We start from the raw sequence: 47282 nt of genomic DNA, 5'->3' as shown, positions 1-47282 counted from the left end.
AACACCGTGCAGCCAAGGCTACCTGTCGCGGGGTGGAGCAGCCCGGTAGCTCGTCAGGCTCATAACCTGAAGGTCGCTGGTTCAAATCCAGCCCCCGCAACCATACACAACACACACACAATAGCCCCTGACCAACCAGGTCCGGTGGCCTTTATGCGTCCAGTGCACACGTCGCCCAACGCTGGCAATCGCACAGTCTTGATGGCCGCCGCAGTCATTCGCCGCCCGACGATAACCCTTTGCGCAAACCCCATAACCGCCTAAAGCGCGCCATCCCCGGGGGACCGCTGGTGCGCGGTTGAGAGGTGGGCAGCAGCCCATGACCCGCTGAACCTGATCCGGCTTACACCGGCGTAGGGAGGGTCGCGGCTCTGTCGTCCCTCCGCGTGGAGTGGACTTGGTACGATGACCGCTGTGTTTCCCCCTGCGCTGACGACGATCAGATTCGGTGCTGCGGCGTTCTGCATGGTGGCTGTCTCAGTGCCAACGGCCGCGTCGGCGCAGCAGGCCACCGCCCGGCAGCCTGACATTCGCGTCGTCGGCCACCGCGACCCCGAAGGGCTGCTGCCGGATCAGACCGAGCCGAAGGCGGTCAGCGCGATCTCTTCCGATTTCATCGTCAAGCAGGCGCCGACCCTCAACGCGTTCCAACTTGTGAATCTGTTGCCCGGCGCGAACGTTGCGTCGAGCGATCCGTACGGTCTGTCATCGAGTTCGAGCCTGACGCTGCGGGGCCTCGGGCAGGACGAAATCGGCGTGCTGCTCGAAGGCGCCCCCCAGAACGACATCGGCTATTATTACGCCTATCCCTCGCAATTTGCCGACCCCGGCAACGTGCGGCAGATCGCGCTGGCGCAAGGGTCGGTGGATATCGACTCGCCGACAGTCGGCGGCGCGGGTGGATTGCTGTCGTTGACGCTCGACGACCCGAAGACGACGCCGCAGGCGCTAGTCGATCTGTCGCTTGGCTCCTATGCATTGCGTCGCGTGTTCGCGCGCGTCGACACGGGCGAGATCGGCCGCACGGGGCTGAAGGCATTCCTATCCTACTTGAACACTCGCGCGGACAACTGGCGCGGCGCGGGCTACGATACGCGTCAGCACGTCGATGCCAAGCTGCTGCGCGAATGGGGAGGCGGGAACCGCGCCAGCCTAGCACTGTCGTACAATGACGCGAATAACGCGAGTTATCCCAGCCCGACGCTCGCCGACTGGGAGGCCAAAGGGCGCAATTTCAACTATGACGCGCGCTACAGCGCGGAGAACACCAATTACTGGAGGCTCTACCGGGCGCCGTTCCGCAATCTCTATGCCTCCGCGCCGGTCCATTTGGCGTTGAGCGACCGACTGACGCTGGACACGACGACCTATCTCCAGTTCGGCTACGGCAATTCGCCGTATGGTACTGAGCTAGCCACGACCGGCAATTTCCTCGGCAACGAGGAATTGACGCAGCCGATCGCCTTGCCCGGCGCGATCGACGGCGTCGCGACGGTGCTGGGCAATTACACCGGCGACCAGATGCGCACGGGCAACGTCAGCAAATTGACCCTGCGAGCGGGCGTTCACCAGATCACCACCGGGCTATGGTTCGATTATGGGACCGACCGTGTTGCGCAAACCTATACCGCGGTCGATGCTTATGGACGTCCGGCGGACCGGTGGGGATACCGCAGCAAAGCGATCCGTACTGCCGACGGTCGGCTGCTGGCCAATGAGAATCAGCGCACCGTGACCGTGACGAGGGCGTTTTTCCTCGCCGACAGTATTGCCTTGGGACCGCGCCTGACGATCGATGTCGGCATCAAGGGCGTCGGACTGCTGCGCAACGGTCGCAATTATCTGCCGGGGCCGCAGCGCCGCGTGCGTCGCGACAGCTTCACCTTGCTGCCACGCGCAGCGGTTCATTACATGCTGGATGATCGCCAGCAGGTGTTCGCCAACGTCACGACCAATTTCCGCACGCCCAACGAATTCACGCTCTATGACAGCTACGATGGCGGCGTCGTGACGACCCGCGGCACCGATGCGCTGAAGAACGAATATTCGGTGTCGCAGGAATTGGGCTACCGCTACATCGGCCCCAACCTGTCGGGATCGATCACCGGCTTTCACTACAAGTTTCGCAACCGCCAGCTGGCGACCGTGATCGACGCGGGTGGTGCGCAGGTCAATTCGACGCTCAATGCGGGTGGGCAGACCTCCTACGGGATCGATGCCGAGATCGACTATCGCCCCGCAAGAGGCGTCAGCGTCTATGTCTCGGGCGAGTATCTGCGCGCGCGGATCGATGACGACCTGCCGGTCGGCGCCGACTTTCTACCGACGCGGGGCAAACGTGCGGTATCGAGTCCGGTGTTGCAGATCGGGGGCGGGGGCACGTACGACGATGGCCACCTGTTCGGCAGCATCGCCGGCAAATATGTCGGACGCCAATATGCGACCTTCGTGAACGACGAGAGCATCAGGGATTACGCGACGCTCGATGTCGCCATCGGCGTACACATGGCTGACTGGCTCGACGGCAAGCGAACCGATCTACGCGTCAACGCGATCAACGTGACCGATCCGCACGTGCTGGCGGGCGTGCAGGCGGTCACCACCAACGCGAACGACGTCGTCGGGCGACGCGGCACGACCATCGCCGGAGCCGCGCCCGCTTATTATGTCGGCAGCGGCGCCGCGGTCGTCGCGACGCTGTCGCGCGGCTTCTGAGCATGGGTGAAGCGCAGGGTCATGCGGCCGATCACCGTGTGCACGGCATGGGCCTCGCGCTGGAGGCGCCGACCTGGCCAGCTATCACCGACGACGAGGCGTCGGCCGTGCTGGCCCATTTTCCGGCTGCGACGCCGATCGACGCTCTGCGCTGGCACTCCCCACGTCCGTTCTCGGCGGCGACGCTCATTGATACGGCGGACGGAGCGTTACTACTCAAGCGGCATGATCGCCGGGTGCGCACGATTACCGGGCTCGCAGAGGAACACCGTTTCATCGCTCATCTGGCCGCAGCGGGGGTGCCGGTACCCGACGTGCTGCGGAGCGTAGACGGCGCCAGCGCGGTCGCGATCGGTCAACGGAGCTACGAACTTCACCGTCGGGGGGCGGGGGAGGACGTATATCGCGACCGTCCGTCGTGGACGCCGTTCGTGTCGAACGCGCATGCCCACGAGGCAGGGGCCGCGCTGGCGCGACTGCATCGGGCATCACGCGGCTTCGACGCGCCGCCGCGTACCGCGCAACCGCTTGTCGCGAGCCTCTCCATCCTGTCGGCGGTCGACCCGCTGACCGATGCCGACGCCTATGTCGCGGCGCGTCCGGCACTGGCCGCGTTTCTCGCGGAGCGTGCGTGGCGACGCCGGCTGTCGTCGATCTTCGCGGCGGCGGGTGGCGGTCTGGCGCGCCGCATCGCGGACCAACCGTTGCTGTGGACCCACAACGATTGGCACCCGTCGAACCTTCTGTGGTCGATGAGTGGCACGATCGAGACTGTATTCGATTTCGGCCTTGCCGATCGCACCTGCGCGGCGCACGATCTGGCGATCGCGATCGAGCGGACGGCGTTCGCGTGGCTGAAGCTCGGCGAGGTGCCAGACGATGCGATTGCCGATCCCACGACCGCGCTGGCGCTGCTCGCCGGCTATGAGAGGGTCCGCCCGCTGAGCCGAAGCGAGATCGCCACGGTCATTGCGCTACTGCCGCTGGTGCACGTCGAGTTCGCGCTGTCCGAGATCGACTATTTCGCCGGTGTCGTCGGTGATCGGGATGGGGCATTGCTTGCCTGGGACGGCTACCTGCTGGGCCATGCCGAATGGTTCCTTTCCGCGCCGGGGCAGGATTTCCTCGCCCATCTGCGCGCCGAATACCGCGTATGATGTCGCCGCTTGAGATCGCCGCCGTCGCGGCGAGCTTTCTCGCGATCTGGCTGACGGCGCGGCGCAACCTGCTTTGCTGGCCGCTGAACCTCGTCGCGTGCGCACTGTATTTTAAGCTGTTCCTCGACGTGCGTCTCTACGCCGACATGGTGCTGCAGGCGTTGTTCGGGGTCGGTATCCTCTACGGCTGGTTCGTCTGGCTCCGCGGCCGGCATGATACCGGTACGGTCGTGGTGATGCCGCTGCGCCATTTACAAATTCTGGTAGGGTTGGGCGTAGGCGCGCTGGGTGCGCTCGCGATCGGCTGGTTCACCAGCCGCCACACCGACGCTGCACTACCGTGGCTAGACGCGACGCTCAGCAGCTTCAGTCTCGTCGCGCAATATTGGACTGCGCGGCGACACCGCGAAAGCTGGCTGCTCTGGATCGCGGTGGACGTCGTCTATGTCGGGATGTTCGTCGTGAAGGGGCTGATCCCGACCGCGGGCCTGTACGCGGTGATGATCGGCCTCGCCGTCATGGGATACCGGGAGTGGCGACCCTCTGGGAGGTAGATATCGAACAACCGGCGCCGTCAGAACCGAGTTATCAGCAGCGTATGAGACGTCAGTGCTCGGTCAACTCGGCGATTTCGAACTCGAAGCGCGTCCACCCGTATCGCCTTGCTGCCTGTTCGGTCAGCGCTTTCTTGCCGGCAGCTTCCTTGGCGGAGGTTGTGTGACCCCAGAACACCTCGGTCTTGCCGTCGGGGAGATGCGCAACGATGCGCCAGTAATGCGTGAACGGCGCGGCGGTGGAGCCGATCGTCTTGACGTAGCCATCGGTCATCGGTGCGGTCAGGTAGCGCTTCTTTCTCTCCATGCGCGCGCGATAGCCCTGTGACGACGAAAGCGGGAGAGGGGCTCTCTGTCTCAATCGTCGCCCCGCCCGATCCTGTACGGTCCCGATCTTTTCGCCATCGGGCGGCCCTTCCAGCTCAGTCGTATCAGCCCGTCGCGGACGAGGTCGTCGACCGCTGCATGGACGCCGGGCATCGCACCGCGCCAGTCCGGCGCAATCGCGCGCGCGATTTCGCTCGGGCAGACCGTCCCGCCTGGCGCGCGGCGCGCGAGCAGCGATAACAAGGCCGTTCTGGGATCGGTCGTACGGCTCACGTTGATCCAGCATCCTACCGCGCCAATCCCCACCCGGCACGACCCCTCCCACCAATCGTGCCGAGGCAGGTCACCGTGCCCTCACGCCGTCGCGGCGGTGACGCGGCCGCTGCGTTCCAGCTTGTTCCAGCCGACCACCCAGCCACCGATCGCCGAGGCGATCGCGCGCAGCACGACCCAGTACATGATCTGACGATAGACCAGCCGCTGCGCGACGAGCAGGAGCGCGGGGTAGCGCGCCTGATGCCCGTCGAGCCGGTACGCGACCCAGCCGCACAGCACGTCGATCGTGGTGAAGGCGAGCCAGTAAAGCCCCATCGTGCTGACATCGCCGCTCGTCTGCGCCCAGCCGTGCTGCGCGACGCGCAACGCGGTGCCGACGATCGACAGCACGAGAGCGAGGTCGATCAGCGGCGAGATCGCGGCGAACAGGATCTGGAACAGCCACGCCTGCGGCATGCCGACGAACGCCAGCCCGCGCGGGCGCCGCCGCTTGAGAATGCCGCGGTGCTTCCACAGGCATTGCAGCGTGCCGAACGCCCAGCGATAGCGCTGCTTGGCGAGTGCGCGGAAACTCTCGGGCGCCTCGGTCCAGGCGACTGCGCGCGGATCGAAGGTGACGCGCCAGCCGGCGCGCTGGATCGCGATCGTCAGATCCTGATCCTCGGCAAGCGTATCCTCCGGGTATCCGCCGACCGCGTCGAGGGCGGCGCGACGCCACGCGCCGACCGCACCCGGAACGACGGTGATCGCATCGAACCCCGCGAGCGCGCGGCGTTCGAGGTTCTGCGAGGTGATATATTCCACCGCCTGCCACCGCGTGACGAGGTTGATGCGATTGCCGACGCGCGCGTCGCCCGCGACCGCGCCGAGCCTGGGATCGGCGAACCAGCGTGCGAGCCGCCGGATCGTCTGCGCCTCGAACTGCGTGTCGGCGTCGAGCGCGATCACGATCTCGCCCGTCGCGTCCTCGAGCGCGCGGTTCAGCGCGGCTGCCTTGCCGCCGTTCCTGAGCGTGAGCAGCGTGACGCGTGCATCGTCACCGTACGCGTCGGCGACGATCGCGCTGGTGCGATCCTTCGAGCCATCGTCGACGACGATCACCTGCAACGCGGGATAGTCGCTGGCGAGCACGCGTGCGACCGAGGCGGCGATAACGCGTTCCTCGTTGTACGCGGGGATGATTACCGACACGCTGGGGGTGAACACCGGCGGTTCGGGGCGTTTCTTGCGGCTCTGAAACCACGCGAGCCCCGCCATCATCACGCCGCGCGCGATCCCCAAGCTGATCGCCACGAAGAACAGCCAGCCGAGCAAGGCCGACAGCGCGGCGAGCACGATGAACACCGCGACATCGGTACGAACCGCGAGCAGGTCATGCCCCGATACTTTCGGCATCGCCTGCGCCGGCGGCACGCCGACGAGTTCGGACGCGGTGACGAAGCGGTAGCCCTCGGCCTGCAGCGTCGCGATGATGCGCGGCAGCGCCGCCACCGTCTGCGCGCGATCGCCGCCGCCGTCGTGGAGGAGGATGACGTTGCCCGAATTCTCGGGCGTCGCGGCGTGCACCTGATCGACCACCTGGGTGACGATCGAGTCGACGCCCGGGCGCTGCCAATCGTTCGGATCGACGTGCAGTCCGACGACCGTATAGCCCGCCTGCTGCGCGGCGAGCGCCGGCCCGAGCTCGTCGGTCGTGGTCGGCTCGGCATCGCCGAAATAGGGCGCGCGGAACAACCGCATCGAGCGGCCGGTATAGGCCTGCACCATTCGCTGCGTCGCATTCATCTGCAGATCGGTTTCGCGTGCGCTGGCCGCGGCGAGGTTGGGATGGGTATAGGTATGATTGCCGATCTCGCCGCCGTCGGCGATGATGCGATTGAGCAGGCCGGGATGCTCGAGCGCATTCTCGCCGATCACGAAGAACGTGCCCGGCACGTGCGCCTGTTCCAATACGTTCAGGATGCGCGGGGTCCAGGTGCCGTCGGGTCCGTCGTCGAACGTGAGCGCGAGCTTCTTGGGATCGGCCGCGCCTGCGCGCCGCACGACATAGGGCGTCGGCAACGTGTCGTAGCGCTCCTGCCGGATGATCCCGGTCGCGTCGGTCGCAATCGTGCGGTGGCCGGTCTGCGGGGTCGCCGTGATCCGCAGGATCTCGCCGCTGCCCTCGACATCGGTGTTGAGGAGCTGCTTCAATGTCGACAGGTCGGGCTTTCCGCCGATGCGGAAGGCGCCGAGGTCGGACCAGAAGCCCGGGTCCTCGCTGCCGAGCCGCCACAGCGCGACATCACCGATCCCCAGGCGTTTGAGCACCTGCATCTGGTTCCAGCTCGTCGCGGCGTCGAGCATCCAGATCGCGTGATGCGTGCCACTGTCGTCGTACGCGAAGCCCGCATTGCCGCTTGCCGGATCGAAGCTGATCGACGCGTCGCTGTCGTGCGCGGCGAGCCAGGCCTCTTCCATCGTCAGCGCGTCGGTGTCGTCGCCGTGCCAGTCGTAACCGTAGCTGCCCAGCGCGACGACGAGCTTCTCGCGCCCGACGCGCTTCAGCGCATCCTGCACCTGCGCGACGAACCAGTCCTGCGCCGCGATCGGGCCGGCGGTGCCGCCTTCCCAGTGTTGATCGTACGCCATGAAGATCAATTTGTCGCACGCGCGGGCAAGCTGGGCGAGCGGCCAGGTCTCGTCCTCGGCCGGCGCGGTCAGCGCGATCTGCGAGCCGGCAGGCAGCGCCACGCGCACGTCGCGCAGGAAACGCAGATAATCGGGCATCGCGCTCGCGGGCAGGGTTTCCAGGTCGAGCACGACGCCGCCGTAATGGCGTGCCGCGACCATCTGCCCGAGCTTGACCGCGAAGCTGCGCCGCGCCGCGGTGTCGTGCAGCAGCGCGGCGGCACCGGCGCCGTCCCACTCGGCGTTGCCGAAATTCTGCACCATCGGCAGCACCTTGGGCGGGTGCGGCATCGCCGCGATCATGCGGTTGAAACGCACGTCGTCGTTGACCGTCACGCGGTGCTGCGGCCCCGACACGGTGATCAGCGACGGCACCACCCAGTCGAGCGAGCCGACGTGGCGACGCAGCGACGCGATGCTCGAATCGTCGCCGGGCGAATAGAAGCCGATGCTGAGCGCGGTGTTCGCGGCCTTGCCGGCGCGACGCGGCAGCCATGCGGCGATGCCGTGGCGCGGCGGGTTGCCGCGCAGCCGCGACGCGTGCGGTTGCGGCAGCGGCAGCGCCAGGTCGCGCTCGTGCGGGACGCGTACCAGCGTCGAGGCGAACGCGACCGCGGCGAGGATCACCGACAGCAGGATCAGCCCCAACAACCGCTTCGACCAGCGGCTGCGCCGGCCGGTCGGATCGAAGAAGACGGGCGCGCGCATAGCTCAGCGGGCTCCCGGTCGGGTCGGCGGCGTGACGGTGGTGAACATGTTGACGGCTCCCGGTACGGGCTTCGCGCCCGATGCCCGGCTACTAGGCGCCGTGCGATGGCTGAGCGCTTAGGCGCAGCTTAACTTCGTGTCATGTTGGCGCGGCGGCGCGTCGATTATAAACGTTTGTTCATGCGACGCTCAGCGTGTGAACAGGCGCGAGCGGGCAGGGACGTCCAACGAATAAGGACTCCCCCCCCCCCGCATGGCCACCAACCCGCTGCACGTCATCGTCGGCCGCCTGCTCGGCAAGACCCCCGCCGCGCTCGACGCGGAGGAGCAGCGCGTGCTCGCGACCATGCAGGAAAAGCGCCCCGTCTCGCGCGACGCGGCCGATGTCGCGGACGACGTCGCGACCTTCGGCGATCGTTTGTCGGACAAGGTGGCGGCGGTCGGCGGATCGTGGAGCTTCATCATCGCGTTCACCGCGATCCTGCTCGGCTGGATGCTGATCAACAGCGACGTGCTGACCTACTGGGGCCGCGCGTTCGATCCTTATCCCTACATCTTCCTAAACCTGATGTTGTCGACGCTCGCCGCGGTCCAGGCGCCGATCATCATGATGAGCCAGAACCGGCAGGCAGCGAAGGACCGGCTCGCGGCACGGCTCGATTACGAGGTCAATCTTCGTACCGAGCTCGAGATGCTGCGCCTTCACGACAAGATCGACCTCGCGGTCGCGGCGCGGCTCGACGAGGTGCTCGAGCAATTGCGTACACCGTCGGTATCGTCGCCCGCGTCGCGGCGCGCTTGACAGCGGCCGCGGTTTGCCGGCGTCCTGTCGCGATTTGAAAGGGAGTATGCGGTTGGCGAACAAGATCCTGCTGGTTGAGGACGACGCCTCGACCGCCGATTTCATCGCCAAGGGGCTGGGCGAAGAGGGCTTCGTCGTCGATCGTGCGACCAACGGCCGCGACGGGCTGTTTCACGCGACCGACGGCAGCTACCATTGCATCGTACTCGATCGCATGTTGCCCGGGATGGACGGGATGGCGGTACTCGCGGGAATGCGCGGTGCGGGCGTTGAGACGCCGGTGATCGTGCTCTCCGCGCTCGGCGCGCCCGAGGATCGGATCAAGGGGCTGACCGGCGGCGCGGACGATTACCTGACCAAGCCGTTCACCTTCGCCGAACTGCTGGCGCGGATACGCCTGCTGATCCGGCGCGGCGCGCCCGCCAACGCGCCCGAGACGCTGCTGCGCTGCGACGACCTGGAGATGGACCTGCTCGCCCGGCGGGTGCGCCGGGGTGGGCGCGCGATTGACCTGCAACCGCGCGAGTTCCGGCTGCTCGAATTCCTGCTCCGCCACGCCGATCAGGTCGTGACGCGCACGATGTTGCTCGAAGGCGTATGGGATTACCACTTCGACCCGGGCAGCAACGTGATCGATGTGCACCTGAGCCGATTGCGCAAGAAGGTGGACGAGGGGTTCGCGCGCCCCATGCTCCACACGGTGCGCGGCGCGGGGTACCGGCTCGGCGTCAATCCATGATGGGGTGCGCCGCGGCGTGAACGCGCGCTCCACCACGCTGCGCATCGCCGCATTGGTGTTCGTGCTGCAACTGGCGGCGGCGACCGTCCTGCTGCTCGGCGTCGGTGCGATCGTGCGCCAGCAGAGCGCGGCGGATGCCGCCGCGACCGCTGACGTGCTGCGCGACGATCTCGTTGCCAGCTACGCGCGTGGTGGGCAACGAACGCTGATCGACACGGTGGCGCTGCGCTCCAGCCGTCGCATCACGCCCAACACGGTGATGCTGCTGATCGACCGTCGCGGACGGACGCTCGCGGGCAACCTCGACAACTGGCCTGCCGGGCTGACTGACGAGACGCGCTCGGCCGAGGTGCGGCAGGTCCGTCGCGGCCACGCCCAGCCAGAAGCCATGCGCGTCCGCGTGTCGCGCCTCGCGGGTGGCGAGCGATTGCTGACCGGGGTGATCGTCGAGGAGGATCGGCGGCTGCTGCATCAGCTCGAGGCCGCGACCTTGGTCGCGCTCGCGCTCGCCGCGCTGTTCGCGGTGCTGGCGGCGGCGCTGACCGCGCGCATGATCGCCGGCCGGCTCGGGCGCACCGTCGCGACCTTGCGCGCGGTGCGCGACGGTGATTTCGTTCGCCGCGTCGAGCAGCATCGCTCAGGCGACGCCTTCGACGAGCTGGCGGGCGAGGTCAACGCGACGCTCAATCGGGTCGAGGCGCTGCTGGGTGAATTGACGCTCGCGACCGACGCACTGGCGCATGACCTGAAATCGCCGCTCACCCGTTTGCGCTCGGCGCTCGAGCGTGCCGCGATCGAGGTACGCGAACCCGCCGCGCAGGAAGCGGTTGACCGCGCGGTGGCGGAGGGCGAACGATTGCTCGCGATGGTCGAGACCGCGCTACGCATCACCCGCGCCGAGGCGGGGATCGGCCGCGACGCCTTCACGCCGACCGACCTCGCCGACGAGCTCGCGCAGATCGCCGAAATCTACGGCCCGCTCGCGGAGGATCACGACAGAGCGATCGTCGTTGATGCACCGAACCCGGCGGTCGTACCCGTGCACCACGAATTGTTCGGACAGGCGCTCGGCAATCTCGTCGACAACGCGCTCAAATACGGCGCGGGCACGATCACGCTGTCGCTCACCGCAGCGCCCCGGGTGGTGACGGTCAGCGTTGCGGACGAGGGAACGGGCATCCCGGCCGATCGGCAGGCAGAGGCGCTGCGCCGCTACGGCCGACTCGACGAGGCGCGCAGCGCGGGTGGATCGGGGCTCGGCCTGTCGCTCGTCGCCGCGGTGGCGCGACTGCACGGCGGCACGATCCATCTGGCTGACGCGGCGCCCGGGCTGCGGGTCGAGATCGCGCTGCCGACCACGGCGTGAGCGTGCTACGCGGGCGACCATGACGCTTGCCCCCCACCATGCCGCCGCCGACGCCCAGTGGTGGCAGCGCGGCACGATCTACCAGATCTATCCGCGCTCGTTTGCCGATGCGAACGGTGACGGCGTCGGCGATCTGGCGGGGATCGAGGCACATCTCGATCACGTTGCCGCCCTCGGCGTCGATGCGATCTGGCTATCGCCGATCTTTCCATCGCCGATGGCGGATTTCGGCTACGACGTTGCCGATTACTGCGACGTGTCGCCGCTGTTCGGCGATCTGGCCGCGTTCGACCGGTTGATCGCTGCTGCCCATGCGCGCGGGCTCAAACTGCTGCTCGATTTCGTGCCCAACCATTCCTCTGACCAGCATCCGTGGTTCCAAGCGAGCCGATCGTCGCGCGAAGACCCGAAACGCGACTGGTACATCTGGCGCGATCCCGCACCCGGCGGCGGCCCGCCCAACAACTGGATCAGCGATTTCGGTGGATCATCGTGGGAATATGACGACCGGACCGGGCAATATTACCTCCACGCCTTCCTGAAGGAGCAGCCCGACCTCAACTGGCGTAATTCGGACCTGCGCGCTGCGATGCTCGACGTGCTGCGTTTCTGGTTCGACCGCGGCGTCGACGGATTTCGCATCGACGTCTTGTGGCACATCGTGAAGGCCGACGGTTTGCCCGACAATCCACCCAATCCGGCCTGGCACGCCGGCATCACCGAACGCGACAAGCTCATTCAGGCGTACTCGACCGACCAGCCCGAGGCGCACGACATCGCGGCTGAGTTCCGCGCGGTGGCCGACGATTACGGAGCGCGCGTGCTGGTGGGGGAGATATTCCTGCCCAACGATCGCCTCGTGCGCTGGTACGGTGCGCCCGAACGGCCCGAGGTGCATCTGCCGTTCAACTTCGCGTTGATCGAGACGGCGTGGGATGCGCCGACGCTGGCGCGGGTGATCGATGACTACGAACGCTCGATCCCGACGCACGGCTGGCCCAATTGGGTGATCGGCAGCCACGACGCGCCGCGGATCGCCGCGCGCGTCGGGGAGGCGCAGGCCCGCGTCGCTGCGACGCTGCTGCTGACGTTGCGCGGTACGCCAACGCTCTATCAGGGCGACGAAATTGGCATCGGGCCAGTGACGATCCCGCCCGACCGCATCCGCGATCCGCAGCATTTCCGCCAGCCGAACCTCGACATCGGGCGCGACCGGTCGCGCACGCCGATGGCGTGGGACGATGGCGCGCACGCGGGGTTCAGCAGGACAGAACCGTGGCTGCCGCTCCACGACGACTGGCGCATGCGCAATGTCGCTGCGCAAGCGCGTGATCCGCGGTCGATGCTGTCGCTCTACCGCGACTTGCTCGCACTCAGGCGTGCGACGCCAGCGCTGTCGCGCGGTTTCTACGCGCCTGCCGAGGCTGACATAGACGTGCTCGCGTTCGAGCGGACATTCGGCGATGATCGGCTGCTCGTCGCGCTCAACCTGTCGGCCTTGCCGCGACGCTTGATCCTGCCCGCTGGAACGACCATCGCCGCGGTTATGCATTCGACGCTTCCGCCGCGCACGCCCGACGGCACGCTTGCGCCCGACGAGGGACTGATCCTGCGGCTGATCCCGGCGTGACCATCCGCGTTGCGATGCTGGCGCCGATCGCGTGGCGTACCCCGCCGCGCCATTACGGCCCGTGGGAACTCGTTACCTCACTGCTGACCGAGGCGCTGGTCGAGCTTGGCGTCGACGTGACGCTGTTCGCGACGCTCGACAGCGTGACCGCAGCCAAGCTCGACGGGGTAGTGCCCGCATCCTACAACGAGGATCCGAGCGTCGACGCGAAGGTGTGGGAGTACCGCCACCTCTCGCACGTGTTCGAACGCGCGGACGAATTCGACATCATCCACAACCAGGCCGACTTCCCCGCGCACGCTTTCGCGCCGCTGGTGACGACGCCCGTCGTCACGACGATCCACGGTTTCGGCAGTGACCGCATCCTGCCGATGTACGAGCCGTTTCAGGACCGCGTGCATTACGTCGCGATCAGCGACGCCGACCGCCACCCGCGCCTCCGCTACGCCGCGACGATCCACCACGGTATCCCGGTCGATGACTTCGCGTTCGACGCGACCGGGAGTGACGACCTGCTGTTCTTCGGTCGAATGCACCCCGACAAGGGCGCGGCCGAGGCGATCGCGGCCGGACGTGCGAGCGGGCGCGCGCTCGACCTCTACGGGATCGTACAGGATCAGGGATATTTCGACCGCGACGTCGCGCCGCACGTCGACGGACGCACGATCCGCTACCACGGCGCGGTCGGGGGCGAGGCGCGGGTGCGGGCGCTGGGACAGGCACGCGCGCTGCTTCACCTCATCAATTTCGACGAACCGTTCGGACTGTCGGTGATCGAGGCGATGGCATGCGGCACGCCCGTCATCGCGATACGCCGCGGATCGATGCCCGAACTGATCGAACATGGCATCAACGGCTTTCTCGTCGACACGGTGGACGAGGCGGTGGCGGCGATCGACCGCATCGACGAGATCGATCGCGCCGCCTGTTGCCGCACTGTCGTCGAGCGGTTCAGCGTCGAGCGGATGGCCGAGGAATATGTCGCGCTTTACCGCCGCATCCTCGGCCGCTGACCGCTTATGGGTTACCCTTGCCGCCGTTGCCGCCGATCGCGGCACCCGTCGTGAAGCTCGACTCGCCGGAGGCGAGCAGGACGTAATGCGCCGCGAGCTCGGCAGGCTGGCCCGCACGACCTAGCGGGGTATCCTGCCCGAATTCACCCATCTTGCCGGGCAATTGCCCGCCCGCGACCTGCAGCGGCGTCCAGAACGGTCCGGGTGCCACCATGTTGACGCGGATGCCGCGCTTGGCGAGCTGCTTGCCCAGCCCCTTCGTAAAGATCAGGATCGCGCCCTTGGTCGAGGCATAGTCGAGCAGTTCCTCGCCCGGATCATAGCTGTTGACCGAGCCGGTGTTGATGATGACCGAGCCCGGCGGCATTGACGGTACCGCGGCCTTGCTGATGCGGAACATCGCGAAATAATTGGTCTCGAACGTACGGACCATCTGCTCGTCGCTGATGTCTAAAATGCTTTCCTTGCTCTGCTGGTACGCCGCGTTGTTGACCAGGATGTCGAGCCCGCCCAGCTGCTTGATCGCGCCCGCGACGATCTTCTCGCAATTGTCGCGGCTGCGGATATCGGCGGGGAGCAGCACCGCCTTGCGTCCGGCGGCGCGGATCAGTTGCGCGACTTCCTGCGCGTCGGGTTCCTCGGTCGGATAATAATTGATCGCGACATCCGCGCCCTCGCGCGCGAAGGCGATCGCCGCGGCGCGTCCGATCCCGCTGTCTCCGCCCGTCACCAGCGCCTTGCGCCCGGTGAGCTTGCCCGAACCGCGATACGAGGTTTCGCCACAATCGGGTCGCGGCGTCATCTTGCTCTGCAGCCCGGGCCAGGGTTGGCGCTGCTCGGGAAACGGCGTCGCAGTGTATTTGGTGCGCGGGTCTTGCAACCCGGCGGCGGGGGCGCCTTGCGCGGGTGCGGGACCGCGGCCGTTACCGCCCTGCGCCTCGGCCGCGCCGCCGCCCAGAACCATGCCCGCCGCCGCGGCCGCGCCGCCCAACACCGTGCGCCGCGTCGTTCCCGTATTATCCATCGCCATTCTCCACCTGTCAGCGCGCCAACGGGTGGCGCGGGCGGAGGTTCATCGGTCGATCCGCTCAGGGATCGCTCGTATCAGGGACCGTTCGCGGCGAGCTCGTCGAGCCAGACCTTGGCGGTTCCGTCCGACGGTGCGCGCCAGTCGCCACGCGGTGACAGCGCGCCGCCCGCCGACACCTTGGGGCCGTTGGGGATTGCCGAACGCTTGAACTGGCTGATCTGGAAGAAGCGGAACACGAACCGCTCGAGCCATGAGGTGATCGTGGCGAGATCGTAGGCGGTCTTCGCTTCCTCGGGATATCCGAGCGGCCAGCGCCCGGCGGCGGCATCGCGCCACGCGTGCCACGCGAGGAACGCGATCTTCGATGGCGCGAGCCCGTGGCGGATGACGTAATGCGCGAAGAAATCGTTGAGCGCGTATGGGCCGATCTTCGACTCCGTGCTCTGCATTTGCTCGCCCGGGACCAGTTCGGGCGAGATTTCGGTGCCCAGGATCGCGGTGAGCACGCGGTCGGTCTCGGCATCATATTGGTCGGTATCGATCGTCCAGCGGATCAGGAACTGGATCAGCGTCTTGGGCACACCAGCGTTGACCGCGTAATGGCTCATCTGGTCACCGACGCCGTAGGTGCACCAGCCGAGCGCTAATTCGGACAAGTCGCCGGTGCCCACCACCAGCCCGCCGCGCTGGTTGGCGATGCGGAACAGGTAATCGGTGCGTAGTCCCGCCTGCACGTTCTCAAACGTCACGTCATAGACCGGCTCGCCGCGACCGAACGGGTGCCCCATGTCGGCGAGCATCCGCGTCGCCGCGGGGCGGATGTCGATCTCCTCCGCGGTGCAGCCCAGCGCGCGCATCAGCGCCCAGGCATTGCCCTTCGTCCCATCGCTCGTCGCGAAGCCCGGCATGGTGATCGCGACGATGTCGGAGCGCGGGCGGCCGAGCCGGTCGAGCGCTTTCGCCGCTACGATCAACGCGTGGGTCGAATCGAGCCCGCCCGACACACCGATCACCAGCCGCTCGGCGCCAACCGCCTGCACCCGCTTGGCGATGCCCTCGACTTGAATATTGAACGCTTCGAAACAGTCCTCGTCGAGCTTGTCGGGTGTGTTGGGGACGAACGGGAAACGCCTGATCTCGCGCCGCAGCCCGACATCGGCATAGTCCGGGCGGTGCGCGAAGCCGATGCGTCGCATGCCGCATTCGGGATGATCCTGTGCGCTCGCGGCGTCGTTGAAGGTGCCGTTGCGCAATCGCTCCTGGATCAGGCGTTCGCAATCGACGTCCACGACTAGCAGTTCGGGCGCGTGCGCGAAGCGGCTTGACGACGCGAGCAGTTCGCCCAGTTCGTGCACGCTGCCCTGTCCGTCCCAGGCGAGGTCGGTCGTGCTCTCGCCCGGCCCGGCGGCCGAGTAGACGTAGGCGCAGATCGCGCGCGCCGACTGCGACGCCGACAGCATCATCCGCTCGCGCGACTTGCCGACAACGACGTTCGATGCCGACAGATTGCAGCATATAAGCGCGCCAGCGAGCGCGCCGGCGGTCGAGGGCGGCGTGGGCGCCCAATAATCCTCGCAAATCTCCGCGTGGAAGACGAAATGCGGCAGGTCGTCGGCGGCGAAGATCAGGTCGGTGCCGAACGGCACGCGCTCGCCCCCGATCGCCACGTCCAGGTCGCGCAGTCCCATGCCGCTCGCAAACCAGCGCTTCTCGTAATATTCGCGGTAATTGGGCAGGAAGGTCTTGGGCACGACGCCCAGCACACGCCCGCGCGCGATCGCGACCGCGCAATTGTAGAGCCGCCCATTCCGCGCGATCGCGGCGCCGACCAACAGCACGGGGCGCAAATCCGCGCTGGCCGCGCGGACCGTCTCGATCGCGCTGAGTGTCGCTGTCTGCATCGCCGATTGCAGGTGAAGGTCGTCGATCGCGTAGGAGGTGAGGTTCAGCTCGGGATAGACGATCAGGTCGACCGACTGCGCGTCGGCTTCGCGTGCGAGCGCGATCGTCGCGGCGGCGTTGGCGGCGGCGTCGCCAACGCTCGCCAGCGGGGTGGCGGCCGCGACACGCAGCATGCGGTGATGGTGGATCGACCGAAAACGTTCGCTCATGACACCATGCGTTAGGCGCTTGCGGCGGCAAATGGCAACTTGCGTCCGTCCTGCTCTCCGTTGCATCCTTGGTGTACGATGAACAAGGTCCGCCCACCGATCGCCCTGTTCTCCGGCTCCGAGATGGGCGAGCGTATCCAGGGATTTGACTGGAGCCGGTCGCCGGTCGGACCCATCGATGGCTGGCCCGTCGAACTCGTCAATGCAGTCGCGCTGCTGCTGCCGGCGGCAGCCGAAATCGTGCTGTTCTGGGGCGAGGATTACGTCGCCTTCTACAACGATGCCTATGCCCCGACGATCGGCCAGAAGCATCCCGCCGCACTCGGCCGCCCCGCGCGCGAGGCATGGGGCGAGCTATGGGACGATCTGAGGCCGCTGCTCGATCACGTCCGGACGACCGGCGAAACCTACGCGGCGCGCGATCGGCCGTTCCAGATCGAGCGGCACGGCTACGCCGAGGAGGTGTTCTTCGACATCTCCTACTCGGCGGTTCGATGCGGTGACGGCAGCGCGGGCGGCGTGCTGTGCATCGTGTCGGAGACGACGCAGCGTGTTCGCGCCGCGCGCGCAGTCGCGGAGGATCGTGCCCGCCTCGCGGAGATGTTCGATGCCGCGCCGAGCTTCATGGCGGTGCTGAGCGAGCCGGGGCACCAGTTCGAACTCGCCAATGCGTCGTTCCGCCGGCTGATCGGCGGTCGCGAGGTCGTCGGACAGACGCTGGGCGAGGCGTTGCCCGAAATGGCGGAGCAGGGGTTCCTCGATCTGCTCGACACAGTGGTGACGACGGGGACGCCGTTCTTCGGGCAGAACCGCACGTTGCGGGTGGAGGCCGGTAAAGGCGAGCTGCCGCAGGAGCGCCTGCTCGACTACGTGTATCAGCCGATCAAGGATGCCGCCGGCAGCGTCACTGGTGTCTTCATCGAAGGCATCGACGTGACCGAGCGCTACCGCGTCGAGGAAGCGCTGGCGGCGAGCCGCGAGTCGCTCGAACTCGCGACCGAGGCGGCGGAGATCGGTACATGGGACGCCGACGTGCCCAACCGGCTGCTGACCTGCTCGGTTCGTGCGAAGACGATTTTCGGCATGCCGCTCGATCGGGCGGTGACGATCGAGGATTTCTACGCCTGCGTTCACCCCCATGACGTAGCGATGGTGCGCGCCGCACTGGAGGCAATGACCGATCCCGATCGCCGGGCGCCCTTCGACGTCGAATACCGGATCATTCGCGCGGGTTCGGGCGACCTGCGCTGGCTGACCTCCAAGGGGCGCGCCTTCTTCGACCGCTCGGGCAAGTGCACCCGCGCGCTCGGCAGCCTGATCGACGTGACCCCGCGCAAGCTCGAGGGAGAACGGTTGCGCGAGAGCGAGCGGCGGTTCCGCGCGCTGTCCGACAGTCTGCCCGCGCTCGTGTGGATGTCGGACGAGCATGGCCGCATGGTGTTCGCCAACCGCGGGTTCGAGACGATGCTGGGCGTCTCCCCCGAGCGGATGCTCGACGAGGGCTGGCCCGCGATTCTCAGCGACGCGGACGTGCACACGCTCGACGAGGCACGCCCCGCATTCCTCGAACGGCGCAAGTCGCTCGGCCGCGACTTTCCGGTGCGCACCGCGACCGGCGAGCCGCGCTGGATCCATGTCGAGGTACGCCCGCACATGGTCGGCGACACATTCCTCGGTCACGTCGGCTGCGCGATCGACGTGACCGACGCGCATCTCGCCGGCGAGGCACTCGAGACCCGCATCGCCGAGCGGACCGCGGAGCTGACGCGCCAGATCGGTGAGCGCGAGCGGGTGGAGGAAACGTTGCACCAGATGCAACGGCTGGAGGCGATCGGGCAGCTCACCTCGGGTGTCGCGCACGATTTCAACAATCTGCTGACCGTCGTGCTCGGCAACGTCGACGTGATCGCGCGAACCGCGCAGCGGGCGGGGCTCGACGAGCGGACGCTCACGCGGCTCGATCACGTCCGCACCGCGGCGCAGCGCGGCGCGACGCTGACCGCGCAATTGCTCGCCTTCTCACGACGGCAGCATCTGGAGACGCGGACAGTCGACCTGAATATGACCGTGTCGGGGATGGGTGCGCTGATGCAGAGCACGCTCGGTCGCTCGGTTTCGGTCGAGATGACGCTCGCCGACGGGCTTTGGCCCGCGCTCGTCGACCCGACGCAGATCGAACTGATCATCCTCAATCTCGCGATCAACGCGCGCGACGCGATGCCCGATGGGGGCACGTTGACGATCGCGACCGCCAACGTGTCGCGCCACGCCCCCGAGCGTGCTGAGGAGCCGCCCGCAGGCGATTACGTCGCGGTGTCGGTATCGGACACCGGTACCGGCATGAGCGAAGAGGTGCTGGCGCGCGCGTTCGAGCCGTTCTTCACGACGAAAGAGATCGGCAAGGGTTCGGGGCTCGGGCTCGCACAGGTGTTCGGTTTCGCCAAACAGTCGGGCGGCGGCGTGCGGATCGATTCAGCGATCGGCGGCGGAACCACCGTCAGCGTCTTTTTGCCGCGCGGCACGGCGGACGAGGCAACGCCGTCGGTCAAGCCGGCGGCATCATCGGCCGACGTCTCGGGTCGAATGATCCTCGTCCTTGACGATGACGATGCGGTGCGCGCCGTCACCGCCGACACGTTGCGCGAGGCAGGGTGCCGCGTGGTCGAGGCCGCCGACGGGCAGGGCGCGTTAGACGCGCTCGCGCAACTGGGGCACGTCGACGCGGTCGTCGCCGACTTCGCGATGCCGCGGATGAACGGGGCACAGTTCCGCGTGCTCGCGCAGCGGGAGCGTCCCGGTCTGCCGATCCTGTTCGTGACGGGTTACGCCGACCTCGACGCCATCCGCGACGTGCCCGACGAACGCGTGATCCGCAAACCGTTCACGCGCGACGACCTGGTGTCGCGACTGCACGCGATCTGCGTACCGCCGCGACCCATGCGCCAGCCCGGCTGAGCGCGCCGCTCAGGCCGCCATCGCGGTCTGGCGGTGGCGGATCATGTCGGCGGCTTTCTCCGCGATCATGATCGTCGGCGCGTTCGTGTTCGAGCCGACCAGCGTCGGCATCACCGACGCGTCGATCACGCGCAGGCGATCGATGCCGCGGACGCGCAGGTCGCCGCCGACCACCGCCATCGGGTCGCCGTCCGTGCCCATCTTGCATGTGCCTACGGGGTGGTAGATCGTTTCCGCGGTGGCGCGGACCCAGGCGTCGATCTCCTCGTCGCTGCGAACGCTCGCGCCCGGATAGATTTCGTCGGCGCGGTAGGGATCGAGCGCGTGCTGGCTCGCCACGTCCCGGCCGATCTTGACGCATTCGCGCATGACGCGGCGATCCTCGTGCGCGGCGAGGTAGTTGGCGAAGATGACCGGGTCCGCCGTCGGATCGGGCGACCCGAGTGTGATCCGCCCGCGGCTTTCGGGGCGAAGCTGACACAGATGCAGCGAGAAGCCGTCCTGTTTGACCTGCGTGCGGCCGTGATCGCGCATGATCGCGAGCACGCCGTGGATCTGCACGTCGGGACGCTCCAGCCCCTCGCGCGAGCGTAGGAATGCCCCCGATTCGAGGAATTGCTGCCGCCCCAGACCTTGCCCGCGCAGCATGTAATTGACCCCGGTCTTGAGCATGGCGAGCCCGCGCGTCGCCGAATAACCGGTGACTAGCCCCTTGGTCGTCCAGTTCATGATGACATCGAGATGATCCTGCATGTTGGCGCCGACGCCGGGCAGGTCGTGAACCGGCGTTACGCCCACGTCGCGCAGGGCGGCGGCATCGCCGATGCCCGATAGCTGGAGGAGGTGAGGCGACTGCACCGCACCCGCGGCGAGCAATGCCTCGCCCAGCACCTCGACGCGCGCGCGTTCTTGACCACGCAGATATTCGACCGCGACCGCGCGTCCGCGCTCGACGACGATGCGCGTGATGCGCGCGCCGGTGATGACGGTCAAATTGGGGCGCGACATCGCCGGGCGCAGATAGGCGGCGGCGGCGGACCAGCGCTGACCGTTGCTGATCGTCAGGTCGTAACGGCCAAAGCCCTCCTGCTCGGCGCCGTTGAAGTCGTCGGTGACCGGATATCCCGCCTGCCGCCCCGCCTCGATCAGCGCGTCGTGAAACGGGCTGTCGCTCTCCCCGGCCGAGACGTGGAGCGGACCGTCATGACCGTGCAGTCCGTCGCTCGGTCCCCGGTGGTGCCCCTCCAGCCGGCGGAAATAGGGCAGCACGTCGTCCCAGCCCCAGCCGGTCAGCCCCATCTGCCGCCAGTCGTCATAGTCGCGCTGGTGCCCGCGCATGTAGATCATGCCGTTGATCGCCGACGATCCGCCGAGCCCGCGCCCGCGCGGCCACCACAGACGGCGGTTGTTCAGATGCGGCTCGGGCTCGGTCCAGAAGCCCCAATTGTGCTTGCCCTTGTCCTTGATCAGATTGCCGACGCCCGCGGGCATCCGCACCAGCAGTTCCTTGTTCTCGCCGCCTGCCTCGAGCAGACAGACGCTCGCCGCCGGGTCCTCGCTCAACCGCGCCGCGAGCGTGCAGCCGGCCGAGCCGCCGCCAATGATGACGTAATCATATCCAGGCATCTGCTTCCTCTCCTTGGTTGGCGTGCCTTGCTCGTGCGGCAGGGTCGCGCCTCGTTGGTCTAGATCATGGCATCAGCACCAGCTTGCCGACCAGCCGGCTGTCGCGCATCGCCTCGAATGCGTCGCGCCACCGCTCGAGCGGGATCTCGCGGTCGACGTGCGGGTTCAGCCGACCTTCTTCCGCCAGCCGCCAGACCGCATCGACATTCTCGCGACCCTTGTCGGGAAAGCGCCGGCCATATTCACCCGCGCGCACGCCGATCACCGAGAAGCCCTTGATGAGCGGCATGTTGGTCGAGACGTCCGCGATCCGGCCGGAGGTGAAGCCGACGACCAGCAACCGCCCGCCGAATGCGATGCACCGAACCGACTCGTCGAACACGTCGCCGCCGACGGGGTCGACGATCACGTCCGCGCCGCCGCCGGTGATCTCCTTCACCCGCTCACGGAAGCCCGGCACCGTCACCGTCGCCTCGATCGGCAGCGCGCGTGCGATAAGGTCGAGCTTCGCCTGGTCGCGCCCGGTTGCGATGACGCGTGCGCCGAGCGCGCGGGCCAGGTCGACCGTCGCCCAGCCGACCCCGCCGCTCGCGCCGTGGACCAGCACCCATTCACTCGGTTGGATCCGTCCGAGCCGCACCAAAGTGACATAGGCGGTCAGGTACGCCGTGCCGACGCTCGCGGCCTGCGCGAACGACAACCGCACGGGCTTACGCCTGACCGCGCTCGCGTCGACCGCGACCAGTTCGGCGAACCCGCCCAGCCGCGTGCCCGCGACGACGGCCTCTCCGGGCACGAAGCCGTCGCCCGATACGACGTCACCCGCGACCTCCATTCCTGGCACGAATGGCAGCGACGGCTTCAGCTGATAGTCGCCGCGCGTCATCAGAAGGTCGGGATAGTTGAGCGCGGCGGCGCTTACGCGGATCAGTACCTGCCCCTCACGCGGAACGGGCGCGGGCACCTCGGCCAGCGCGGTGCCCGACAGATCGGGTGAAAGTGCGGAGACGACCAGCGCCTTCATGGTCAGGCCGGCCGTGCGACCATGATGTCGAGCAGCGAGTCGAACAGCGATGCCATGTCGAGGTGCGGCGCGTGTACCTTGCTGAGCCCGAGCGTGATCAGCCCGTAGGCGCGGATTTCCGCCTCCGCGCGCGTGAACCCCGCGCTCGTCAGGCAACGCGCGAGGAAATCGAGCATCAGCATGTCGTGCCGCTCGACCGCCGTTCGCGCGCGCGGGTCGCTCTCGGCCCAGGCGCGCATCGCGATGGCGAGCCGCGACGAGCCTCGCCGGCGCACCGTCTGGCCGAGCAAACGGATGCGCTCGATCGGATCGGGCGTCGCGCGCTCCAGCGCGTCGATCAGGTCGCTAATCTGATCCTCGGCGAAATAGTGCGCGAGCTGTCCCTGATAATCGTCGAAGTCGCGGAAATGGTGGTAGAAGCTGCCGGTCGACACGCGCAGCTCCTCGGCAAGCGGGCGCAGTTTCAGCGCGCGCAGGCCACCGCGGCGCAGCAGCGACTGTCCCGCCTCTAGCCACGCCGCCGGGGTCAGATCGGGCGCGCGTGCACTCGCTGACCGGGGTGCCGGGGTTTCCGTAGCGCTTGACATGTCAGCCACCATAACGAAGGTTATGCCGGAAAAGCGCGCCGGTAAAGAGCCGCGTGCGGAAGATCGGGAGAGTGGATCGCATGGCCGAGGCTTATATCATCGACGCCGTTCGTACACCGCGCGGGATCGGCAAACAGGGGAAGGGTGCGCTCGCGCACATGCACCCCCAGCATCTCGCCGCGACCGTGTTGAAAGCGATCAAGGAGCGCAACGGCATCGACACGGCAGAAGTCGACGACATCATCTGGTCAACCTCGACGCAGCGCGGGACGCAGGGTGGCGACCTCGGGCGCATGGCGGCGCTCGATGCGGGATACGATGTGAAGGCGTCGGGCACGACGCTCGACCGTTTCTGCGGCGGCGGCATCACCGCGGTCAATTTCGCCGCGGCGCAGATCATGTCGGGCATGGAAGACCTCGTGATCGCGGGCGGCACCGAGATGATGAGCCTGACCGCGGCGATGGGGCAGGAGGATATGGAAGCGGGCAAGCCGATGCTCGGCATGGGCTCGGGCAATCAACGCCTCAACCTCAGCCACCCGCAGTCGCATCAGGGCGTGTGCGGCGACGCGATCGCCAGCATGGAGGGGATTGACCGCGAAGCACTCGACGCGCTTGGCCTCGAATCGCAGCGGCGCGCGAAGGTCGCGATGGACGAGGGGCGGTTCGACCGATCGGTCGTGCCGGTGACCGACGACGACGGCAAGGTCGTGCTGAATCGCGACGAATTCCCGCGTCCGCAGACGACCGCGGAGGGACTGGCGACGCTCAAGCCCTCGTTCGCAGCGATGGCGGACATGCCCTACAACAAGGACGGCGACACCTTCCGCAAGCAGATCAACCGTCGTTATCCCGATCTCGACATCCAGCATTTCCACCACGCCGGAAACTCATCGGGCGTGGTCGACGGCGCGGCGGCGGTGCTGCTCGCCTCGAAGGATTATGCCGAGAAACACGGGTTGAAGCCGCGCGCGCGGATCGTCGCGACCGCGAACGTCGGCGACGATCCGACGCTGATGCTCAACGCGCCGGTCCCGGCGGCGAAGAAGGTGCTGGCGAAGGCGGGGCTTTCAAAGGAGGACATCGACCTGTGGGAGATCAACGAGGCGTTCGCGGTGGTGGCGGAGAAGTTCATCCGCGACCTCGAACTCGACCGTGACAAGGTCAACGTCAACGGCGGATCGATCGCGCTCGGCCATCCGATCGGTGCGACCGGCGCGATCCTGATCGGAACGATCGTCGACGAGCTTGAGCGGCAGGAGAAGCGCTACGGCCTCGTCACGATGTGCGCGGCGGGCGGAATGGCGCCCGCGATCATCGTGGAGCGCGTGACCGAGTAACCACGACCGCCATACACCGGCGCGAGTGGGGCGCAGACCCCGCCGGGCCCACCACGGAGAGGCAGATGCACCCCTACAAGCACGCCGCGGCGACGCCCGACAAACCCGCCTATATCATGGCAGGGACGGGCGAGGTGGTGACCTACCGCGAGCTCGACGCGCGCGCGAACCAGGGCGCGCGCCTGTTACGCACGCTCGGACTTGCTCCGGGCGACGGGATCGCGGTCATGATGGACAACAGCCCCCGCTATCTCGAGGTGATGTGGGCGGCGGAGCGGATCGGGGTGTATACCACGTGCATCTCCTCGAAACTGACCGCCGAGGAAGCCGCCTACATCATCCGCGACGGCGACTGCCGCGTGCTGATCACCGCGATCGGCACCGCGGCGTGTGCGGACGCGCTGCTGCCGCTTGCGCATGATCTCCACCGGTTGATGGTGGGCGGGACGATCCCGGGCTACGAAGGTTACGAGAGCCTGCGCGACAGGCAGCCCGACACGCCGATCGACGACCCGACGCCGGGTCAGATCATGCTCTATTCCTCCGGCACGACGGGTAAGCCCAAGGGCGTGCGCTTCGCGCTGCCGCACGAGCCCTACGGCGAGAATGTCTCGCCGCTCGCGCTTCTGGGACAGGCGCTCTACGGGTTCACGCCCGAGATGGTCTATCTCAGTCCCGCGCCGCTGTATCACGCCGCGCCGCTGCGCTGGTCGATGGCGGTGCAGCAATTGGGCGGCACCGTGGTGGTGATGGAGCGGTTCGACGGCGAACAGGCGCTCGCCGTGATCGAGCGCTATCGCGTGACCCACGCGCAATGGGTGCCGACACACTTCGTCCGCATGTTGAAGCTTCCCGACGAGGCACGCGCACGCCACGATCTGTCGTCGCTCAAATCGGTGTGGCACGCCGCCGCGCCCTGTCCGGTACCGGTCAAGCAGGCGATGATCGACTGGTGGGGGCCGATCATCGGCGAATATTACGCGGGGACGGAAGGGAACGGCTTTCACGCCATTTCCGCGACCGAATGGCTGTCGCATCCCGGATCGGTCGGGCGCAACCTGACCACGATCACGCACATCTGCGGCGAGGATGGCACGGAACTGCCGCCGCGCAGCGAAGGCACCGTCTTCTTCCAGTCGCCCGCGACCGAGCACAACCCGACCGGCGCCGCGCCGTTCAGCTACCACAACGATCCCGCCAAGACGCGCGACGCGACCGACGCGCGCGGCTGGACGACGCTGGGCGATGTCGGCTGGATGGACGAGGACGGCTACCTCTATCTGACCGATCGCAAGAGTTTCATGATCATATCGGGCGGCGTCAACATCTACCCCGCCGAGATCGAGAATCTGCTCGTCACCCACCCCGCGGTCGCCGATGTCGCGGTGATCGGCGCCCCCAACGAGGAAATGGGGGAGGAGGTGGTCGCGATCGTCCAGCCACGCGATCCGCTCGCCGATCGCGACGCACTCGCCGCCGAATTGCACCAGTTCGCGCGCGCGCATCTGAGCCACGTCAAGGCGCCGCGCCGCGTCGACTTCCGCGACGAGCTGCCGCGCCATGAAACGGGCAAGCTCTACAAGCGGCTGCTGCGCGACGAATATTGGGGCAAGCGGACGCCCGACGGCACCGCTGCGGCGGCGTAGCTTTCTATTCGCTGACGGAACAGTTCAGCAACGGTTCGACACGCGCGCGGCATCACGGCAGCGTCGATGATCGGATCCGCCGGTCACCGGGGCGAGGTGGTGCCGGTCCTGCGGCCGGCGTGTGGGAGTGCGTGGGCGATGGTAAGGTCGGTGGTGGCGGGGCTGCTCGCCGCGGCAGCGGGGATCGTGCCCGGCGTGGCGAGCGCGCAGGATGGCTCGATCCGCGACGTGATGCGCGCGCGGATGCAGGCGCGCGTCGAGGCGCAGGCGGAGACGCCCCCGCGTGCCGAGCGCAGCGGCGATCGCGGCGGCTGGCAGCGGCCGGAGCGTGACGGCGCCGCCGCACCCGGCGCGTGGCATCGCGACGAACGACCCGATCGATCCGATCAAGGCGGACGGGGCCGGGACCGACCGGACCGGGATCGCGATCGCGCCGGTCAGCGCGTGGAGGTCCCCGCACCAGCGCGTGACTGGAACCGCGACCGGCCCGAGGCGGCGCCGCGTCCCGATCGTGCGCGCGACTGGTCATCCGAACGCGGAGACGCGGCGGGTCGCCCCCGTCGCGAGGAGCGGCGGTTCGAGGATCGACGCGACGAGGCGTCGCCCGGCCTGCCCACTGGGCGCGGCGGAGATCGCGACAATCGCGACGGACGCGGCGGCGACCGTCCGCATGGCGACGGACAGGGGGGATGGCGTGATCGCGATCGCCCGCGGGGTGACGGCGACCGGGGCGGTTACGCGCGCGCACCCGACCGGCGGGCGTGGGACGGCCGTGGTTCTGTAAGACGCGGCTGGAACGGGCGCGACTGGAGTTAGCACGACCGGGACGACGGACGCGACTGGCGCGACCGCTCGAACACGATCGATCGGCGCGATTGGAGCTGGCGCTCGGGCACTGCGGGCAGCTGGGGGCGGCAGGCGCAGCGGGGCTGGGATCGCGGCTGGCGGCAGGACCGGCGCTACGATTGGTCGGGCTATCGCAACAGCAACCGCGCGGCCTACCGACTGCCGCGCTACTACGCGCCCTACGGCTGGAACGGAGGCTATCGCCGCTTCGGGGTTGGCGCGCGGCTGTCGTCGGTGCTGTTCGCGCAAAGCTACTGGATCGACGATCCGTTCGCCTATCGCCTGCCCGAGCCGTACGGCCCGTACCGCTGGGTGCGCTACTACAATGATGCGATCCTGGTCGACATCGACACGGGCGAGATCGTCGACGTGATCAACGACCTGTTCTGGTGATCGCGCATCGCGCCGGCGGCGGGCGGGGTTGCCTCGCCCGGCGCGGCTTGCGAGGATGAAGGCATGGCGGTCACCAGCATCCCCCCCGGTCACGCTTCCTCGGTGCGTGCCGCGATTGGCCAGTCGGTCGCGGCGCGGCTCGACGCGGATCCGCGGATGACGCGGCTGCCGAGCGAGACGATCCAGGCCTATCGCTGCCTCGATTTCCTCGACGACGCGGCGTGCGATCACCTGATCGCGCTGATCGAGCGGCAGCGGCGGCCCTCGACGCTGCTGTCGGACAAGGGGCACGGTGCTAACCGCACCAGCGAGAGCTGCGATATGGATCGCAGCGCGCCCGCGATCCGTGCGATCGACGAACGGATCGCAGACGCGCTCGGGCTCTACCCCGCGCACGGCGAGACGATGCAGGGGCAGCGCTACGCACCGGGCCAGCATTTCCGCACCCATCACGATTATTTCCACGAGGGCGAGAGCTACTGGCCCCGGATGCAGGCGAGCGGCGGGCAGCGGACGTGGACGGCGATGATCTACCTGAACGACGTCGAAGAAGGGGGCGCGACGTGGTTCCCGCAGGGCGGGGTGCGCGCCGCGCCGCGCCGCGGCATGCTGCTGACGTGGAACAACATGGAGCCCGACGGCCGCCCCAACACCCGTACGCTTCACGAAGGGATGCCGGTGGTGGAGGGGGTTAAATATATCGTCACCAAGTGGTTCCGCGAACATCCCTGGGTGATGCGACAGGCGTGAGGCGACCGGCATGATCCGCCGGCGTGACGTCGCGGCGCGGTTCGGCTAAGTATCGGCAATGCGGAACGTTCTGGACATCGATCGCTCGATCCTCGGGCAGGCTTGGCGGTGGCGCGCGCTCGCCGACGACCAGCGTTCGGGCCTGGTTCCCGACGACCTGATCACGCAGATTCTCCTTTCGCGCGGTTGCCCGCGCGAGGCGCTCGACGATCACCGCGCGCCGTCGATCCGCGGCTTCATGCCCGACCCCTCGATCTTTCGCGACATGGACAAGGCCGCGGCACGGCTCGCCGACGCGGTCGAGCGCGAGGAGCGGGTCGCGATCTTCGGCGATTATGACGTCGACGGTGCGACGTCGTCCGCGCTGATCGTCCTACTGCTGCGCGCGCTCGGCCGCGACGCGCGCGTCTATATTCCCGACCGCCTGACCGAGGGCTACGGCCCCAATGCGGCGGCGATGCGACTACTCGCGGACGAGGGTGCGACGCTGATCGTGACGGTCGACTGCGGCGCGCAGGCGTTCGAGGCGCTCGCCGACGTGCCCGTCGACGTATTGGTGGTCGACCATCATAAATGCACCACCGAACTGCCGCACGCGCACGCGGTGGTGAACCCCAACCGGCTCGACGAGACCGATGGCGCGGCGCACGGCCATCTCGCGGCGGTCGGCGTCTGCTTCCTGCTCGCGGCGGCGACGGTACGCGTCCTTCGGGACCGCGGCTATTTTGCGACCCGCACCGAGCCCCGGCTGCTCGATCTGCTCGATCTCGTCGCGCTCGGCACGGTGGCGGACGTGGCGCAATTGCGCGGGCTCAACCGTGCATTCGTCGCGCAGGGGCTGAAGGTAATGGCGGCGCGGCGCAATCCCGGTATCGCGGCACTGACCGAAGCGTCGCGGCTGACGCGCGCGCCGACCGCGACCGACCTCGGCTTCGCGCTTGGGCCGCGGATCAACGCTGGTGGCCGCGTCGGGCTCGCCGATCTCGGGGTGCGGCTGCTGACGACGCAGGATGCGGGCGAGGCGCGCACCATCGCCGCCGAGCTCGACCGACTGAACGAGGAACGCCGCGCGATCGAGGCGATCGTGCAGGAAGGCGCGGAGGCGAGCATCGTCGCCGATCGCTCGATCGTCGTGGTAGCGGGGCAGGGGTGGCACCCCGGCGTCATTGGCATCGTCGCGGGGCGCTTGAAGGAAAAGCTCGGGCGTCCCGCGATCGTCATCGCGATCGACGAGCATGGCATCGGCAAGGGATCGGGGCGCTCGATCACCGGGGTCGATCTCGGCGCCGCGATCCTGTCGGCGAAGGAGCACGGGCTGCTCGTTGCCGGCGGGGGGCACGCGATGGCGGCGGGGCTGACCGTCGCGGTCGATGCGATCGACGCGCTCGCCGCCTTCCTCGACGAACGCCTTGCTGACGCGGTCGCGCAGGCGACCGCGAACCGCGCCTTGTTGGTGGATACGGTGCTGGCGCCCGGTGGGGTCACCCCTGATCTGGTGCACGCCCTCGAGGCGGGCGGGCCGTACGGCACCGGCTGGCCGTCTCCCCGCGTCGCCGTCGGCCCGGTGCGCACGATCAAGGTGGACGTGGTGGGCAACAATCACATCCGCGCGATCGTCGCGGGCGATGACGGCCGCAGCATCAAGGCGATGGCGTTCCGCGCTGCCGACACGCCGCTCGGGCAGGCACTGCTCGCCGCCGGGCCGACACGGCGGCTGTGGCTCGCGGGGCGGGCCAAGATCGACGATTGGGGCAGTCGACCGGCGGCAGAGCTGCATCTCGACGACGCAGCATGGGCGAATTGAACGAGGGTTAAACAACAGGCTTGACCGGCGAATGCTTTTGCCCCAATGCGCCGCCTCGCCTGACGGCCCCTTCGTCTAGCGGTTAGGACGCGGCCCTTTCACGGCTGAAGCACGGGTTCGATTCCCGTAGGGGTCACCAACATCGACTGTTGGTTTGTTGTGGTGCGATGAGCGCTTTGCTCCGAACCGGGCGAACAGCCGCAGATCGTGCGGCAAGCACCACAATGTTCGTAGATATTGATAGACGTCGCGCTGTCCCGCGCTTCGATCGTCTGCCCCTGACTTGTTTGGCCACAAGACTATCAGCTGAGCACGACCGGCGGCCGGCTAGCGATGTCGACGCCCCGACCGGTAAGGAAGGGCCGCGCATTCGGGCGCGGCCGATCGTCGTCAGCGCTTGAGGCGTGCCTTGCGTGCCGCGTAGCGCGCGTCGCGCGCCGCCTTCATCTCCGCCTCGGTTGGCACCTTCCGCATTTTCTGCTTGGCTTCCTCCGCCAGACGCGCTTCCTCGGCGGCGGCCTCGCGCGCTGCCTTCTTTTCCGCGATTGCCTGCTCACGCGCGGCCTTCTTCTCGGCGCTCAGGCGGGCCTGTTCGGCGGCACGCTCCTCGGCGACCTTGCGCTGCTCGGCGAGCACCGCCTCGTCGACGGGCGGCTTCGCACGCAGCTTCTCGATCGCGGCCTGCTTGGCCTTGGCGGCGAGCGCGGCGCGCTCCTGAAAACTTTGTTCCTTGAACGCAGGCATGAAGGTCGTTGAATTCCCGATTGTTGGTGAGCGTCGCGCAGGCGCTGCTGGCGCGTGAGCGATGGCTCATATAGCGCACCCGTCGCATTTTACCAAAAGATTGCCGCCGCTTCGACGTCGCGCAGTCGCCACACGACGCCCACGCAGGTAAGGTGCCACGCTTCCGCTCCTTCAGACGTGAACAGGTATCATGGTTCCCAGAGAGTTGATCGGCACCGCACGCGTCCCCGGCGGCGAGGATTTACGGCTGTTCCGCCGCGGAGCGGACTTCATGATCGTGCTCGATCGCAACGAGTTGATGAACAGCCGGATGAGCGGGTCGGAGGAAGCGCTCGCGACGATGACGATCGAGCGGCTGGGCGGACGCCGTGGGCCGCGGCTGCTGATCGGCGGCTACGGCATGGGGTTCACGCTGCGCGCCGCGCTGGCGGTGCTCCCCGACGACGCGCACGTGACGGTGGCCGAACTGGTGCCCGAGATCATTACCTGGGCGCAGGGGCCGATGGCGGCGCTGACCGCGGGATGCCTCGACGACCCGCGCGTCGGCGTGGTGCAGATCGACGTGGCCGACATGATCGCGGAAGGCCAGGGCGAGTATGACGCGATCCTGCTCGACGTCGACAACGGCCCCGACGGGCTGGTGCGCGCGGCGAACAACCGCTTGTACGCGATGCGCGGCCTCCACCTCGCGCGCGAGGCGTTGCGGCCGGGCGGGGTGCTCGCGGTGTGGTCGGCCGCGCCCGACGCGGCGTTCGCGCGCCGGCTCTCGTCCGCGGGCTTCGCGGTCGAGGAGCGCACGGTGCGCGCGCGCAGCAATGGCAAGGGGCCGATCCACACGATCTGGTTCGCGACCGCACGCACCGACTCGGTCGACTAGATCACGCGACCGTCGCCCGTGCTTCCATGCCGGTGCAGCCGTCGGGATCGATGGTCCACAACTCCATCGGCGCATCGCCCGCGAGGTTGAGCCGAAGCGTGCGGTCGGCAAACATCGGGCGCACACCGCGATAGGCGAAGTGGGTGAGGGTACTTCCCGGCCGCTCGCGCAGCAGATGGTCGACGAGTAACATCGCCTGCAACGGGCCGTGCACCACCAGATCGGGATAGCCCTCGACCATTCGCGCATAATCGCGATCATAGTGGATGCGATGAGCGTTGAAGGTCAGCGCGGAAAAACGGAACAGCGCGGTGATGTCGGGCACGACGTCGCGACTCGCGTCGGAAATGCGCGCGTCCGGCTCGGCAACGGTGGGCGGGCTGCCGTCCCCCGGTCGAAAGACGAGGTCCTGTTCCTCGGTGATCGCGAGCGTCCCCGCTACCTCGATCTCATGGCGAATCGTCACGAACGTGAGCGCCCCCGACCGGCCCTGTTTCTCGCTAACGGCGATGACGACGCTGCGGCGGATGGCGGCCGCATCGATGGGTAGCGGGGCGTGAAACGTCACGCGGCCGCCCGCCCACATGCGCCGCGGCGCGTCGATCGGCGGCAGGAACGCGCCGCGTAGCGGGTGGCCGTCCGCCGTCAGCGCCGATTGCGCATCGTCCGGCAGGAAATAGAGCCAGTGGGCGAGCGGCGGCAGCGACTCGCGCGGCCAGTGCGCAACATCGTGATCGAACAGCGCGGAGAGACGGTTAAGCGGGCCGGCGACCAGCGTGTCGGTGCGTTGCTCCTCTACCGGGGTCCAGCCTTTCGTCATTGCCGTCTCCTCATACCGGGTCGGTCTCGATCACGGTGACGCCTGCCTCGCGGCACGCGGCGGCGAGCGCGGGTTCGATCCGGTCGGTCACCAGATAGTCGATCGCGTCGACGCCCGCGATCCGAACCGGGGCGGCGCGACCGATCTTGCTCGCATCGGCGACGAGGATCACCTTGCGCGCGTGCGCGATGATCGTCTGCGAAACGCGGACCTCCTCGACATCGAAGTCGAGCAGCGTCCCGTCACGGTCGATCGCCGACGTGCCGATCACCGCGTAATCGACGCGGAACCCGCGGATGAAGTCCATCGCCAGCGCGCCGACGATCGCACGGTCGCTCGCGCGGACCCGCCCACCGGCCGCGATCACCTCCACCCCGTCGCGCGGCGCGAGGATGTCGACGACGTTCAGATTGTTGGTGATGACCAGCAATTCGCGGTGCGACACCAGCGCGCGTGCCACTGCCTCGGTGGTGGTGCCGATGTTGACGAACAGGCTGGCGCCGTCGGGCACGAGTTTTGCCGCGGCCGCGCCGATCGCGTGCTTCGCTTCCGCCGCAACCGAAGCGCGCGTCGCGTGATCGAGGTTGCCGACGCCCGATGTCACCACCGCGCCGCCGTGCACGCGTGACAGCATCGCACGGGCGGCGAGATCGTTCAGATCCTTACGGATCGTCTGCGGCGTGACCCCGAGTTGTGCCGCCAGTGTCTCGACCGAGACGCTGCCGGTCTGCCGCGCAAGTTCGAGGATGCGGCGGTGGCGGTCGGCGACGAGATCGAAGGCGGGCTGGTTCATTTCGCGGCAAGATAGGCCGATAGCCGCGCCTCGGTACCCTCCGGCACGTGAAGGCCGAGCTTGCTGCGGCGATAGAGCACGTCCTCGGCGGTTTTCGCCCATTCCTGCGCCACCAGATAGTCGACTTCGGCGGTGAACAGCCCGCCGCCCAGATCCTCGCCCAGTCCGCCGGCGAGGATGCGGTCGACCCGCGTCCCGTACGCGCGCGCCAGGCGGCGCAGCAGATTGGGTGCCACCTCGGAGTGGTCCTGCGTCAGATGCGCGAGAAAACGTTCGAAGTCGTCCATGTCGCCGCCCGGAAGATCAGCCCCCGCGGTCCAGGCCGAGCGTACAGTGGGGAAGTACGGCGCAAGCTCCGCCATCGCGTGTTCGGCAAGCTTGCGATAGGTGGTGATCTTGCCACCGAAGATACTCAGCATCGGCGCGCGGTCGTCGCCTGCGTCGAGGTCGAGCACGTAGTCGCGTGTCACGGCCGACGCGCTGCCAGCCTGGTCGTCGTATAGCGGCCGGATGCCGGCGTAGCTCCACGCAATATCCGCGCGGGACAGCTGGCGCGTGAAATAGCGATTGGCGGTTTTCAGCAGATAGTCGGTCTCGCCCTCGCTGATCTGCGCCTTCGCGGGCGCCCCCTCCCACGGCTCGTCGGTGGTGCCGACGAGCGTATATTTCCCCTCATAGGGGATCGCGAACACGATGCGGCGGTCGGGGTTCTGCAGCATGAAGGCGTGGTCGCCCTCGTAAAGCTTCGGCACGACGAGGTGGCTTCCCTTGACCAGCCGAACGCCGCGTTCGCTACGGTTTGCACCCGTCCGCCCGATCACGTCGGCGACCCACGGACCCGCGGCATTGACGAGCGCGCGGGCGTGCACCGTCTCGATACCCGCGTCGCCCTCGATCGTCGCGACCCACGTGTCGCCATCACGGCGCGCGTCGAGCAGCCGGGTCCGCGTGCGAATGTCGGCGCCATGTTCGGCCGCGTCGCGCGCGTTGAGCACCACCATGCGGCTGTCTTCGACCCAGCAGTCGGAATAGACGAACGCCTTGCCGTCGGCGTCCTTCAATCCGTCGCCGTAGACCGTTTCACCGAGCGCAATCGTGTCGGTGCCTGGTAGTTCGTCGCGACCGCCGAGGTGATCGTAGAGGAACAGCCCCAGCCGCACCATCCAGGCGGGACGCGGCGACTGCGTCTGCGGAAGCACGAAGCGCAGCGGCCAGATGATGTGCGGCGCCATCCGCCACAGCCGCTCGCGCTCGATCAACGCCTCGCGCACCAGCCGGAATTCGCCATATTCCAGATAGCGCAAGCCGCCGTGGATCAGCTTTGTCGAGGCCGAGGAGGTGTGACTGGCGAGATCGTCCTGCTCGACCAGCAGCACCGACAGGCCACGCCCCGCGGCATCGCGCGCGATCCCCGCGCCATTGATGCCGCCGCCGACGATCAGCAGGTCGTGGATAAGGTTAGGTTCGTTCATCACGCGTTGCTTTCGTTTTCGCTTTCCCTCTTACCTCAAAGCGCGCCATAACGAAAGTGTTGACGCGGCTGTGTGAAGCGGGCGAGTGCTGCCCGCGGAGATGGAGGGGACGAGCAATGGCGAAAACGCACATCCTGGCGATCGATCAGGGCACGACCTCGACCCGCAGCATCGTGTTCGACGCGAAAGCAAAACGGATCGCGAGCGCGCAGACCGAATTCGCGCAACATTATCCGGCACCCGGCTGGGTCGAGCATGATCCGGAGGATATCTGGCGCGACGTGCTGTCGACCGCGCGTGCGGCGATTGCGGAGAGTGGCGTCGGTGCGGAGGGCATCGCCGGCATCGGCATCACCAACCAGCGCGAGACGACGCTCGTCTGGGATCTGGCGACTGGCGCGCCGATTCACAACGCGATTGTGTGGCAGGACCGCCGCACCGCCGACACTTGCGCTCGGCTGAAGGCCGACGGCGCGGAGGACGAGGTACGCGCCCGAACCGGACTGCTGCTCGATCCGTATTTCTCGGGCACCAAGCTCGCGTGGATCCTCGATTACGTCGACGGCGCGCGCGCGCGCGCGGAGGCGGGCGAGCTTGCCTTTGGCACGATCGACTCGTTTCTTCTGTGGCGGCTGACCGGCGGCGCGGTGCATGCGACCGACGTGACCAACGCGTCGCGCACATTGTTGTGGAATATTCGCGATGGCTGCTGGGATGAGGAGATGTGTCGCCTGCTGGACGTGCCGATGGCGATCCTGCCCGAGGTGCACGACAATTCGTACATCTACGGCCACACCGTCGATGGCATGTTCGACGTGCCGATCCCGATCGCGGGGATCGCGGGCGACCAGCAGGCGGCGTTGTTCGGTCAGGCGTGCTTCGCGCGCGGCATGGCCAAGTCGACTTACGGCACCGGCTGCTTCATGCTGCTCAATACCGGCGAGGAGGCGATCGCATCGCAGAACCGGCTATTGACGACCCCGGCCTACCGGCTCGGCGGGCGAACGACCTACGCGCTGGAGGGTTCGATCTTCGTTGCGGGCGCCGCGATCAAGTGGCTGCGCGACGGCATCGGCGTCATCACCCACGCCAGCCAGACCAACGACATGGCGACGCAGGTGCCCGATAGCCACGGCGTCTACATGGTCCCCGCCTTCGTCGGGCTGGGTGCGCCGCACTGGGATCCCGACGCCCGCGCCGCGATCTTCGGGCTGACGCTCGGCGCGACGCAGGCGCATCTCGCGCGCGCCGCGCTGGAGGCGGTCGGATACCAGACGATGGACCTCGTCGAAGCGATGGTCGCCGATGGTAGCGCGCGCCCTGCGACGATGCGCGTCGACGGTGGCATGGCGGCGAACGACTGGCTGTGCGGATTCCTCGCCGATCTGCTCGAGGTGCCGGTCGAGCGTCCCGACGATCTCGAGACGACCGCGCGGGGAGCGGCCTTTCACGCCGGGCTTGCGACCGGCGTCTGGTCGGGGCTCGATGAACTCGAGCGATTGTGGTCGCGTGAACATTGTTTCGAGCCGACGATGACCGCGTCGGCGCGGGACCCGCTCATCGCGGGCTGGCGCGACGCGCTCAGGCGGACGCTGGCTTAGACCGGGCTGTTTCTCGATACCGCGGGGCGGCACCGATCGTCGTCATGCGCGACTCTTGCGGTTATCCAGTGGCGCGTCGGCGATCGATCAGCGGCACCATTCTGCGGCCCAGCCGGATGCCGGGCAACTCGACCCAGCGGTATTGCCCGTAAGACGCGACCAGCGACACCGCTCCGGTAACGGCGAGCAGCATCATGCCCGATGCGACGGGACTGCCCCCGCGATTGAGCGCGTGGATGACCTTCGCGCTGATGCACATGATCGGGAAATGGAGCAGGTACAGCGAATAACTGATCTCCCCCAGTTGAATGAGTGGTGCGGACCGCAGCAGCGACGGTCGAAACGCCCCGACCGCGATCGATCCGACGAGAATCCACGCCGACGCGAGCTCGATCAGGTGGACGAAGGCATCGTGCATCGTCGCGCTCCAGATCACGCGGCACGACAGCAAAACCGCGATACTCGCCGAGGCAATAGGGATGCGCAGGGTGGACGACGCCCAATGTTTCGCCACGCCCGCGGGGAGGAACGCCAGCCACGCGCCGAGGATGAAATCTATCCCGTACGCCGCGACACCATAATAGGAGTGCTGGCCGAACCGGATGCTGACAATCAACGCGACGATCGTCAGCACGAATAGTGTGATCGTGCCCCGTCGCGCGACGAGGACGACGAACGGCATCGCTGCCGAATAGACCAGCTCCACCAGGATCGACCAGACCGGCGGGATCAGGAAGCCGAGCGCGCCCGCGAAGGAGGCGGCGATACCGAGCGGGGTGAAATATTCCCGCTTGAACCGTTCCTGAAACCACGCCGAGCTGTCCTCGATAGGCACTTGCCAGTGCAAGAACATGACGTAAGCGAGCGAGAGCAGGCTCGCCGCCCACAGCGCCGGATAGATGCGGAACAGCCGACGCACGTAGAATGATTCGATGGCGCCGCGGTCGAGCGCCGCGCGTCTGAGCGATCGCGCGAGCACGAAGCCGCTCAGCACGAAGAAGATCACGACACAGCCGTGACCGTTGAGCACTTCGAGCAGCCGGTCAATCCAGTAAGGCCGTTGCCAATAGGCCAGGCAGTGGCCAATCATCACCACCACAGCGGCGATGCCGCGGAGCGACTGCAATTCGTCGATCTGCCCCCCGGTGCGCGGCACGTCGACGTCCTTGCGGCTCAAATCTTCTTCGCCCGCCTCGCGCATCTGCGGAGCATAAGGTGATCTGGGATGGGCGGCATAGGTCGATTCCGTACGATCGCGCCCCCGCGTCGAGCCACGAAGGGTGGTTCCCGGTCAAACGGCGTAGAAGCAACCGTGTGAGCCGTCCGGGGCTCGGCCGATTCCGCCGCGCGCATGATGCAAAAAGGGCGGCCCGTTGCCGGACCGCCCCCATGTACAACCGGGAAGGTTAACTCAGCGCTTCGAGAACTGGAAGCTGCGGCGTGCCTTCGCACGGCCGTACTTCTTGCGCTCGACGACGCGCGGATCGCGCGTCAGGAAGCCGGCCGACTTGACCGGGGCACGCAGGATCGGCTCGAACTTGGTCAGCGCCTGGCTGATGCCGTGCTTGACCGCGCCCGCCTGACCCGACAGGCCACCGCCCTTGACGGTGCAGACGACGTCATACTGACCCTCGCGCTCGGTGATGCCGAACACCTGGTTGATGACGAGACGCAGCGTCGGACGCGCGAAATAGACTTCCTGGTCGCGACCGTTGATCGTGATCTTGCCCGAACCCGGCTTCAGCCAAACGCGTGCGACCGCGTCCTTGCGGCGGCCGGTCGCGTAGGCGCGGCCGTACTTGTCGAGTTCCTGCGCACGTAGCGGGGCGCGCTGGACCGGCTCGTCGATCTGACCAGCGAGATAGGCGTCGGCCTGCGTGTCGGACGAATCCTGCACGGCGGTCGACTGCTGCTGCAGCGCGGCGCCGAGATCGGAAAGGGACTGGCGATTGTCGGACATTATGCGCCCACCTTGTTCTTGCGGCTCATGCCGGCGATGTCGAGAACCTCGGGGTTCTGGGCTTCGTGCGGATGCTCGCTGCCCTTGAAGATACGCAGGTGGCGCATCTGCTCACGACCGAGCGGGCCGCGCGGGATCATGCGCTCGACGGCCTTTTCCAGCACGCGCTCGGGGAAGCGGCCTTCCAGCACCTTGGCCGCGGTCACGCCCTTGATGCCGCCGGCGTAACCGGTGTGCTTGTAATAGACCTTCTTTTCCGCCTTGTTCGACGTGAAGCGGATTTTGTCCGCGTTGATGACGATGACGTTGTCACCGCAATCGACGTGGGGGGTGAAGCTCGTCTTGTGCTTGCCGCGCAGCACGTTGGCGATCACCACCGCCGCGCGACCGACCACCAGGCCCTCCGCGTCGACGATGTGCCACTTCTTTTCCACCTCGTGCGGCTTGGCCGACTTGGTGGTCTTCATCAGCGCCTTCATGGGCCTAGTGACCTTTATACCGAAAAGAAAAGCGACGCACCGGGCAGGCCCGCGCGTCGATGGCGACCAATTGCCGGCATCGGGCGCTCAAGTCAAGATTTTGGCGGCTCTGCTGACGGGTAATATGATACCCGACCCTTTAAACGGTGCGTCGGGGGCTGCTGAGCGCGTGCGCCGCGACGACGCTCGCGATCAGGAGCAGCGCGGCATTCGCCTGGTGCGACACCGCGATCACAATCTCGACCCCACTCAGAAGCGTCGCGACGCCGAGCACGATCTGCAGCGTGACGAGTGCCGCCACCGCGACCGCCGCGCGCGCGTGACCCGCCCGCCGCGCGCGCCACGCGAGCGTCAGTAAGCCCGCCGCGACCGCGAACGCCAGCCAGCGATGGATGAACTGCACCACGATCGGGTTGTCGACGAGGTTCGTCGCGGCGGGCGTGAGCATCGGCACGCCCGCGGGGAACAGAACGTCACCCATCAGCGGCCAGCTTGCAAAGGCGTAACCCGCGTCGAGCCCCGCGGTGAACGCACCGTAAGTGATCTGCGCGAACAGCAGCACCAGCGCGGCGGCCGCGCCGCGCGTGAGCGCGGCGGGCTTGGCGAGCGGTGACCAGGCGAGTGCGCGCAGGTCGCGCGCGGTCCACACGATCCCGGCAAGGATTGTCAGCGCGGTGACGAGATGGACCGCCAGGCGCACGTGGCTGACGTCGGTGCGCTCCGACAACCCCGACGCGACCATCCACCAGCCGATCGCCCCCTGCAATCCGCCGAGAGCGAGCAACGCGGTCAGCCGCCAGCCATAACCGGTCGGGATGCGGCGCCGCACCGCGAACCAGATCAGCGGCAGCGCGAACGCCATGCCGATGACGCGCCCGAGCACGCGGTGGAGATATTCCCAGAAGAAGATGGCCTTGAACCCGTCGAGCGACATGCCGCGGTTCAACTGCTGATATTCGGGGATCCGCTGGTAATTCGCGAATTCGGCCTGCCACTGCGCCGTCGTGAGCGGGGGGATAATCCCGCTGATCGGCTTCCACTCGGTGATCGACAGTCCCGATTCGGTCAGCCGCGTGATCCCACCGACAATCACCATCGCGACGATCAATGCGGCGACCGCGTAGAGCCAGCGCGCTACCGCGAGCGGACGCGCGGTGGTCGAATATCCGGGGGTCGCCTGAAGCATGCGCGTTCATACCGCTTTCGAGGCCGAGCGTCGATCCGCGCGGGGTGGGCAAAATGTCCCATGTGATATTGTATCTTCGGCGCGATGGGGTTAGATGGACGCGTGATGGCAGACCCGACCACATCGCCGAACGCCGCGGGGCGGCTGGATCGCTGGGCGATGTGGCTGTCGGCGGCGTGCGTCGTCCACTGCGTCGCGACGACGGTGATGGTGGCGGCGCTGTCGACCGCGGGCGGGCTGCTCGGCAGTCCGATCATCCACGAGGTCGGGCTGGTGCTCGCGATCCTGTTAGGCGCGGTCGCGTTCGGGCAGGGCGTGCTGGCGCACGGACGTCCGCTGCCGTTGATGCTCGGCGGCGCCGGGCTCGCGATGATGGCGGCCGCGGTGATCGTGCCGCACGGCGCGCATCACCTGGGCGAGAGCATGCTGACGATCGCGGGGGTGGTGGTGCTTGCCACCGGGCACGCGCTCAACCGCCATCGCCACGCCTGAGCGCGCTTGCTTGCCGGGTGACGGCGCAGCGCTTATCTCGATTCCCATGGCGGGGCACGATCATCACGAGAGCGGCGGCGAGGAACTGACCCGCGCGGCGCAGGCGCGGCTCGAACAGTCGGGCGAGCAGTGGACGCAGATGCGCGAAAGCGTCTTTACCGCGCTCGCCGGGTTCAGCCGGCCCGCCTCGGCGTACGACATTGCGGAGGCGGTGTCGCTCGCGCAGGATCGCCGCGTCGCCGCCAACAGCGTGTACCGTATCCTCGACCTGTTCGTCGGCAACAATCTCGCGCGGCGCGTGGAGAGCGAGAATGCCTATGTTGCGAACACGCACCCCAATTGCCGCCACGATTGCATCTTCCTCGTGTGCGATGCCTGCGGGATCACCACGCATATCGACAACGACCGGATTACAGCAGCGGTACGCGCGGCGGCGAGCGACGCGGGCTTCACGCCCGAACGTCCGGTGATCGAGGTGCGCGGGCGCTGCGCCGCCTGCTCTGCCGCCGTCACCAACTGACCCGGCCGGTCTTCCGACCACCCGAGCGATTGGGCAGGCTTGGTAGATCGTTGCAATCGACACGAGCATGAGCGTGGTATATTCGGCCACGATGGCCAATGTTCCTGCGACGCCGCTGCTCGATACCGTCCACACCCCAGCCGACCTTCGCAAGCTCACTCCCGAGCAACTGCCGCAACTGGCCGATGAACTGCGGCAGGAGACGATTTCGGCGGTCGGTACCACCGGCGGGCATCTGGGTTCTGGCCTCGGTGTGGTCGAACTGACCACTGCGATCCATTACGTCTTCGACACGCCGCGCGACCGCCTGATCTGGGACGTCGGGCACCAATGCTACCCGCACAAGATCCTGACCGGGCGACGCGACCGCATCCGCACGCTGCGCCAGGGCGGTGGGCTGTCGGGCTTCACCAAGCGGAGCGAGAGCGAGTACGATCCGTTTGGCGCGGCGCATTCGTCCACGTCGATTTCGGCGGCGCTCGGCTTCGCGATCGCCAACAAGCTCGCGGGCACGCCGGGCAAGGGCATCGCGGTGATCGGCGACGGCGCGATGTCGGCCGGCATGGCGTATGAGGCGATGAACAACGCCGAGGCCGCGGGCAATCGTCTGGTCGTCATCCTCAACGACAACGACATGTCGATCGCGCCGCCGGTCGGGGGTCTGTCGGCATATCTGTCGCGGATGGTGTCGAGCCGCGAGTTTTTGTCGCTGCGCGATTTGATGAAGAAGGTCGCGCGTAAGCTGCCGCGCCCGTTCCATTCGGCGGCGCGCAAGACCGACGAATTCGCCCGCGGAATGACGATGGGCGGCACGCTGTTCGAGGAACTAGGCTTCTACTACGTCGGGCCGATCGACGGCCACAATCTCGAGCATCTGATCCCGGTACTGGAGAATGTTCGCGACGCGGAGGAAGGCCCGATCCTCGTCCACGTGGTGACCAAGAAGGGCAAGGGCTACGCGCCTGCCGAAGCTGCAGCCGACAAATATCACGGCGTGCAGAAGTTCGACGTCATCACCGGCACGCAGGCGAAGGCCCCGCCGGGCCCGCCGCAATATCAGAACGTCTTCGGCGAGGCACTGACGAAGGAAGCGGCGAACGATCCGCGCATTTGCGCGATCACTGCGGCGATGCCGTCGGGCACCGGGCTCGACAAGTTCGCCAATGCTTATCCCGATCGCTTCTTCGACGTCGGGATCGCTGAGCAGCATGCGGTGACCTTTGCCGCGGGGCTCGCCGCGCAGGGGATGCGGCCGTTCGCCGCGATCTACTCGACCTTCCTTCAGCGCGCCTATGACCAAGTCGTCCATGACGTCGCGATCCAGAACCTGCCGGTCCGCTTCGCGATCGACCGCGCCGGCCTCGTCGGCGCTGATGGTGCGACCCACGCCGGTTCGTTCGACGTGACCTATCTCGCCACACTGCCAAATTTCGTCGTCATGGCGGCGGCGGACGAGGCCGAACTGGTCCACATGGTCCATACCTGCGTCGAGCACGATTCGGGCCCGATCGCGGTACGCTATCCGCGCGGCAATGGCACCGGCGTCGCGCTACCCGCGACGCCCGAACTGCTCGAGATCGGGAAGGGCCGTGTCGTGCGCGAGGGCAAGAAGGTCGCGATCATGTCGCTCGGCACGCGTCTCGCCGAGGCGATGCGCGCCGCCGACACGCTCGACGCGCGCGGCCTGTCGACCACAGTCGCGGACCTGCGCTTCGCCAAGCCGCTCGACGAGGCGCTGATCCGCCGCCTGCTCACCACGCACGAGGTCGCGATCACGATCGAGGAGAATGCGGTCGGCGGTCTTGGCGCGCACGTCCTGACGATGGCGTCGGACGAGGGGCTGACCGATGCCGGGCTCAAGATCCGCACCATGCGCCTGCCCGACCTGTTCCAGGATCAGGACAAACCCGAGGTACAGTACGCGCAGGCCGGGCTCGACGCTGACGCGATCGTGGAGACGGTTCTGAAGGCGCTGCGCTACAACGAGGTCAGCCAGGAGGCGGGGCAGGCGGCGAGCGCCTGATCCCCCGGGCATTTCGCGTATGACCGGGTGGCAGAAGGTTGCGGCGCTGACCGCGCTCTACATCGTTGGCCTGCTGTGGGTGAACTGGAACATGGTGCGGCGCGTGCGTGGCGCGCAGGCGGCGAGGGCCGCATGGACCGCCGCCGATTTCGACGCGGTATTCGCCGATCTGGACCCGCGCGTCGCGCCTGCGATACGCGAGGGGCTCGCGCCGCTCTACGGCGAGGGTGTGGTGCCGCGTCCCGAAGATACGCTCAAACGCTTCCTCAAACTCGACAGCGGCGAGGTCGAGGATTTGGCGACCGCGATCGTCGTGCGGCTGGACCCGGCGCGCTCGCACGACCCACGGGTTATCCCCGCATTGCCCGACGTCGCGGCGCTGACCCGCTACGCCGACGCGCAACTTCGGCGTTAACCAAGCGGCAGGCGATCGTCGCCAGCGCAGGGCCGAGATAGGATCGAGCGCGCATCACCCGGCGAGCGTACCTCACCATACGGACCACCCGCCGCGGCGAGCACGCGGTCGAGCAGTTCGAGCCCCTCGGGCCAGCGGCCGAGGCCGCTCGCCGCGTTGATATGGCCATGCGGCCCGAGATCGATGAAATGGCTGCCCCAGTCGACCGCCAGACTGTGCGCGCGGTCGGCGTCGATCCACGGGTCGTCGGTCGACGACACCACGATCGAGGGGAAGGGCAGCGATTGCTTCGGCGCTGGCGCGAACGGCTTCAACTCGTCGGCGACGTGCGCGCGGTCGACGTCGGCGGGGGCGACCAGCAATGCGCCCGCGACGGGCCAGCCATAGGGCTGCGGGCTCATCGCCGCCCACCACGCGACCGCGATGCACCCGAGCGAATGCGCCACGAGAATCACCGGCGCACGCGCCGACGAGATGGCCTGATCGAGCTTGGTCACCCAGGCGTTGCGATGCGGACGGTCCCACATCCCCAATTCCACCCGCGACGTATCGGGCCGGCTTTTTTCCCACAGGCTCTGCCAATGCGCGGGGCCGGAGCCACCGAGCCCCGGTACGGTCAGGATCGTCGGCGTCACCGCCAGGTCGAACATCGCGCGTGCCATTGCGTCACCTCCGATCGGCGAGGCCGCGGCGCAGTCTAGGGGTCGGCACCACCGCGGCCTCGCCCATGAAGCTATTACCTACTAAGCCGATAGACAATCGTGCAGCGCAGCAATCGGCACCGGACGTGGTCCGATTGCGGCGAGCCGTTTCGTGCTTCGAGCATGAAAACGCTGTCAGATCGCGGCGCATTGAGTAAGGCGCGGCAATGGCGAAGCAACGTGCCGATCAGATGCTGGTGGACCGCGGACTCGTTGAGTCGCGTGCACGTGCGCAGGCGCTCATCATGGCAGGGCTGGTATTCGTCGGTGATCGCAAGGTCGACAAGCCGGGGCAGGCGCTCGTCGAGGACGTGATCCTCGACGTGCGCGGACGCGACCATCCCTGGGTCTCGCGCGGCGGAGTGAAGCTGGCGCACGGCCTCGATCATTTCGGCTGGGACGTGACCGGCGCCGTCGCGATCGACGTCGGCTCCTCGACCGGAGGCTTCACCGACGTGATGCTCAGCCGCGGCGCGGTGCGCGTCTACGCGGTCGACAGCGGCAGCAACCAGCTCGCGTGGAAGTTGCGGCAGGATCCCCGCGTCGTCGTCCACGAACAGACCAGCGCGCGCATCCTGACGGCGGATCACGTGCCCGAGCCGATCGATCTGGTGGTGTGCGACGCGAGCTTCATCGGCCTCGCCAAGGTCCTCGACAAGCCGCTCGGCTTCGTTCGCACCGGCGGGCGCGCGATGGCGTTGATCAAGCCGCAGTTCGAGGCCGGTCGCGAAGAGGTCGGGAAGGGCGGGGTGGTACGCGATGCCGCGGTCCACGCACGCGTCTGCACCGAGGTCGCGGACTGGTTCACCGCGCGCGGCTGGAACGTTGAGGGGATCACCGAGAGCCCGATCACCGGCCCGAACGGTAACGTCGAATTCCTGATCGCGGCGACGCTGCGCTGATCTGCGTGCGGGCTGCCGCGACGTCGTGGCGCCTCGCGATGGGACCGATACGGAACGTCGCCCCGCGATAGGGTGTTTACGCGCGCGCGTCGATCGTGCACCGGCGACGCGACCGTGAAGGGGATGGAATTGGGTTCGATTGCGTCGAAGGGTCAGCTGCGGATGTCGTTCGTGCGCTGGGCCGCGTTCGTCGTGCCGCTGGTGCTGCTGCTCGGTTTCCTGTCGGGGCGCAGCGTCGCCGCCGGTAACGAGAACGCCTGGTACGTCGCGCTCGCCAAGCCGAGCTTCACGCCGCCGGGCTGGGTGTTCCCGGTCGCGTGGACGATCCTGTACGTGCTGATCGGCTTCGCCCTCGCGATCGCGATCTCCGCGCGCGGTGCCCCGCTGCGTGTCGTGGGGGTGGTGCTGTTCGTGGCGCAATTCGCGCTCAATCTGGCGTGGACGCCGCTGTTCTTCGGCGCGCACAAGGTCGGCGCGGCGTTCGTCGTGATCGTGCTGATCTTTGCCTTGTCGCTCGCCACCGCCTGGACGTTTTCGCGCTTTCGCCCGGCGGCGGCGGTGTTGATGCTGCCCTATCTTGCCTGGCTCGCCTTCGCCGGCGTGCTCAACTGGCAGATCGTGCAGCTGAACCCGAATGCCGATACCATTGTGCCGGCGGGCCGAACGTCCCAAATGATCGGCTGAGCAACGAAATCGAGAGCGAGCGCGATGCAGACGGAAAACAAGATCTTCGGCGACTTCGCCAAACTGCTGAACGGTGCGGCGGGCACGCTCGCCGGCGTTGGACGCGAGGCGGAAGCCGGTGCGCGTGACCGTGTCCGCGAATGGGTCGGCGGGCTCGACTTTGTCAGCCGAGACGAGTTCGAGGCGGTGAAGGCGATGGCGGCGGCGGCGCGCGACGAGAATGATGCGCTCCGCGCGCGGATCGACGCGCTAGAGGCGGCCGCCAAACCGGTCGCAGCGCCCCCCCTGTCGCAGAACGGCTGAGGCGCACGCTGCCCCTTTCCGTTTTCCGCGTTGATGTGCGATGACGTCGATAATGCTCGACGAAGCCGACATGGAACCCGAACGCGAGGCACCGCTCGAAATGCTCGAGTCGTACTTCCTCGCGCACGGGTGGTCGTGCGATCGCCACGACGAGGAGATCACCGCGACGATCAAGGGCAGCTGGACCGAGTACGAGCTTCGCGCGCTTTTCCGCGAGGAAGACGGCGTGCTGCAGTTCCTTGCCTTTCCAGACGTCAAGGTAACCGAGGACCGTCGCCCTGCGATCTGGGAAACGCTCGCGCTCGTCAACGAGCAGCTCTGGCTCGGCCATTTCGAGCTTTGGTCGACGAGTGGCATCCTGCTCTACCGCAATGCGACGATGGTCGATTCGGTCGACGACGAACCCAGCCTGTCGCTCACTGCGGCGGAGCTGATGATCGAGACCGCGATCGACGAGTGCGAGCGTTTCTATCCCGTGTTCCAGTTCGTGCTGTGGGGCGGGAAGACCCCTGCGGAGGCGATCGCCGCTGCGATGGTCGAGACGCACGGCGAAGCCTGACCGCGACGGAGCTGTTACCATGCGCCTGTGGATGATCGGCTGCGGCAACATGGCCGGCGCGATGCTGCGTCGCTGGATCGCGAGCGGCGTGGTCCAACCCGGCGACGTTCATGTCGTCAACCGCAGCGACCGTGATCTTCCCGCCGGAGTCGTGCAGGCACGCGAGCTTCCGTCCACCGGTGTCCCCGACATCGTCGTGCTGGGGGTCAAGCCGCAGCAGCTGGACGAGGTCGCCGCGCGCCACGCCGCGCGCGTCGCCGCCGCGCCGGTGATTGTGTCGATGCTCGCCGGCGTCGATGCTGCCGGGCTGCGCAGCCGCTTCCCCGGCCCCGAGCCGATCGTCGTCATGCCCAATCTGCCGGTCGAGATCGGGGAGGGCGTGGTCGCGGTCCACGCCCCCGAGGCGGATGAGGCGGCGCGCGCGTCGGTCGACGCCTTGATGGCACCGCTCGGGCTCGTGCGGTGGTTCGACGATCCTGCCTCGTTCGAGGTCGCGGGCGCGCTATCGGGCACCGGCCCCGCGTTTCTGTTCCGCTTCATCGACGCGCTCGCAGCGGCAGGCGTGGCCGGCGGCATGGACCGCGACGACGCGGCGGCGGTCGCGATGACCACGGTCGCGGGCGCGGCGCGGATGGCCGCGGCGAGCGAGCGAACGCCGGCAGCGCTCGCTGATGCGGTGGCG

Annotated in this window: 43 protein-coding genes, 2 tRNA genes and 1 riboswitch (1 of these 46 cut by a window edge); of the genes, 28 read left to right on the top strand and 17 right to left on the bottom strand. The window is 67.6% G+C overall.

The genetic code is table 11. The features are described from left to right. Window positions 1–26: 26 nt before the first annotated feature. From KZ810_RS10615 to pnuC, 4 genes are all read left to right on the top strand, one after another. Window positions 27–103, top strand: a tRNA-Met gene (locus KZ810_RS10615). Between the two features lie 164 nt (window positions 104–267). Continuing rightward, window positions 268–377, top strand: a riboswitch (TPP riboswitch). A gap of 88 nt (window positions 378–465) precedes the next feature. Further along, on the top strand, window positions 466–2715 hold the full coding sequence (locus KZ810_RS10610) for a TonB-dependent receptor (protein WP_219769093.1): 2250 nt from the start codon (window positions 466–468) through the stop codon (window positions 2713–2715). A 2-nt stretch (window positions 2716–2717) separates the two neighbouring features. Then, window positions 2718–3872: a phosphotransferase enzyme family protein gene (locus KZ810_RS10605; protein WP_258044709.1), complete on the top strand. Its 1155-nt coding sequence runs from the start codon at window positions 2718–2720 to the stop codon at window positions 3870–3872. Beyond that, window positions 3872–4426, top strand: coding sequence for a nicotinamide riboside transporter PnuC (gene pnuC, locus KZ810_RS10600; RefSeq protein ID WP_219769031.1), 555 nt, complete (start codon window positions 3872–3874; stop codon window positions 4424–4426). The genes KZ810_RS10605 and pnuC overlap by 1 nt, the downstream gene beginning before the upstream one ends. A 52-nt stretch (window positions 4427–4478) precedes the next feature. Here pnuC and KZ810_RS10595 read toward each other — a convergent pair whose 3' ends face one another. The 3 genes from KZ810_RS10595 to KZ810_RS10585 all read right to left on the bottom strand — a co-directional run bounded on the left by KZ810_RS10595 (window position 4479) and on the right by KZ810_RS10585 (window position 8407). After that, window positions 4479–4733 carry a hypothetical protein gene (locus KZ810_RS10595; RefSeq protein WP_219769030.1) on the bottom strand — a complete coding sequence of 85 codons (255 nt, stop codon included), beginning with the start codon at window positions 4731–4733 and terminating at the stop codon, window positions 4479–4481. Between the two features lie 50 nt (window positions 4734–4783). Continuing rightward, a complete protein-coding gene (locus KZ810_RS10590; protein ID WP_219769029.1) occupies window positions 4784–5026 on the bottom strand; it encodes a DUF3253 domain-containing protein in 243 nt (80 codons plus the stop codon). An 81-nt stretch (window positions 5027–5107) separates the two neighbouring features. After that, complete coding sequence (locus KZ810_RS10585; protein ID WP_219769028.1) at window positions 5108–8407, bottom strand: trifunctional glycoside hydrolase family 18/polysaccharide deacetylase/glycosyltransferase family 2 protein; 3300 nt, start codon at window positions 8405–8407, stop codon at window positions 5108–5110. Window positions 8408–8660: 253 nt separating this feature from the next. On the opposite strand from KZ810_RS10585, the gene KZ810_RS10580 reads away from it, so the two are divergent. Genes KZ810_RS10580 through KZ810_RS10560 form a run of 5 tightly spaced genes read left to right on the top strand, consistent with a single transcriptional unit; the run spans window position 8661 to window position 13957 of the window. Further along, window positions 8661–9209, top strand: coding sequence for a DUF1003 domain-containing protein (locus KZ810_RS10580; protein WP_219769027.1), 549 nt, complete (start codon window positions 8661–8663; stop codon window positions 9207–9209). 52 nt (window positions 9210–9261) lie between these two features. After that, a complete protein-coding gene (locus KZ810_RS10575) occupies window positions 9262–9948 on the top strand; it encodes a winged helix-turn-helix domain-containing protein (RefSeq protein ID WP_308461534.1) in 687 nt (228 codons plus the stop codon). A gap of 16 nt (window positions 9949–9964) precedes the next feature. Then, on the top strand, window positions 9965–11314 hold the full coding sequence (locus KZ810_RS10570) for a sensor histidine kinase (RefSeq protein ID WP_219769025.1): 1350 nt from the start codon (window positions 9965–9967) through the stop codon (window positions 11312–11314). 19 nt (window positions 11315–11333) lie between these two features. Continuing rightward, window positions 11334–12944, top strand: coding sequence for an alpha-amylase family glycosyl hydrolase (locus KZ810_RS10565; protein WP_219769024.1), 1611 nt, complete (start codon window positions 11334–11336; stop codon window positions 12942–12944). A gap of 2 nt (window positions 12945–12946) precedes the next feature. Next, on the top strand, window positions 12947–13957 hold the full coding sequence (locus KZ810_RS10560; protein WP_219769091.1) for a glycosyltransferase family 4 protein: 1011 nt from the start codon (window positions 12947–12949) through the stop codon (window positions 13955–13957). A gap of 4 nt (window positions 13958–13961) precedes the next feature. On the opposite strand, the gene KZ810_RS10555 is transcribed toward KZ810_RS10560, so the two are convergent. Further along, window positions 13962–14981, bottom strand: a complete 1020-nt coding sequence (locus KZ810_RS10555; protein ID WP_258044707.1) for an SDR family oxidoreductase — start codon at window positions 14979–14981, stop codon at window positions 13962–13964. Window positions 14982–15061: 80 nt separating this feature from the next. Further along, window positions 15062–17098, bottom strand: coding sequence for an NAD(+) synthase (locus tag KZ810_RS10550; RefSeq protein WP_219769023.1), 2037 nt, complete (start codon window positions 17096–17098; stop codon window positions 15062–15064). A gap of 78 nt (window positions 17099–17176) precedes the next feature. Here KZ810_RS10550 and KZ810_RS10545 point away from each other — a divergent pair, with 78 nt between their 5' ends. Continuing rightward, window positions 17177–20053 (top strand): PAS domain S-box protein, encoded by a 2877-nt coding sequence (locus tag KZ810_RS10545; protein ID WP_219769022.1) that lies wholly within the window; start codon window positions 17177–17179, stop codon window positions 20051–20053. 9 nt (window positions 20054–20062) lie between these two features. On the opposite strand, the gene KZ810_RS10540 is transcribed toward KZ810_RS10545, so the two are convergent. From KZ810_RS10540 to KZ810_RS10530, 3 genes are all read right to left on the bottom strand, one after another. Further along, on the bottom strand, window positions 20063–21679 hold the full coding sequence (locus tag KZ810_RS10540) for a choline dehydrogenase (RefSeq protein WP_219769021.1): 1617 nt from the start codon (window positions 21677–21679) through the stop codon (window positions 20063–20065). A 64-nt stretch (window positions 21680–21743) separates the two neighbouring features. Continuing rightward, window positions 21744–22703, bottom strand: coding sequence for an NADPH:quinone oxidoreductase family protein (locus KZ810_RS10535; RefSeq protein ID WP_219769020.1), 960 nt, complete (start codon window positions 22701–22703; stop codon window positions 21744–21746). A 2-nt stretch (window positions 22704–22705) separates the two neighbouring features. Then, window positions 22706–23290, bottom strand: coding sequence for a TetR/AcrR family transcriptional regulator (locus KZ810_RS10530; protein ID WP_258044706.1), 585 nt, complete (start codon window positions 23288–23290; stop codon window positions 22706–22708). 80 nt (window positions 23291–23370) lie between these two features. Here KZ810_RS10530 and KZ810_RS10525 point away from each other — a divergent pair, with 80 nt between their 5' ends. The 7 genes from KZ810_RS10525 to KZ810_RS10495 all read left to right on the top strand — a co-directional run bounded on the left by KZ810_RS10525 (window position 23371) and on the right by KZ810_RS10495 (window position 30208). Beyond that, entirely contained in the window at window positions 23371–24630 is a 1260-nt protein-coding gene (locus KZ810_RS10525) for an acetyl-CoA C-acetyltransferase (protein WP_219769018.1), read from the top strand. Window positions 24631–24695: 65 nt separating this feature from the next. Next, window positions 24696–26276 (top strand): acyl-CoA synthetase, encoded by a 1581-nt coding sequence (locus tag KZ810_RS10520; RefSeq protein WP_219769017.1) that lies wholly within the window; start codon window positions 24696–24698, stop codon window positions 26274–26276. 138 nt (window positions 26277–26414) lie between these two features. Then, window positions 26415–27092: a hypothetical protein gene (locus KZ810_RS10515; protein ID WP_219769016.1), complete on the top strand. Its 678-nt coding sequence runs from the start codon at window positions 26415–26417 to the stop codon at window positions 27090–27092. Window positions 27093–27137: 45 nt separating this feature from the next. Further along, window positions 27138–27515 carry an RcnB family protein gene (locus KZ810_RS17365; RefSeq protein WP_219769089.1) on the top strand — a complete coding sequence of 126 codons (378 nt, stop codon included), beginning with the start codon at window positions 27138–27140 and terminating at the stop codon, window positions 27513–27515. 63 nt (window positions 27516–27578) lie between these two features. Next, window positions 27579–28265, top strand: coding sequence for a 2OG-Fe(II) oxygenase (locus tag KZ810_RS10505; protein WP_219769015.1), 687 nt, complete (start codon window positions 27579–27581; stop codon window positions 28263–28265). Between the two features lie 58 nt (window positions 28266–28323). Continuing rightward, a complete protein-coding gene (gene recJ, locus KZ810_RS10500; RefSeq protein ID WP_219769014.1) occupies window positions 28324–30069 on the top strand; it encodes a single-stranded-DNA-specific exonuclease RecJ in 1746 nt (581 codons plus the stop codon). Between the two features lie 64 nt (window positions 30070–30133). Continuing rightward, a tRNA-Glu gene (locus KZ810_RS10495) sits at window positions 30134–30208 on the top strand. A gap of 251 nt (window positions 30209–30459) precedes the next feature. Here KZ810_RS10495 and KZ810_RS10490 read toward each other — a convergent pair. Next, the gene (locus KZ810_RS10490) at window positions 30460–30813 is read right to left on the bottom strand and encodes a DUF6481 family protein (protein WP_219769013.1); all 354 of its coding nucleotides are present in this window, start codon (window positions 30811–30813) and stop codon (window positions 30460–30462) included. Window positions 30814–31003: 190 nt separating this feature from the next. On the opposite strand from KZ810_RS10490, the gene KZ810_RS10485 reads away from it, so the two are divergent. Next, complete coding sequence (locus tag KZ810_RS10485; RefSeq protein ID WP_219769012.1) at window positions 31004–31690, top strand: spermidine synthase family protein; 687 nt, start codon at window positions 31004–31006, stop codon at window positions 31688–31690. A 1-nt stretch (window position 31691) separates the two neighbouring features. On the opposite strand, the gene KZ810_RS10480 is transcribed toward KZ810_RS10485, so the two are convergent. From KZ810_RS10480 to KZ810_RS10470, 3 genes are read right to left on the bottom strand one after another with little or no spacing between them, the layout of a single operon-like run. Next, a complete protein-coding gene (locus KZ810_RS10480) occupies window positions 31692–32510 on the bottom strand; it encodes an HTD2 family dehydratase (RefSeq protein WP_219769011.1) in 819 nt (272 codons plus the stop codon). A 10-nt stretch (window positions 32511–32520) separates the two neighbouring features. Beyond that, window positions 32521–33303, bottom strand: a complete 783-nt coding sequence (locus KZ810_RS10475) for a DeoR/GlpR family DNA-binding transcription regulator (protein ID WP_219769010.1) — start codon at window positions 33301–33303, stop codon at window positions 32521–32523. Next, window positions 33300–34775 carry a glycerol-3-phosphate dehydrogenase gene (locus tag KZ810_RS10470; RefSeq protein ID WP_219769009.1) on the bottom strand — a complete coding sequence of 492 codons (1476 nt, stop codon included), beginning with the start codon at window positions 34773–34775 and terminating at the stop codon, window positions 33300–33302. Before KZ810_RS10470 ends, KZ810_RS10475 begins: the two co-directional genes overlap by 4 nt. Window positions 34776–34891: 116 nt before the next feature. Here KZ810_RS10470 and glpK point away from each other — a divergent pair, with 116 nt between their 5' ends. Continuing rightward, window positions 34892–36376, top strand: a complete 1485-nt coding sequence (gene glpK, locus KZ810_RS10465; RefSeq protein WP_219769008.1) for a glycerol kinase GlpK — start codon at window positions 34892–34894, stop codon at window positions 36374–36376. A 61-nt stretch (window positions 36377–36437) separates the two neighbouring features. On the opposite strand, the gene KZ810_RS10460 is transcribed toward glpK, so the two are convergent. The 4 genes from KZ810_RS10460 to KZ810_RS10445 all read right to left on the bottom strand — a co-directional run bounded on the left by KZ810_RS10460 (window position 36438) and on the right by KZ810_RS10445 (window position 40001). After that, window positions 36438–37553, bottom strand: coding sequence for an acyltransferase family protein (locus tag KZ810_RS10460; RefSeq protein ID WP_219769007.1), 1116 nt, complete (start codon window positions 37551–37553; stop codon window positions 36438–36440). A gap of 234 nt (window positions 37554–37787) precedes the next feature. After that, window positions 37788–38336, bottom strand: a complete 549-nt coding sequence (gene rpsI / locus KZ810_RS10455; RefSeq protein WP_219769006.1) for a 30S ribosomal protein S9 — start codon at window positions 38334–38336, stop codon at window positions 37788–37790. Then, complete coding sequence (gene rplM / locus KZ810_RS10450) at window positions 38336–38815, bottom strand: 50S ribosomal protein L13 (protein WP_219769005.1); 480 nt, start codon at window positions 38813–38815, stop codon at window positions 38336–38338. The genes rpsI and rplM overlap by 1 nt, the downstream gene beginning before the upstream one ends. 139 nt (window positions 38816–38954) lie before the next feature. After that, a complete protein-coding gene (locus KZ810_RS10445) occupies window positions 38955–40001 on the bottom strand; it encodes a COX15/CtaA family protein (RefSeq protein ID WP_219769004.1) in 1047 nt (348 codons plus the stop codon). Window positions 40002–40106: 105 nt separating this feature from the next. On the opposite strand from KZ810_RS10445, the gene KZ810_RS10440 reads away from it, so the two are divergent. The 4 genes from KZ810_RS10440 to KZ810_RS10425 all read left to right on the top strand — a co-directional run bounded on the left by KZ810_RS10440 (window position 40107) and on the right by KZ810_RS10425 (window position 43451). Then, window positions 40107–40493, top strand: coding sequence for a MerC domain-containing protein (locus KZ810_RS10440; RefSeq protein WP_258044704.1), 387 nt, complete (start codon window positions 40107–40109; stop codon window positions 40491–40493). 46 nt (window positions 40494–40539) lie between these two features. Further along, window positions 40540–41013, top strand: coding sequence for a Fur family transcriptional regulator (locus tag KZ810_RS10435; RefSeq protein ID WP_219769002.1), 474 nt, complete (start codon window positions 40540–40542; stop codon window positions 41011–41013). A gap of 91 nt (window positions 41014–41104) precedes the next feature. Next, complete coding sequence (gene dxs / locus KZ810_RS10430) at window positions 41105–43036, top strand: 1-deoxy-D-xylulose-5-phosphate synthase (protein WP_219769088.1); 1932 nt, start codon at window positions 41105–41107, stop codon at window positions 43034–43036. 19 nt (window positions 43037–43055) lie between these two features. Then, on the top strand, window positions 43056–43451 hold the full coding sequence (locus KZ810_RS10425; protein WP_219769001.1) for a hypothetical protein: 396 nt from the start codon (window positions 43056–43058) through the stop codon (window positions 43449–43451). Here KZ810_RS10425 and KZ810_RS10420 read toward each other — a convergent pair. Further along, window positions 43448–44113, bottom strand: coding sequence for an RBBP9/YdeN family alpha/beta hydrolase (locus tag KZ810_RS10420; RefSeq protein ID WP_219769000.1), 666 nt, complete (start codon window positions 44111–44113; stop codon window positions 43448–43450). The two genes, KZ810_RS10425 and KZ810_RS10420, sit on opposite strands and share 4 nt — an antisense overlap. Before the next feature lie 206 nt (window positions 44114–44319). Here KZ810_RS10420 and KZ810_RS10415 point away from each other — a divergent pair, with 206 nt between their 5' ends. The 5 genes from KZ810_RS10415 to KZ810_RS10395 all read left to right on the top strand — a co-directional run. Then, entirely contained in the window at window positions 44320–45054 is a 735-nt protein-coding gene (locus KZ810_RS10415) for a TlyA family RNA methyltransferase (protein ID WP_219768999.1), read from the top strand. A 123-nt stretch (window positions 45055–45177) separates the two neighbouring features. Further along, window positions 45178–45738: a TspO/MBR family protein gene (locus KZ810_RS10410; protein WP_373369150.1), complete on the top strand. Its 561-nt coding sequence runs from the start codon at window positions 45178–45180 to the stop codon at window positions 45736–45738. A gap of 24 nt (window positions 45739–45762) precedes the next feature. Continuing rightward, window positions 45763–46041: an accessory factor UbiK family protein gene (locus KZ810_RS10405; RefSeq protein ID WP_219768998.1), complete on the top strand. Its 279-nt coding sequence runs from the start codon at window positions 45763–45765 to the stop codon at window positions 46039–46041. A 49-nt stretch (window positions 46042–46090) separates the two neighbouring features. Then, entirely contained in the window at window positions 46091–46600 is a 510-nt protein-coding gene (locus KZ810_RS10400; protein WP_444547603.1) for a type III secretion system chaperone family protein, read from the top strand. Between the two features lie 19 nt (window positions 46601–46619). Beyond that, window positions 46620–47282 carry the 5' portion of a pyrroline-5-carboxylate reductase family protein gene (locus KZ810_RS10395; protein ID WP_219768996.1) on the top strand. It continues 138 nt past the right edge of the window, so the window shows 663 of its 801 coding nt (coding positions 1–663); the start codon lies at window positions 46620–46622; the stop codon falls past the right edge of the window.

This window comes from Sphingomonas citricola, from assembly GCF_019429535.1.
GTDB classification, from domain to species: domain Bacteria; phylum Pseudomonadota; class Alphaproteobacteria; order Sphingomonadales; family Sphingomonadaceae; genus Sphingomonas; species Sphingomonas citricola.
The sequence above is the reverse complement of the archived record's forward strand: the minus strand, read 5'-3'. Positions and strand labels throughout refer to the sequence as shown.

Coding starts and splice junctions, on each gene's coding strand:
- KZ810_RS10580 (WP_219769027.1), top strand. CDS start 8,661: ATGGCCACCAACCCGCTGCACGTCATCGTCGGCCGCCTGCTCGGCAAG.
- KZ810_RS10440 (WP_258044704.1), top strand. CDS start 40,107: ATGGCAGACCCGACCACATCGCCGAACGCCGCGGGGCGGCTGGATCGC.
- KZ810_RS10515 (WP_219769016.1), top strand. CDS start 26,415: ATGGTAAGGTCGGTGGTGGCGGGGCTGCTCGCCGCGGCAGCGGGGATC.
- KZ810_RS10485 (WP_219769012.1), top strand. CDS start 31,004: ATGGTTCCCAGAGAGTTGATCGGCACCGCACGCGTCCCCGGCGGCGAG.
- KZ810_RS10525 (WP_219769018.1), top strand. CDS start 23,371: ATGGCCGAGGCTTATATCATCGACGCCGTTCGTACACCGCGCGGGATC.
- KZ810_RS10550 (WP_219769023.1), bottom strand. CDS start 17,098: ATGAGCGAACGTTTTCGGTCGATCCACCATCACCGCATGCTGCGTGTC.
- KZ810_RS10410 (WP_373369150.1), top strand. CDS start 45,178: ATGGAATTGGGTTCGATTGCGTCGAAGGGTCAGCTGCGGATGTCGTTC.
- KZ810_RS10420 (WP_219769000.1), bottom strand. CDS start 44,113: ATGGCACGCGCGATGTTCGACCTGGCGGTGACGCCGACGATCCTGACC.
- KZ810_RS10490 (WP_219769013.1), bottom strand. CDS start 30,813: ATGCCTGCGTTCAAGGAACAAAGTTTTCAGGAGCGCGCCGCGCTCGCC.
- KZ810_RS10505 (WP_219769015.1), top strand. CDS start 27,579: ATGGCGGTCACCAGCATCCCCCCCGGTCACGCTTCCTCGGTGCGTGCC.
- KZ810_RS10405 (WP_219768998.1), top strand. CDS start 45,763: ATGCAGACGGAAAACAAGATCTTCGGCGACTTCGCCAAACTGCTGAAC.
- glpK (WP_219769008.1), top strand. CDS start 34,892: ATGGCGAAAACGCACATCCTGGCGATCGATCAGGGCACGACCTCGACC.
- KZ810_RS10605 (WP_258044709.1), top strand. CDS start 2,718: ATGGGTGAAGCGCAGGGTCATGCGGCCGATCACCGTGTGCACGGCATG.
- KZ810_RS10520 (WP_219769017.1), top strand. CDS start 24,696: ATGCACCCCTACAAGCACGCCGCGGCGACGCCCGACAAACCCGCCTAT.
- recJ (WP_219769014.1), top strand. CDS start 28,324: ATGCGGAACGTTCTGGACATCGATCGCTCGATCCTCGGGCAGGCTTGG.
- KZ810_RS10545 (WP_219769022.1), top strand. CDS start 17,177: ATGAACAAGGTCCGCCCACCGATCGCCCTGTTCTCCGGCTCCGAGATG.
- KZ810_RS10565 (WP_219769024.1), top strand. CDS start 11,334: ATGACGCTTGCCCCCCACCATGCCGCCGCCGACGCCCAGTGGTGGCAG.
- KZ810_RS10425 (WP_219769001.1), top strand. CDS start 43,056: ATGACCGGGTGGCAGAAGGTTGCGGCGCTGACCGCGCTCTACATCGTT.
- rplM (WP_219769005.1), bottom strand. CDS start 38,815: ATGAAGGCGCTGATGAAGACCACCAAGTCGGCCAAGCCGCACGAGGTG.
- KZ810_RS10475 (WP_219769010.1), bottom strand. CDS start 33,303: ATGAACCAGCCCGCCTTCGATCTCGTCGCCGACCGCCACCGCCGCATC.
- KZ810_RS10585 (WP_219769028.1), bottom strand. CDS start 8,407: ATGCGCGCGCCCGTCTTCTTCGATCCGACCGGCCGGCGCAGCCGCTGG.
- KZ810_RS10445 (WP_219769004.1), bottom strand. CDS start 40,001: ATGCTTCAGGCGACCCCCGGATATTCGACCACCGCGCGTCCGCTCGCG.
- KZ810_RS10610 (WP_219769093.1), top strand. CDS start 466: ATGGTGGCTGTCTCAGTGCCAACGGCCGCGTCGGCGCAGCAGGCCACC.
- pnuC (WP_219769031.1), top strand. CDS start 3,872: ATGTCGCCGCTTGAGATCGCCGCCGTCGCGGCGAGCTTTCTCGCGATC.
- KZ810_RS10530 (WP_258044706.1), bottom strand. CDS start 23,290: ATGTCAAGCGCTACGGAAACCCCGGCACCCCGGTCAGCGAGTGCACGC.
- KZ810_RS10470 (WP_219769009.1), bottom strand. CDS start 34,775: ATGAACGAACCTAACCTTATCCACGACCTGCTGATCGTCGGCGGCGGC.
- KZ810_RS10415 (WP_219768999.1), top strand. CDS start 44,320: ATGGCGAAGCAACGTGCCGATCAGATGCTGGTGGACCGCGGACTCGTT.
- KZ810_RS10435 (WP_219769002.1), top strand. CDS start 40,540: ATGGCGGGGCACGATCATCACGAGAGCGGCGGCGAGGAACTGACCCGC.
- KZ810_RS10480 (WP_219769011.1), bottom strand. CDS start 32,510: ATGACGAAAGGCTGGACCCCGGTAGAGGAGCAACGCACCGACACGCTG.
- KZ810_RS10595 (WP_219769030.1), bottom strand. CDS start 4,733: ATGGAGAGAAAGAAGCGCTACCTGACCGCACCGATGACCGATGGCTAC.
- KZ810_RS10535 (WP_219769020.1), bottom strand. CDS start 22,703: ATGAAGGCGCTGGTCGTCTCCGCACTTTCACCCGATCTGTCGGGCACC.
- KZ810_RS10555 (WP_258044707.1), bottom strand. CDS start 14,981: ATGGATAATACGGGAACGACGCGGCGCACGGTGTTGGGCGGCGCGGCC.
- dxs (WP_219769088.1), top strand. CDS start 41,105: ATGGCCAATGTTCCTGCGACGCCGCTGCTCGATACCGTCCACACCCCA.
- rpsI (WP_219769006.1), bottom strand. CDS start 38,336: ATGTCCGACAATCGCCAGTCCCTTTCCGATCTCGGCGCCGCGCTGCAG.
- KZ810_RS10540 (WP_219769021.1), bottom strand. CDS start 21,679: ATGCCTGGATATGATTACGTCATCATTGGCGGCGGCTCGGCCGGCTGC.